Origin of the sequence: Rhodoglobus vestalii (assembly GCF_006788895.1) — a bacterium.
Taxonomy (GTDB): domain Bacteria; phylum Actinomycetota; class Actinomycetes; order Actinomycetales; family Microbacteriaceae; genus Rhodoglobus; species Rhodoglobus vestalii.
In genome coordinates this window covers 576,369-633,610 of sequence record NZ_VFRA01000001.1, presented here as the reverse complement: position 1 = coordinate 633,610, position 57,242 = coordinate 576,369, and the positions used below count along the sequence as shown (strand labels likewise).

The 57,242-nt window shown below is 60.4% G+C and carries 54 protein-coding genes and 1 tRNA gene (2 of these 55 cut by a window edge); 32 read left to right on the top strand and 23 right to left on the bottom strand.

The features are described 5' to 3' along the window. A protein-coding gene (rsgA, locus tag FB472_RS03045; protein ID WP_141989607.1) for a ribosome small subunit-dependent GTPase A crosses the window boundary here: on the bottom strand, positions 1-1,006 show its 5' portion. The gene continues 62 nt to the left of window position 1, outside the view; the window shows 1,006 of its 1,068 coding nt (coding positions 1-1,006); the start codon lies at positions 1,004-1,006; its stop codon lies beyond the left edge, outside the window. Between the two features lie 2 nt (positions 1,007-1,008). Further along, complete coding sequence (gene aroA, locus FB472_RS03040) at positions 1,009-2,415, bottom strand: 3-phosphoshikimate 1-carboxyvinyltransferase (protein ID WP_141989606.1); 1,407 nt, start codon at positions 2,413-2,415, stop codon at positions 1,009-1,011. Positions 2,416-2,524: 109 nt separating this feature from the next. On the opposite strand from aroA, the gene FB472_RS03035 reads away from it, so the two are divergent. Both FB472_RS03035 and FB472_RS03030 read left to right on the top strand, forming a co-directional pair. Then, on the top strand, positions 2,525-3,151 hold the full coding sequence (locus tag FB472_RS03035; RefSeq protein ID WP_246078258.1) for a sigma-70 family RNA polymerase sigma factor: 627 nt from the start codon (positions 2,525-2,527) through the stop codon (positions 3,149-3,151). Beyond that, complete coding sequence (locus tag FB472_RS03030) at positions 3,148-3,378, top strand: anti-sigma factor family protein (protein ID WP_141989604.1); 231 nt, start codon at positions 3,148-3,150, stop codon at positions 3,376-3,378. The genes FB472_RS03035 and FB472_RS03030 overlap by 4 nt, the downstream gene beginning before the upstream one ends. Before the next feature lie 120 nt (positions 3,379-3,498). Here the strand turns inward: FB472_RS03030 and FB472_RS03025 are convergent, their stop codons facing one another. Beyond that, positions 3,499-7,260, bottom strand: a complete 3,762-nt coding sequence (locus tag FB472_RS03025) for a multifunctional oxoglutarate decarboxylase/oxoglutarate dehydrogenase thiamine pyrophosphate-binding subunit/dihydrolipoyllysine-residue succinyltransferase subunit (RefSeq protein ID WP_141989603.1) — start codon at positions 7,258-7,260, stop codon at positions 3,499-3,501. A 179-nt stretch (positions 7,261-7,439) separates the two neighbouring features. Here FB472_RS03025 and guaB1 point away from each other — a divergent pair, with 179 nt between their 5' ends. The 6 genes from guaB1 (at position 7,440) to FB472_RS02995 (ending at position 13,933) form a co-directional block, all read left to right on the top strand. Next, positions 7,440-8,876, top strand: coding sequence for a GMP reductase (gene guaB1 / locus FB472_RS03020; protein WP_141989602.1), 1,437 nt, complete (start codon positions 7,440-7,442; stop codon positions 8,874-8,876). A 200-nt stretch (positions 8,877-9,076) separates the two neighbouring features. Then, positions 9,077-10,399 (top strand): hemolysin family protein, encoded by a 1,323-nt coding sequence (locus FB472_RS03015; RefSeq protein ID WP_141989601.1) that lies wholly within the window; start codon positions 9,077-9,079, stop codon positions 10,397-10,399. After that, complete coding sequence (locus tag FB472_RS03010) at positions 10,399-11,433, top strand: hemolysin family protein (RefSeq protein WP_141989600.1); 1,035 nt, start codon at positions 10,399-10,401, stop codon at positions 11,431-11,433. Before FB472_RS03015 ends, FB472_RS03010 begins: the two co-directional genes overlap by 1 nt. Positions 11,434-11,460: 27 nt before the next feature. Further along, positions 11,461-12,336 (top strand): ADP-dependent NAD(P)H-hydrate dehydratase, encoded by an 876-nt coding sequence (locus FB472_RS03005; protein WP_141989599.1) that lies wholly within the window; start codon positions 11,461-11,463, stop codon positions 12,334-12,336. Continuing rightward, entirely contained in the window at positions 12,333-13,625 is a 1,293-nt protein-coding gene (locus FB472_RS03000) for a glycosyltransferase 87 family protein (protein ID WP_141989598.1), read from the top strand. The genes FB472_RS03005 and FB472_RS03000 overlap by 4 nt, the downstream gene beginning before the upstream one ends. After that, positions 13,622-13,933, top strand: coding sequence for a thiamine-binding protein (locus FB472_RS02995; protein ID WP_141989597.1), 312 nt, complete (start codon positions 13,622-13,624; stop codon positions 13,931-13,933). Before FB472_RS03000 ends, FB472_RS02995 begins: the two co-directional genes overlap by 4 nt. Positions 13,934-13,936: 3 nt before the next feature. On the opposite strand, the gene FB472_RS02990 is transcribed toward FB472_RS02995, so the two are convergent. The 6 genes from FB472_RS02990 to FB472_RS02965 form a co-directional block, all read right to left on the bottom strand. Continuing rightward, positions 13,937-14,608, bottom strand: a complete 672-nt coding sequence (locus FB472_RS02990) for a response regulator transcription factor (RefSeq protein ID WP_141989596.1) — start codon at positions 14,606-14,608, stop codon at positions 13,937-13,939. Positions 14,609-14,645: 37 nt separating this feature from the next. After that, on the bottom strand, positions 14,646-15,899 hold the full coding sequence (locus tag FB472_RS02985) for a hypothetical protein (RefSeq protein ID WP_141989595.1): 1,254 nt from the start codon (positions 15,897-15,899) through the stop codon (positions 14,646-14,648). After that, positions 15,896-17,059: a sensor histidine kinase gene (locus FB472_RS02980; RefSeq protein WP_141991431.1), complete on the bottom strand. Its 1,164-nt coding sequence runs from the start codon at positions 17,057-17,059 to the stop codon at positions 15,896-15,898. Before FB472_RS02980 ends, FB472_RS02985 begins: the two co-directional genes overlap by 4 nt. Before the next feature lie 147 nt (positions 17,060-17,206). After that, the gene (metX, locus tag FB472_RS02975) at positions 17,207-18,412 is read right to left on the bottom strand and encodes a homoserine O-acetyltransferase MetX (protein WP_141989594.1); all 1,206 of its coding nucleotides are present in this window, start codon (positions 18,410-18,412) and stop codon (positions 17,207-17,209) included. A 100-nt stretch (positions 18,413-18,512) separates the two neighbouring features. Beyond that, positions 18,513-19,832, bottom strand: coding sequence for a bifunctional o-acetylhomoserine/o-acetylserine sulfhydrylase (locus tag FB472_RS02970; RefSeq protein WP_141989593.1), 1,320 nt, complete (start codon positions 19,830-19,832; stop codon positions 18,513-18,515). Positions 19,833-19,932: 100 nt separating this feature from the next. After that, a complete protein-coding gene (locus FB472_RS02965; RefSeq protein WP_141989592.1) occupies positions 19,933-21,030 on the bottom strand; it encodes an acyltransferase family protein in 1,098 nt (365 codons plus the stop codon). Positions 21,031-21,062: 32 nt separating this feature from the next. On the opposite strand from FB472_RS02965, the gene FB472_RS02960 reads away from it, so the two are divergent. Next, positions 21,063-21,836, top strand: a complete 774-nt coding sequence (locus FB472_RS02960; protein WP_141989591.1) for an SDR family oxidoreductase — start codon at positions 21,063-21,065, stop codon at positions 21,834-21,836. On the opposite strand, the gene FB472_RS02955 is transcribed toward FB472_RS02960, so the two are convergent. Beyond that, entirely contained in the window at positions 21,833-23,311 is a 1,479-nt protein-coding gene (locus FB472_RS02955; protein ID WP_141989590.1) for an MFS transporter, read from the bottom strand. The two genes, FB472_RS02960 and FB472_RS02955, sit on opposite strands and share 4 nt — an antisense overlap. Before the next feature lie 44 nt (positions 23,312-23,355). Here FB472_RS02955 and FB472_RS02950 point away from each other — a divergent pair, with 44 nt between their 5' ends. Both FB472_RS02950 and FB472_RS02945 read left to right on the top strand, forming a co-directional pair. After that, positions 23,356-24,024, top strand: a complete 669-nt coding sequence (locus FB472_RS02950; protein ID WP_141989589.1) for a uracil-DNA glycosylase — start codon at positions 23,356-23,358, stop codon at positions 24,022-24,024. 50 nt (positions 24,025-24,074) lie between these two features. Then, on the top strand, positions 24,075-24,569 hold the full coding sequence (locus FB472_RS02945) for a GNAT family N-acetyltransferase (RefSeq protein ID WP_246078048.1): 495 nt from the start codon (positions 24,075-24,077) through the stop codon (positions 24,567-24,569). 22 nt (positions 24,570-24,591) lie between these two features. On the opposite strand, the gene FB472_RS02940 is transcribed toward FB472_RS02945, so the two are convergent. The 3 genes from FB472_RS02940 to FB472_RS02930 are packed head-to-tail and all read right to left on the bottom strand — an operon-like array spanning position 24,592 to position 26,605. Continuing rightward, positions 24,592-25,362: an ABC transporter permease gene (locus FB472_RS02940; protein ID WP_141989587.1), complete on the bottom strand. Its 771-nt coding sequence runs from the start codon at positions 25,360-25,362 to the stop codon at positions 24,592-24,594. Then, on the bottom strand, positions 25,359-26,249 hold the full coding sequence (locus FB472_RS02935; protein ID WP_141989586.1) for an ABC transporter ATP-binding protein: 891 nt from the start codon (positions 26,247-26,249) through the stop codon (positions 25,359-25,361). Before FB472_RS02935 ends, FB472_RS02940 begins: the two co-directional genes overlap by 4 nt. Next, a complete protein-coding gene (locus FB472_RS02930; protein WP_141989585.1) occupies positions 26,246-26,605 on the bottom strand; it encodes a GntR family transcriptional regulator in 360 nt (119 codons plus the stop codon). The genes FB472_RS02935 and FB472_RS02930 overlap by 4 nt, the downstream gene beginning before the upstream one ends. Positions 26,606-26,702: 97 nt before the next feature. Between FB472_RS02930 and FB472_RS02925 the strand changes: the two genes are divergently transcribed. Further along, positions 26,703-28,118, top strand: a complete 1,416-nt coding sequence (locus FB472_RS02925) for an amidase (protein ID WP_141989584.1) — start codon at positions 26,703-26,705, stop codon at positions 28,116-28,118. A gap of 126 nt (positions 28,119-28,244) precedes the next feature. Beyond that, a complete protein-coding gene (locus FB472_RS02920) occupies positions 28,245-28,598 on the top strand; it encodes an SIP domain-containing protein (RefSeq protein WP_141989583.1) in 354 nt (117 codons plus the stop codon). An 81-nt stretch (positions 28,599-28,679) separates the two neighbouring features. Here FB472_RS02920 and FB472_RS02915 read toward each other — a convergent pair whose 3' ends face one another. The 7 genes from FB472_RS02915 to FB472_RS02885 all read right to left on the bottom strand — a co-directional run bounded on the left by FB472_RS02915 (position 28,680) and on the right by FB472_RS02885 (position 36,149). After that, complete coding sequence (locus FB472_RS02915; RefSeq protein WP_141989582.1) at positions 28,680-30,092, bottom strand: dihydrolipoyl dehydrogenase family protein; 1,413 nt, start codon at positions 30,090-30,092, stop codon at positions 28,680-28,682. A gap of 8 nt (positions 30,093-30,100) precedes the next feature. Next, entirely contained in the window at positions 30,101-30,901 is an 801-nt protein-coding gene (locus FB472_RS02910) for a crotonase/enoyl-CoA hydratase family protein (protein ID WP_141989581.1), read from the bottom strand. Between the two features lie 44 nt (positions 30,902-30,945). Continuing rightward, entirely contained in the window at positions 30,946-31,911 is a 966-nt protein-coding gene (locus FB472_RS02905; RefSeq protein ID WP_141989580.1) for an IS481 family transposase, read from the bottom strand. A gap of 93 nt (positions 31,912-32,004) precedes the next feature. Beyond that, on the bottom strand, positions 32,005-32,826 hold the full coding sequence (locus FB472_RS02900; protein ID WP_141989579.1) for an arginase family protein: 822 nt from the start codon (positions 32,824-32,826) through the stop codon (positions 32,005-32,007). A gap of 65 nt (positions 32,827-32,891) precedes the next feature. After that, positions 32,892-33,629, bottom strand: coding sequence for a hypothetical protein (locus tag FB472_RS02895; RefSeq protein ID WP_141989578.1), 738 nt, complete (start codon positions 33,627-33,629; stop codon positions 32,892-32,894). Next, positions 33,622-34,161: a sigma-70 family RNA polymerase sigma factor gene (locus FB472_RS02890; protein WP_141989577.1), complete on the bottom strand. Its 540-nt coding sequence runs from the start codon at positions 34,159-34,161 to the stop codon at positions 33,622-33,624. The genes FB472_RS02895 and FB472_RS02890 overlap by 8 nt, the downstream gene beginning before the upstream one ends. A gap of 104 nt (positions 34,162-34,265) precedes the next feature. Then, positions 34,266-36,149 carry a phosphoenolpyruvate carboxykinase (GTP) gene (locus FB472_RS02885; protein ID WP_425467204.1) on the bottom strand — a complete coding sequence of 628 codons (1,884 nt, stop codon included), beginning with the start codon at positions 36,147-36,149 and terminating at the stop codon, positions 34,266-34,268. 70 nt (positions 36,150-36,219) lie between these two features. On the opposite strand from FB472_RS02885, the gene FB472_RS02880 reads away from it, so the two are divergent. Next, positions 36,220-37,656, top strand: coding sequence for a helix-turn-helix transcriptional regulator (locus tag FB472_RS02880; RefSeq protein WP_141989576.1), 1,437 nt, complete (start codon positions 36,220-36,222; stop codon positions 37,654-37,656). Between the two features lie 92 nt (positions 37,657-37,748). Here FB472_RS02880 and FB472_RS02875 read toward each other — a convergent pair. After that, positions 37,749-37,821 (bottom strand) — tRNA-Arg (locus tag FB472_RS02875). A gap of 86 nt (positions 37,822-37,907) precedes the next feature. On the opposite strand from FB472_RS02875, the gene FB472_RS02870 reads away from it, so the two are divergent. Next, entirely contained in the window at positions 37,908-38,702 is a 795-nt protein-coding gene (locus tag FB472_RS02870) for a transglutaminase-like domain-containing protein (protein WP_141989575.1), read from the top strand. Here FB472_RS02870 and FB472_RS02865 read toward each other — a convergent pair. Next, complete coding sequence (locus tag FB472_RS02865) at positions 38,699-39,346, bottom strand: arginyl-tRNA synthetase (protein WP_246078046.1); 648 nt, start codon at positions 39,344-39,346, stop codon at positions 38,699-38,701. The two genes, FB472_RS02870 and FB472_RS02865, sit on opposite strands and share 4 nt — an antisense overlap. A 70-nt stretch (positions 39,347-39,416) precedes the next feature. Between FB472_RS02865 and argS the strand changes: the two genes are divergently transcribed. The 9 genes from argS to prmC all read left to right on the top strand — a co-directional run bounded on the left by argS (position 39,417) and on the right by prmC (position 51,252). Beyond that, entirely contained in the window at positions 39,417-41,078 is a 1,662-nt protein-coding gene (gene argS, locus FB472_RS02860; RefSeq protein ID WP_141989574.1) for an arginine--tRNA ligase, read from the top strand. Positions 41,079-41,082: 4 nt separating this feature from the next. Beyond that, positions 41,083-41,946, top strand: coding sequence for an LmeA family phospholipid-binding protein (locus FB472_RS02855; RefSeq protein ID WP_246078045.1), 864 nt, complete (start codon positions 41,083-41,085; stop codon positions 41,944-41,946). Positions 41,947-42,051: 105 nt separating this feature from the next. After that, positions 42,052-43,455 (top strand): diaminopimelate decarboxylase, encoded by a 1,404-nt coding sequence (gene lysA, locus FB472_RS02850; RefSeq protein ID WP_141989572.1) that lies wholly within the window; start codon positions 42,052-42,054, stop codon positions 43,453-43,455. Continuing rightward, positions 43,452-44,768, top strand: a complete 1,317-nt coding sequence (locus FB472_RS02845) for a homoserine dehydrogenase (protein WP_141989571.1) — start codon at positions 43,452-43,454, stop codon at positions 44,766-44,768. Before lysA ends, FB472_RS02845 begins: the two co-directional genes overlap by 4 nt. A gap of 3 nt (positions 44,769-44,771) precedes the next feature. Next, positions 44,772-45,863, top strand: coding sequence for a threonine synthase (thrC, locus tag FB472_RS02840; protein ID WP_141989570.1), 1,092 nt, complete (start codon positions 44,772-44,774; stop codon positions 45,861-45,863). Further along, positions 45,860-46,798 carry a homoserine kinase gene (gene thrB, locus FB472_RS02835; RefSeq protein WP_141989569.1) on the top strand — a complete coding sequence of 313 codons (939 nt, stop codon included), beginning with the start codon at positions 45,860-45,862 and terminating at the stop codon, positions 46,796-46,798. The genes thrC and thrB overlap by 4 nt, the downstream gene beginning before the upstream one ends. Before the next feature lie 132 nt (positions 46,799-46,930). Further along, a complete protein-coding gene (gene rho, locus FB472_RS02830; RefSeq protein ID WP_141989568.1) occupies positions 46,931-49,249 on the top strand; it encodes a transcription termination factor Rho in 2,319 nt (772 codons plus the stop codon). Positions 49,250-49,251: 2 nt separating this feature from the next. After that, positions 49,252-50,331: a peptide chain release factor 1 gene (gene prfA / locus FB472_RS02825; protein WP_141989567.1), complete on the top strand. Its 1,080-nt coding sequence runs from the start codon at positions 49,252-49,254 to the stop codon at positions 50,329-50,331. Positions 50,332-50,379: 48 nt separating this feature from the next. After that, the gene (gene prmC / locus FB472_RS02820; protein ID WP_141989566.1) at positions 50,380-51,252 is read left to right on the top strand and encodes a peptide chain release factor N(5)-glutamine methyltransferase; all 873 of its coding nucleotides are present in this window, start codon (positions 50,380-50,382) and stop codon (positions 51,250-51,252) included. A gap of 15 nt (positions 51,253-51,267) precedes the next feature. On the opposite strand, the gene FB472_RS02815 is transcribed toward prmC, so the two are convergent. Next, positions 51,268-51,882 (bottom strand): HAD-IA family hydrolase, encoded by a 615-nt coding sequence (locus tag FB472_RS02815; protein ID WP_141989565.1) that lies wholly within the window; start codon positions 51,880-51,882, stop codon positions 51,268-51,270. Positions 51,883-51,950: 68 nt separating this feature from the next. On the opposite strand from FB472_RS02815, the gene FB472_RS02810 reads away from it, so the two are divergent. The 8 genes from FB472_RS02810 to atpA all read left to right on the top strand — a co-directional run. Then, positions 51,951-52,607, top strand: coding sequence for an L-threonylcarbamoyladenylate synthase (locus FB472_RS02810; protein ID WP_141989564.1), 657 nt, complete (start codon positions 51,951-51,953; stop codon positions 52,605-52,607). Beyond that, positions 52,604-53,833: an MraY family glycosyltransferase gene (locus tag FB472_RS02805; protein WP_215730465.1), complete on the top strand. Its 1,230-nt coding sequence runs from the start codon at positions 52,604-52,606 to the stop codon at positions 53,831-53,833. Before FB472_RS02810 ends, FB472_RS02805 begins: the two co-directional genes overlap by 4 nt. Next, positions 53,830-54,279, top strand: coding sequence for a Cg1360 family ATP-synthase-associated protein (locus tag FB472_RS02800; protein ID WP_141989562.1), 450 nt, complete (start codon positions 53,830-53,832; stop codon positions 54,277-54,279). The genes FB472_RS02805 and FB472_RS02800 overlap by 4 nt, the downstream gene beginning before the upstream one ends. Positions 54,280-54,367: 88 nt before the next feature. Continuing rightward, positions 54,368-55,219, top strand: a complete 852-nt coding sequence (gene atpB, locus FB472_RS02795; protein WP_170192108.1) for a F0F1 ATP synthase subunit A — start codon at positions 54,368-54,370, stop codon at positions 55,217-55,219. Between the two features lie 49 nt (positions 55,220-55,268). Beyond that, on the top strand, positions 55,269-55,493 hold the full coding sequence (gene atpE, locus FB472_RS02790; protein ID WP_141989560.1) for an ATP synthase F0 subunit C: 225 nt from the start codon (positions 55,269-55,271) through the stop codon (positions 55,491-55,493). Between the two features lie 25 nt (positions 55,494-55,518). After that, entirely contained in the window at positions 55,519-56,067 is a 549-nt protein-coding gene (locus FB472_RS02785) for a F0F1 ATP synthase subunit B (protein WP_141989559.1), read from the top strand. Continuing rightward, a complete protein-coding gene (locus FB472_RS02780) occupies positions 56,067-56,861 on the top strand; it encodes a F0F1 ATP synthase subunit delta (RefSeq protein WP_141989558.1) in 795 nt (264 codons plus the stop codon). Before FB472_RS02785 ends, FB472_RS02780 begins: the two co-directional genes overlap by 1 nt. Before the next feature lie 37 nt (positions 56,862-56,898). Next, on the top strand, positions 56,899-57,242 hold the 5' portion of the coding sequence (atpA, locus tag FB472_RS02775; protein ID WP_141989557.1) for a F0F1 ATP synthase subunit alpha. The gene runs 1,294 nt beyond the window's last position; 344 of the gene's 1,638 nt are visible here — the first part of the coding sequence; its start codon is at positions 56,899-56,901; its stop codon lies beyond the right edge, outside the window.

Below are 57,242 nucleotides of genomic sequence, written 5' to 3'. Positions count from 1 at the left end.
CGACATCGCCCAGCGCACCGGCATTGATCGCTTCTGCGATCGCGCAGTCTGGTGCATCCGGAAGATGAGTGCAGCCGCGCGGGCATTCTTCGGCAAGAAGTGCCAAGTCAGTGAACGACGACAAGATTTTACCGGGATCGATGTGCCCCAGTCCAAAGGAGCGGACTCCCGGAGTATCGACCACCCACCCAGACCCCACCCGGTACGAAATCGTCGACGACGAGGTGTGTCGACCGCGACCGGTAACAGCGTTGACATGCCCAACAGCGCGATTGGCATCCGGAACTAACGCGTTGACGAGAGTCGACTTTCCGACACCTGAATGGCCGACGGCGACGGTGGTGTGACCCTCCAAGAGTGCACGAAGTTGCTCAAGCGGAACCTCATCTGAGCGGCTGGCGATCACCCGAAATTCGAGCCCCGCAAAGTTCTCCAAAAACTCAGCCGGATCCTGCAAGTCAGTTTTAGTGATGCACAGAATGGGATCAATTCCGGCGTCGTACGCCGCGACCAGATAGCGGTCGACAAGTCGCGGTCGCGGCTCGGGGTCCGCAGCGGCAACGACAATCAGCATCTGGTCGGCGTTGGCGACAATGATGCGCTCTACGGCATCCGTATCGTCGGCACTTCGGCGGAGGAGTGTTCTGCGCTCGCGGATGCGAACGATGCGGGCAAGGGTTCCCTCGGTTCCGCTGGTGTCACCGACTAGGTCGACCCAGTCACCCGTAACGACGGACACTTTTCCCTGTTGGTTGCGCCCCAGCTCGCGCGCGCGCGCGGCAATGATCTGGCGCTCCTCTGGCGTTCCTTCGGCCACCCAGATTCCGTAGCGTCCACGGTCGACACTGAAGACGCGCCCCTCAATCGCGTCGGCATGCTCGGGGCGAATTTTGCTGCGCGGTTTGTTCGCTTTGGGGTTGGGGCGCGTACGCACTGAACTCTCGTCGTACTCGCTGTATTTGCGGTCGTCTTCGTCGTCGTCTTCGTCGCCGCTAAGCCAGCTCATCGTTACAGCAGCCCCAGAGTGTCGGATGTCGGCGGGGCTTCGCCCACGAGGGTCGCCCAGAGCGCAGGGAACTGGGGGAGCGTCTTGGCGGTGGCGTCGATGCCTTCGATCTCAATACCCTCAATAGCGAGGCCAATGACGGCACCGGCGGTCGACATCCGGTGATCGTCGTAGCTGTGCCAGACCCCGCCGCGGAGTTTTCGCGGTTCAATACGTACCCCGTCGTCGAGTTCTGTCACCGCACCCCCCAGAGCGTTGATCTCTGTGCAGAGGGCCGCCAGTCGATCGGTTTCATGCCCACGAAGGTGCCCAATGCCCGTAATGGTGCTTGGGGATGATGCCAGCGCTGCCAGCGCGATGATTGTTGGTGCGAGTTCCCCACCCGTGCTGAGATCGAGTTCGATTCCGGGGTACGTGGTGCCACCGATCACGCCGGTGCCCCCATCAATTGTGAGCGCGCCGTCGCCTCGTGTAGCCGTTGCGCCAAACAGGGGCAAGAGCTGTTCAAGGTCAGCACCCACCTGAGTGGTGGATGCGGGCCAGCCTTCGATGGTGACGGTGCCACCGGCGACGACCGCGGCGGCTAAAAACGGGGCAGCGTTAGAGAGATCGGGCTCAAGCCAGACATCGATTGCACGAATTGGGCTGGCGGGCACAACCCACACGCCAGGCTCTGGGCTGTCAACGATGACCCCGCGCGCAGCGAGGCACGCAACTGTCATCTCGATATGGGGCATGCTCGGCAGTTTTTCGCCGCTGTGGCGCAGGGTCAAACCCTGGTCGAAGCGGGCTGCCGTCAAGAGCAGGCCCGAAACAAACTGGCTGGAGGCGGAAGCGTCAATAGTGATTTCGCCACCGGCAACAGAACCCATCCCGTACAGGCTGAACGGGAGAGTGCCCCGTCCATCATCCGAGACGTCAACTCCCAGCGCACGAAGCGAATCAATGGTGGTGCGCATCGGGCGTCGAAGTGCTGCGTGATCGCCATCGAATGCAACCGGACCGAGCGCGAGTGCGGCGACCGGGGGGAGAAAGCGCATCACCGTTCCCGCGAGACCGCAATCAATCGAACTGCCCCCTTCGAGCTCACCCGGAGTGACCACAAGGTCGGGTCCGAAGACATTACCGGTGGCGATTTCATTGATGGTGACGCCGAGCGCGCGAAGCGCCTCAATCATCAGAGCACTATCACGCGAGTGCAGCGGCGCATGCAACCGCGAGGGGCCATCGGCCAGCGCCGCCAATACCAGCTCGCGGTTGGTCAGGCTCTTGCTGCCAGGAAGGCTCAGTGACGCAGACAGTGCGTGCGAAACGGTCGGTGCTGGCCAGTTGCCGGGCACCGACGTCTCTGGCACCGAGTCGTCATCGTACGGGCTGAACTCTGGGTTGGAATACTTGGATACGAACATCAGTTACTAAGAGTATCGGCGTTTGAGACACCACGGAGGAGGCACGAGCATGACTGCAGTACTCAGCACTCAGCGGGACACCGCGACCAGCGAACTAGAATTGTTGCTGATGACTACCGACAGAGTTGAGCCAAGTGCCACCGACACCGCCGCCGCTGACAAGCGGCGGCAGTTTGAAGAGCAAGCGTTGCCCTACATGGACCAACTCTTTGGTGCCGCCATGCGAATGACCCGCAATCCGAGCGATGCCGCTGATCTCGTGCAAGAGACGTTCGTCAAAGCGTTTCAAGCGTTCGCACAGTTTCAACAGGGCACAAACCTCAAAGCCTGGCTGTACCGCATCCAAACAAACACGTTCATCAACATCTACCGCAAGGCCCAGCGCAATCCTTATCAGGGAACGATCGACGAACTCGAGGATTGGCAACTCGGCGGTGCGGAGTCGATCACACAGTCCGTCTCAACACGCTCGGCTGAAGCAGAAGCCATTGATCATCTGCCGGATAGCGCAGTGAAAGATGCGCTTCAATCGATCCCGGAAGATTTTCGACTGGCAGTGTATTTCGCCGACGTCGAAGGTTTCTCCTATCAGGAGATCGCCGACATTATGAAAACCCCCGTGGGAACCGTAATGAGTCGACTGCACCGTGGCCGTCGAATGTTGCGCGAACTACTGGCCGACTATGCGCGTGACCGTACCCCTGGCACGCCCGCATCACCAAGGAGTGAGAAATGACCGATTGCGGTTGCGAAAAAGCGAAGGAAGAACTCGAGGAGTACCTCGACCGTGAACTGAACGAAGCCGACTTTCAGGATGTCGCCGACCACCTCGACAATTGCGAGTCGTGCTCAAGCGAACATCTCGTGGTTCTCGCTCTGAAGCTCAAAGTTAAGCAGGCCTGCCGCGAGACGGCGCCTGAAGAACTCCGCAGCGCGATCCTGTCGAAGCTGTCTGAGGCGTAACCGGGTGGCGGGTGCCATGACGCCCCGTCACGCTAAGCATCACGCCCAGTCCTGACAGCACGAAAGCGGACATCCCCATCGGAGGGTGTCCGCTTTCGTCATTAACCGTGTTACGCGACCCTAGGGTTGCGTAATGGCGTGATCGATCAGCTCGGCCTGCTCAAGCGCACTGCGCTTCGAGGAACCGGTCGCAGGCGATGCGGATGACGGACGCGATGCGACCTTGATCTCACGAGCATCCATGTGGCGTTGCAGTTCCAGGGTGATGAATGGCCACGCACCCTGGTTCTCGGGCTCATCTTGAGTCCAGACGATGTCGGCGTTCGGGTACTTCGCGAGTACCTCATTCATGTCAGTAACGGGGAGCGGGTAGAACTGTTCCATCCGCACGACAGCGATGTGTGTGATCTCGCGCTTATCGAGTTCCGCAACAATGTCGTAGTAGGTCTTACCTGAAGTGACAATCACGCGTGTGACGCCCGACTTGTCTTCGAGGCGAACGTCGTCGATCACAGGCTCAAAGCGTCCACCCGTGAATTCGGCGACGTCGCTGGTCGCACCCCGCAGTCGGAGCATGGCCTTAGGCGTAAACACGATCAGTGGTCGACGTGGGCGCGAGTACGCCTGACGACGCAGAAGGTGGAAGTAGGACGCCGGCGTTGACGGACGAGCCACAATCATGTTGTTTTCGGCACACAACTGCAGGTAGCGCTCGATCCGGGCCGATGAATGGTCGGGCCCCTGACCCTCGTAACCGTGCGGCAGAAGCATCACGACACTTGAGCGCTGCGCCCACTTTTGTTCAGCGCTGGAAATGAACTCGTCAATAACGATCTGGGCACCATTGGCAAAGTCACCGAACTGGGCCTCCCACATGACGAGTGCGTCAGCGCGTTCCACCGAGTAGCCGTACTCGAAGCCGAGTGCCGCGTACTCGCTGAGAAGCGTGTCGTAAATCCAGAAGCGGGACTGGTTCTCTGAAAGGTTCTGCAGTGGCAACCACTCTTGACCATTTTCACGGTCGTGCAGCACAGCATGACGCTGCACAAAGGTGCCGCGGCGAGCATCCTGACCGGCCATCCGAACCGGAGTGCCCTCGAGAAGAACCGAACCGATAGCCAGCAACTCGGCAAATGCCCAGTCGATTGCACCATTGCGGCTCATGTCGACGCGCTTACGAAGCAGAGCCTGCAACTTGTTGTGCACCGTGAAGTTTGCCGGAGGATTAGCATGGGCATCGCCAATGAGGTGAACGATGCTTTCATCGATCCCCGTCGTGATGGGTTCGCCGATCGTGTCGTCCCGCTGCGATCCCGGACGTTCAAGATCGGATACCCCGTTGCCGTCCTTAGTGAGGATTGGCATTGACCCGGTTTGGGCCGCATGGGTTTCGGCGAAGGCGCGCTCTAACCCATCCTGGAAATCTTGGTGACTCGCCTCATACTCCTCCTGAGTGATGTCGCCACGACCGACAAGGCCCTCGGTGTACAGGGTTCGAACGGAACGTTTGGCTTCGATCAGGTTGTACATCAGCGGCTGAGTCATCGAGGGGTCGTCGCCCTCGTTGTGACCGCGGCGACGGTAGCAAATCAAGTCGATAACAACATCGCGATGGAATTTCTGGCGATAGGCGAAAGCGAGTTCAGAAACTCGAACCACAGCCTCAGGGTCATCTCCGTTGACGTGAAAGATCGGAGCCTGAATGGTCTTGGCGACATCGCTTGAATAGCCCGAAGTGCGTGCTTCGCCGGGAGGAGTTGTGAACCCGACCTGGTTGTTGACGTTGACGTGAACGGTTCCCCCGGTGCGGTACGCGCGAAGCTGAGACATCTGAAGAATCTCGACCACGATGCCCTGGCCCGCCATCGCGGCATCACCGTGCACCATCACAGGAAGAACCGCGTATGAACCAATCGGACGACGATCCTGCTTGGCGCGAACGATGCCCTCGAGGACGCCATCTACAGCTTCAAGGTGCGACGGGTTCGCTGCGAGGTAGACAGGAATCCTTCCGCCGTCGGCAGCAGTAAAGGTGCCCTCCGTTCCGAGGTGATATTTCACATCGCCAGAGCCTTGAACGGTGCGAGGATCTTGCGTACCTTCAAACTCACGGAAAATTTGACCGTAAGTTTTTCCGGCGATGTTCGTGAGTACACTGAGTCGACCGCGGTGTGCCATGCCGATCGCGACCTCTTCGAGGTTGGCTTCGGCGGCCTTCTGGATGACGGCATCCAGAAGAGCAATCGTTGACTCTCCGCCCTCAAGGCTGAAGCGCTTCTGGCCGACGTACTTGGTTTGCAGGAACGTCTCGAAAGCTTCAGCCTCGTTGAGCTTGCCGAGGATGCGCATCTGCTCGTCGTGGCCGGGCTTTGAGTAGGGCTTCTCGACGTGATCCTGAATCCAGCGACGCTGCTCAGGGTCCTGAATGTGCATGTACTCGATGCCGACGGTGCGGCAGTAGGCGTCACGCAGCGTTCCGAGGATCTCACGCAGCAGCGACTGGCGCTTGCCACCGAAACCACCGGTGACGAACTCGCGGTCCAGGTCCCAAAAAGTGAGACCGTGGCTCGAAATATCGAGGTCGGGATGCGAACGCTGGCGGTATTCGAGGGGATCGGTGTCGGCCATGAGATGGCCGCGAACCCGGAACGAGTTGATCAGTTCTTGAACGCGCGAGGTCTTGTTGACGTTGTCGGCAAGGTCGACGCTAATGTCGTTGGCCCAGTGGATCGGGTCATACGGGATGCGTAGAGCTGCGAAAATGTCTTCGTAGAAGTGGTGTTCACCGATGAGGCGTTCGTTGATCTTTTTGAGAAACTCGCCAGAACCGGCACCCTGGATGACGCGATGGTCGTACGTGCTGGTGAGCGTTACCGTCTTGCCGATACCCAACTCGGTAACGGTCCGAACGCTTGCTCCCCGAAACTCTGCCGGGTACTCCAGCGCGCCAGCGCCGACAATGGTGCCCGAACCACGCATGAGGCGCGGAACGGAGTGCTCCGTGCCGATTCCGCCGGGGTTAGTCAGCGAAATAGTGTTGCCCTGGTAGTCAGCGGCCGTGAGCTTGTTGGCGCGAGCCCGTGACACGACATCTTCGTACGCGATCAGGAACTCACCGAAACCCATGGTTTCGGCCTGCTTGATGCCGGGAACGACAAGAGCGCGAGAGCCATCCGGCTTCGGCATGTCAATGGCGATACCCAGGTTGATGTGCGCGGGCGTCACCACCGAAGGCTTGCCTTCGGGCTCGTCGTAGTAGACGTTCTGACTGGGGAACTCTTTGAGAGTCTGGATGATCGCCCAGGCGATGAGGTGGGTGAATGAGACCTTGCCGCCTCGCGCACGCTTAAGGTGGTTGTTGATGACAATGCGGTTGTCAATCATGAGCTTCGCCGGAATGGTACGCACGCTGGTGGCGGTGGGAACCGTGAGGCTCGAATTCATGTTGGCAGCCAGGCTCTTGGCTGCCCCGCGAAGCGGAGCCACGGTGTTCTCGGACTGAGGCTTAGGCTCGGGGGTCGCCTGGGCGGTGTCGATCGGTGTGGTGGTGGGCGCCTCTGCCGGAATCGGCCGAGGCTTGGGCTCCACCGATGTGGTTCGCGCGACAGGCTGGCTGCCGGTGCTCGGGCTTGGCTCGTCGACAAAGGGCTTCTCTGCGGGTTCCGCCGGCGTGGTGGTCTTCGACTGCTCGGCGGGGGCATGTACCGCCGGCGTGGGATCCACAGCAGGCTGGTAGTTCTTGAGGAACGCCCACCACGCTTCATCCACAAGATTCTTGTCTTCGAGGTACTTTTCGTACATCTCGTCGACCAACCATTCGTTGGCCCCGAACTCGCCCGAGGAGTCACCTTCCGGTGCGATTCCGGTTACCTGGCCTGACACGTCAAACCGCCTACTTTCAGTTCTGGTGTGTGAAAAAGTGGCGCACATTCTGCGCTACGGACATCCCACCAATCTTAATCGCTTTGTTGTGCGTCTGCTGGCCGTCAAGGGCACAGATCACGCTTTTTCGACATTTTTACCAAGATTGTTCCTAATCGGTGGCTATTACGCTGGGAGATATGGATTTCTACGAAACTTCGCCACGGCACGACCTGACCTACTCCGATGTATTTCTGGTTCCCAGCCGCTCATCAGTCGGCAGCCGAATGGGAGTATCGCTGAAACCCGGTGACGGCACCGCGGCAACTATTCCCCTCGTGGCATCCAACATGAACTCTGTGACCGGGCCACGTCTTGCCGCCAGCCTCGCCCGACGCGGTGGGCTCGGCGTTCTGCCGCAAGACCTCACCCGCGACACCATGGATGCCGCAATCTCCTGGGTACGCTCACAACCGACTGATCTTGATTCGGCCATCTTTCTCAGCCCCACTGATTCGGTAGAGCATGCTCTACTGCAGGTACCTCCACTCAAGGGCCACGGAGTGGTGCTGCTCGACAATGGCGCGCTCGTCGGAGTGGTTGATGCCGAGCGTTTGGGTGCGGCACTGCCGGGGGCTGAACTGGGAGATCTGGTTAAACGCGAGACTCACGCTATCGACCGGTCAGAGTTTGCCACTGCTCGCGAACTTTTTGATCTGCTTATGGCGCGTGGGGTCGACTGTATTGCCGTGACCGATGGCGACACCGTGGTTGGGTCGACGAGTGTGAAGAGTGCGCTGCGCTCCACTCTCTACACTCCAGCACTTGATCGGGAGGGCAAGCTGGCGGTGGCGGCTGCTCTCGGGATTAATGGCGACGTTGAAGCTCGTGCCCGGGAACTCGTTGCCGCTGGGGCGAGCACCCTTGTGCTTGACACGGCCCATGGACACCAAGACGGAATGATTGCGGCGGTCGCTAAAGTTGCCGCACTGAACCTTGGTGTGGCGATTGCCGCCGGAAACGTGGTTACTTCGGCGGCGGTACGCGATCTTGTGGGGGCCGGTGCAAGCATCATCAAGGTGGGGGTGGGGCCGGGAGCCATGTGCACGACTCGAATGATGACTGCGGTGGGGCGTCCGCAGTTTTCGGCAGTTCTTGAGACGGCGGCGACCACACGTGAGCTCGGAGCCCACGTGTGGGCGGATGGTGGAGTGCGCTACCCGCGCGACGTTGCCCTCGCGCTGGCAGCCGGTGCGTCATCCGTCATGGTCGGATCCTGGTTCGCCGGCACGATCGAAGCCCCCGGCGAACTGCGTCACGACGATGCAGGCGCTCTGTACAAGACGAGCTGGGGGATGGCCTCGACTAAAGCGGTGCGAGCCCGTTTTGGTGCACTCGAACCCTACGAACTGGCTCGCAAGGAATTGTTTGCTGAGGGCATCTCGGGGTCGAAGATTTACCTTGACCCGGCGCGACCCTCGCTCGATGATCTGGTCGACATGATCACCTCGGGCGTCCGTAGCTCGTTCACCTACGCGGGGGCCACCGATCTCACTGAGTTCCACGACCGCGCGCTCGTAGGAATCCAGTCAGCGGCAGGCTACGAAGAGGGCAAAGCCCTGCCCGTGAGTTGGTAGCTGAGCACTGCTTATTCAGGTCTGTGTCCTATACTCAATCGCATAATGGACGACCCTCCCTCTAGTTGTCGCCGGGGCCGAACCTCGCGCGATCACGACCTATTTCTCGCCCTTTCTCTCACTCCAGCACAGTCTTTCGCTCCCACACAGTCTCCCGCTCCAGCACAGCCTCCCGCTCCCATCCAGGGCGGTGACGTCTCGTGAATGAGTGGCTGCTGCTTGGCACCGGTCTCGTTCTTACCGTCGGCACCGGATTCTTTGTCGCCTCTGAGTTTGCGCTCGTCAACCTCGACCGCTCTGAGCTCGAATCTCGTCAGGCACGCGGCGAGAAGCGGCTGACCCCCGTAATTTCTGCCCTCAAGCACACCTCGACGCATCTCTCGAGCGCGCAGCTTGGCATTACCCTGACGACGCTACTAGCGGGCTACACTCTGGAGCCCGCGTTCAGTACCTGGCTCTCTGTTCCTCTGGGCGCGGTCTTGCCGGCGGCGGCGGTGGGTGTGATTGCCACGATCGTGGCAATCACTTTTGCCACTCTGCTATCGATGATTATTGGTGAACTCGTGCCGAAGAATTTTGCGCTGGCTCTACCTAAAGCGACGGCGAAGTTTGTTGTGCCGTTCCAAATGCTCTTCAGCACGGTGTTTAAACCCGCGGTGAGTCTCCTCAACAACACGGCCAATGCGATCCTGCGCGGTGTGGGTATCGAGCCCAAGGAGGAGCTTTCGGGTGCTCGCACGGCAGAAGAACTAACCTCACTCGTGCGGCGCTCCGCAAGCCAAGGAAGCCTCGATAACGACACCGCAACGCTGCTGGCGCGCACTCTGGCGTTTGCCGACCACACTGCTCAAGATGTGATGACTCCGCGGCCCCGGGTGGACAGCATCGATCGAACCGACAGCGCCCAAGATGTGATTGAACTCGCGAAGCGCACCGGTTTCTCTCGCTTCCCTGTCATTGATGACAGCATCGATGACGTTGTAGGTCTCGTGCACGTGAAGCAGGCTGTTGCCGTGCCGCATAAAAAACGTGCCGAGGTGCCTGTGTCTGCGATTCAGACCGAAGCACTTCAAGTTCCCGAAACCATGCGATTGGATGCCCTGCTCGCCGAATTGCGTGGCCGTGGCTACCAGATGGCAATTGTGGTTGATGAGTACGGCGGAACCGCGGGTGTTGCCACTCTGGAAGATCTCGTGGAAGAACTGGTCGGGGAAGTCTCTGATGAGCACGACCGTTCTAAAGCCGACGTCGTGCGCTCCCGGGACTGGTTTACGTTCCCCGCCATCTTGCGCCCCGATGAGCTTTTGGAACGCACCGGGGTTGAAGTGCCCGAAGAAGGACCCTACGAAACTGTGGCGGGGTGGCTCATGAGTGAACTCGGCCGTGTTCCCCGCACAGGCGACACCATTACCGCTGCGGGTGGAGTGTTCCGAATTGAACGATTGGAAGGCCGCAGAATCGACCGTGTGAGGTTTACGCCCGATCCAATTGTGAGTGCTAGCGACGCCGAGGTGGTGCGCTGATGGAGGTCTGGGGAATTGTTTGGCTGTTCGTGCTGCTACTCGTCAACGCGTTCTTCGTGGGCGCCGAGTTCGCGGTCATTTCAGCACGCCGTTCGCAAATCGAACCGCGCGCCGAGGCGGGTTCGCGCGCCGCAAAAACTGCGCTCTGGGCTATGGAGCATGCGACGCTCATGTTGGCGGCTTGCCAACTGGGAATCACCGTCTGTTCACTCCTGATCTTGAATGTGTCCGAGCCGGCGATTCACCACCTGCTTGAAGTGCCGTTGGCTCTGACCGGGCTGAGCGAAGAACTCATCAGCACGATCGCCTTCATCATGGCGCTGATCATTGTCTCGTTCTTGCACGTCGTTCTCGGTGAGATGGTGCCGAAGAACCTGTCGTTCTCGATCCCCGATCGTGCGGTGCTGCTATTGGCTCCGCCGTTGGTGTTCATCGCGACCGTTTTCCGCCCCATCATCGTTTCGCTCAATGCGGTTGCCAATGGCATTCTGCGACTCTTCAAGGTTGAGCCGAAGAACGAAGCCAATAGCGTCTTCACGCTCGATGAGGTTGCGACGATCGTGGCTCAGTCAACTCGCGAGGGGGTGTTGACGGATTCCGGTGGCACGCTCACGGGTGCATTCGAGTTCACCTCGAAGAAGGTTCGGGATGTCGCCATTCCAATGTCTGGGCTCGTGACACTGCCCGAAGACGCCGCACCGGCAGACCTCGAGAAGGCGGTCGCGCAACGCGGCTTCTCTCGGTACATTCTGCTGAATGATGCGAGCGAACCGACCGGCTATCTGCATCTGAAAGATGTGATCGATCTTGACGAGAGTGAGTTCGCGGAACCGGTACCACCGAAGCGGATTCGTCAGTTGCTATCGATGTTTGAGGAAACTGATCTCGAAGATGCACTGGCGACGATGAGGCGTTCGGGTGTGCACGTAGCGCGCAGCTTCAACACCGGCGGGGAAACCACGGGTGTGCTGTTCTTAGAGGACATTATTGAGGTGCTTGTTGGCGAGGTGCAGGACGCTACTCGACGCCGCTAATACGCTCGTCAACTATCGTTAACTCTCATGGGGACTGACGCTATCTGGGGTGCTAGTGACGCTGCACGGTTTATCGCAGTCCCCGGACGAGATGACGACAAATACAGCCGAGGTGTGTTGGGTGTGATCACCGGATCAGTTCACTATCCGGGAGCATCAGTTCTGGGAGTAGAGGCCGCGCTGCGCACGGGGCTCGGCATGGTTCGTTACCTCGGGCCTGAGCGTGCGCAAGAACTGGTGTTGCAGCGTCGGCCCGAAGTGGTCACGGCTGAAGGGCGGGTGCAGGCGTGGCTTATCGGCTCGGGAATGGACTTCGCGCACCGTGAAGATGCTGCTGAAGCCCGTATCGCCGAAGCCCTACAGACCACCGTTCCACTGGTTCTCGATGGGGGAGCGCTCGATGTGGCTGAGCGTTCATCGGGCCCCGTGGTGATTACCCCACATTTTCGTGAGCTTGGTCGGCTGCTGGATGAGCCGGTCGAGAGTATCGCTGACGACCCCAGAAAGTGGGCAATCGAGGCAGCCCAACGACTGGGAATCACTGTACTCATTAAGGGACACACCACTTATGTGACTGACGGGGTTGCTACGGTGGCTGTTGCGTCTGCGCCAGTCTGGCTCGCTACAGCAGGGGCAGGCGACGCGCTCGGCGGAATTCTGGGTGCACTCGTCGCTACGCATAGTGACGGGGTGATGGCCGACCCGAGCCTGCTGGTGGGACTCGCAGCCACGGCATCCTTCATTCATGGCAGGGCTGCCGAGCGCGCCAGTGGCGGTGGGCCGCTCACGATTCTCGACCTGTGTGAATCCGTGCCGGCAGTTGTTGCTGAGCTCGTGAGCAACCGCAACGGCTCCGGTCCCGGCAACGGCTCCGGCTCCGGCTCCGGTTCCGGTCCCGCATGAGCGTCAACCGCGCGGTCGGAGCCGTTGCGCTGTTGCTGACGTTCGTATGGGTCCATCTCGTACTCGGCCTGCTGAACATTTTTGCGCCGGGCTTGCCCCTGGGCGATGTCACGATCGTCTACGCGGGTTGGGCGCAACAGGCCTACGCTTCTGGAGTTGTTGTTGGCGTCGATGCCCCGTGGGTTTACCCTGTGCTGGCGCTCGTGCCGATCCTGGCGTCTGTGACCTTCGGTCTCGAAAATATTGCGACCGTGTGGCTGTTCATTGTTTTTCTTGTCAATGTGGTCGCCCTGGGTTTTCTGACACGCTGGGGGCGTTCGCGTTCAGGAATGATTGCGGGATGGTGGTGGGCAGGGTTTCTCATCGTGCTCGGTCCGATAGCGTTGGCCAGAATCGACACGATCACGGTGGCCCTTGCGATTGTGGGCGTTCGGCTGCTTCAGTCGCAGCCGCAGACCGCCGGAATCGTTTTGGCCTGTGCCACGTGGATCAAAGTGTGGCCGGCAGCTCTGCTCCTTGCCGCAGTGATCGCGATGCGCGCTCGCGGAAAGATTGTCATTGCTGCCGCGGCTACCAGCGCAACGATCGCGGTGTTCGCACTGCTCGCGGGCGCTGAATGGAACGTGCTTAGCTTCATCACCCAGCAAACGGGACGTGGCGTTCAGATTGAGTCGCCCGTAGCGGGAATCTGGTTGTGGCAGATTGTTGCCGGTGTGCCCGACACGTTCATCTATTACGACGCTCAAATATTGACGTTTCAGGTCGCGGGCGCTGGAGTGCAGCTTGCCGCCACCGCAGTTACCCCGCTCCTCGGGTTGATTGTGCTCGTGATCGCGCTGCTTGGTGTTCGCCAAGTGCACTCCGGTGTCGCTGCCTTCAGGGTTCTGCCGCTGCTGAGCCTCGCGCTCGTCGTGGCCCTGATCGTCGTGAATAAGGTGGGCTCCCCCCAGTTCATCTCGTGGCTTGCGGTGCCGATTGTGCTTGGACTTCTCGCGGGCAGGGTTCATGGGGCCCCAAGCTTTCGTGCGCCGGCGGCACTCGCCTTTGTCATTGCGGCACTCACGCACAGCATCTATCCGTATCTCTACCACCTGCTTTTGGCGACAAACCCCACAATGATCACCCTGGTGAGCGTCAGAAATCTGCTGCTCATAGTTTTGTTAGTGTGGGCGATTGTGGGGCTCGTCAGGCTTACCCCAGAATTGTCTGTGAGCCCATCACGTCCCCAGGGAAACGCCGTAGGGGTCGCAACGCCAACGATTAGTTCACGAGCAAAGGAGTCATCATGATCGTCGCATTCTCAGTAGCACCCAGTGGGGGGCCGGGCACCACAGATTCAGTGCACGACGCTGTGGCAGCTGCGGTAAAAGTGGTTCGAGACTCCGGGTTGCCCAATCAAACGGACTCGATGTTCACCACAATCGAAGGCGACTGGGATGAAGTTTTCGCCGTAGTGAAAGCGGCGACTGAAGCCGTCGGTGTCTTTGGGTCACGGGTCTCTCTTGTGCTGAAGGCCGATATCCGCCCCGGTCACACTGACGAGATGCTGGGCAAGGTCGAACGCCTCGAAAAGGCAATCATTCGCTCAGAGAGCTAACTGCTAGAGGTGGCGCATAGTGTCGGTTTCGACGAGGATCCCGTCTTCGAGCGCACGTTTGCGCAGTGCCACCTTTGTGCCAACATCGAAGCCCGCAACGCGATACTTCTCACGGATACGCTTGAGGTAGCTCTTAGCGGTTTCTTCAGAAATACTGAGTTGGTATGCGACGGACTTCACGGGCTCGCCGCCGCCATACAGTGCCATCACGCGGCGTTCTTGAGCGCTCAGCTTGGGAGCACCACCGATTTCTTTAGCGTTGAGGGCGAGGTCGAGTTCGGCAGACACAAATGATTCGCCCTTCGCGGCGGCACGGATGGCTTCAACGATCATGTCGGCATCTTCGCTCTTGACGAGGTACCCGAGAGCGCCCGCGGCGAGAGCTTCGCGCACCACGTTCGGCTCGGAATAGGTGCTCATGAGAACGACGGAGACGCCCATTGACTTGAGCGTGTTGATCTTCAGTGACACCGGAATGTTATCTTTGAGATCGAGGTCGAGCAACACGACATCAACCGGAAACTCGGGATGGATCGTGAGCTCGGGCCACGTGGGGACAGCGACGACCATGTCGATATCGGCGGCAGCTTTTCGGATCCACTCGGTGAGAGCGCCGAGCAGCATTCGATGGTCGTCGACGATTGCGAGTCGGATGTGCTTGGTTGATTCAGTCACGATGAATTCCTCTAGTTGATCGTATTATTTTGTGAAGCTACTGGTCGGCAGGGTTGTCGACAAGGCATTCGATATCGAGCCGCACGCTGGAATTCTGGGTGGAGTCGGTGTAGCCCCCCACTTTTGTGACAGCTTGCCACGTGGAGGCGTCTATTCGGTTTCGGATCACGCCACGGGAAGTGATGGTGATTGCGATCGCCACCTTTTCTTCGAAGCCGGGGGCTACAACGTTTGCCGATGGGGCGATCGTTATATGAACCGAGCTTCGAGAACCACGTTTGGCGGTGTCGGCAACGAGTAGCCATGCAGCAGAGAGCAGCCCGTCGCGCTGGCCGGGGTCGAGGAGCCCAGCGAGGCTGCCCCGGTCGGTCAGCGTCACTGCTTTGCCGAGCAGATCCGACTCGGTAATCGCGTGGTAGAGCCAGGTCTCGCGTCGGCCTTCAATCAAGTGGAGACGCAGCTCGGTGGCCAGCGATGCTGCTGTTGAGGCAACTTTGGGAGCGAGCGGAAGTCGTGTCGATCCGTTTGCTACCGAGTCGAGCAGCTTTTCTGCGGCCAGGTCGAGTCGAGCAAGTTCTTCGGATGCCATCATGCCGACCGCAAACCGTGGCGCAGTGAGAGTGCTCTGCACGAGCACTCGATCCAGCTCTACCTGCACAAGGCGACGGAAATTCCGTATCACGGCGAGTCCGATCACGGTCGGGAGCACCGCGAACGAGATGGCGGTGATTTGTGGCGCGATCGAGTCAGAATTCAACGGAACGTTGATGACTACGGCTACCGCCAGGGCCACACCGAGTACGGAGACAGCGATGGCGATGTGCGAACTGGGGCGGACCGTAATAATGAGCAACAGCGTCATGCCCGCGGCGATCGCGGCCGTTGCGTGCCCGCCGATATCGCGGAGTGCCCAGATGGAATACAGGTCGAGCGCCACAACGGTGGCGAGCCCCAAGAGCAAGAATGCGAACATCCAATGGGGAAATTGGCCGTTCAGAAACTGAACCGCCGTGATGGTTCCCGCGATCAGGATTATGAGGATGATCCAGGCCGCCGCAGCTGGGACAGGATTGGGGTAGAGCTCCCACTGGGCGATGAGCCAAGCGAGTCCGTAGATTGCTCGCAAGCTCACCAGTACGGCAGCGCCGACGCCGACAAAGCCGGTCCCTAGGCTTGTAAGCCGCGGAGTATCAGTGTTGGACAGTCGCCGGACGGTTGCACTTTTAGCGCGGTACGGCCCGCCGCCGATGATGACGCCAAGAGTATTTTCTTCGGGAGGCGCGTAGATCACCGTGGGACCTCCAACACAACCGTTGTGCCTGACCCCGGTGTGGAGAAAAGGCGAGCCTGACCACCAACCTCCTTGAGTCGCGCGACAACCGACTCCTTGAATCCGAGACTGGCGGAATGAACGTCATCGAGAACAAAGCCAACCCCGGAATCGGTGATCATTGCTCGCACGGTTGTCTCATCCTCGGTGATTGTCACGTGCGCGTCGGTAACACCCGAATGACGCCGGACATTTTCCAAACACTCTGCGAGAGCCAACAGGAACGCGTCAAGCACTTCACTCGGCAAGAGCACTTGACCGGTGCCATGCCAACTCACTTCGAGGCCCATGCGACCGAAGCGTTGTTTGACCGACTCCAGGGTCGTGCCCAGCACCGTCTCACTTACCGGTGTGCTGAGGTTGTAGCCACCGGACGCCTGCGGGGTGGGGGTTGCACCGAGACGCAACTGACGAAGGAGCCGTGCATCATCGCCTGCCTGCTGACGCATCGCATCCGCGGAAACTCCCACACCCGAGTGTGCGAGCAGGGTAAGAGTTGCCAGGACTGTGTCATGGAGCAGCCGAGCACCTTGGCGGCGTTGCGCCTCTGTCTCGCTTGCTTGACGTTCAGCGCGGTGAGCGCGCCCGATGCTGGCGATGTGGCGAACCGCTTGTGGCACGCTCGAGCTGATCCACAGTCCGATTAGCGTTGCCAGGAGCCAACCAAACGTGAGCTGCACGAGTGTAGGAATGGGCGCCTGAAATGGTTGCAATGCCACCACTGTCGTGCCCGCCACCGCAATAAAACTAATGAGCAGCATAAGGCGGCGCGCGAGAGTAGTTGTCAGCACTATAGCGAGACTCGCCAACGACCCCGATGCTAACTGCGCGGCAGCGGAGAGGCCTGCCTGAGTCGGGCCCCCCGGGGTTTGCGAAATCAGTACGATTGCGAGAATTCCGGCGAAGAAAGCCGGCGCGACCCAGCCGAGCGAACGACTGTTGCCCAACTGAAACTGCATGACCCCAATAAATAGATAGAGGGGTAAACACAGCATGAGGGTCATCACGGGCACGGCACCGGGCAGCATAAGGCACAGGATCGAAACGCACAGAAAACTCAGGCTCGCTACTCGCGCGCTGCGCTGTAATAGGCGATCCCGTTCTTTTGCCGTGAGGTCCATTGCAGGTAATGTTCCCACATTTCTACCCTCGGTCGGGGGTGGCGCACCGTTCTGTGTCCTGCAGAAACGGCCGTGTGGGGCGTCAGGCTGGTGCGTTCGAGGTGACTCTGGGTGACTCAAGGCGACTCTGGGCCGCTCTAGCTGGCTCTAGAGACTGAGCAAACGCTCCAGTTGGGCACCCACAATTGTGGATTCGATGAGGAACCCGTCGTGCCCAAAAGGCGAGTGGATGACGTGGGGCCGTGCACCGTCGATGTTGCCGGGTAGGTGTTCGGCAATGATTTCTTGGCCCGAGACGGGGAATAGCCGGTCGCTGTCGATGCCGAGCACGAGCGCGGGCATCGTAGCTGTGGCAAGAGCGTGCTGAAGCGTTCCGCGACCACGGGCAACATCATGCGAACTCATTGCCTCAACCAGCGTGATGTAACTGTTGGCGTCGAAACGGCGCGCAAACTTGTTGCCATGAAAATCGAGGTAGCTTTCGACCGCATAGCGGCCACCGCGACCCCACGGGCTTACCTCGCTCTGCCAGGTGCGAGCAAAACGGTCATTGAGCTCATCGGGCGAACGATAGTTGAGCAGTGCCAGTCGTCGGGCCAGCGCAAGCCCGCGATGCGGACCATCGCCATCGGCGGCGTCATAGTAGGCGCCATCGGCAAAGGCAGGATCGGTGCGGATTGACTCCACTTGAACCGAATTGTGCCCGATCTGGTCTGCGGTCGACACCGGAGGTGCGGCGAGGATCGCGACCCTTTCGAGCCGATCAGGATGCCCGACCGCCCACTCGAGCGCGTGCATCCCGCCCATCGAACCGCCGATCACGGCAGCCCACCGATCAATACCGAGGGCGTTGCTCAGAGCAACCTGGGCTGCAACCTGATCGCGAATGGTGATGAACGGGAAGCGGGCGCCGAACTCCGCACCATCGGGGGCGTGAGACGCCGGACCGGTGCTGCCCTGGCAGCCGCCCAAAATATTGGGGGAAACGACGAACCAGCGGTTGGTGTCGATAGCTTTCCCTGGTCCGACTAAGTCGTTCCACCATCCGGCAGTTGACTGTCCGTTGCCGGGATTGCCCACAATGTGGCTGTCACCCGTGAGGGCGTGCGCCACGAGGATTGCGTTGGATGCGGCGTCGTTGAGAGTGCCGTGCGTCTCGTAGGCGATGCGCGCCGAGGGAAGTAGGCCGCTGAACTCCAGCGCAAGGTCAGTGACGGTGATGAACTGGCGTTGACCGACCGGATCGCCCTCACGCCACGCGCCCGTTGCTGGGGGCTTGCCGAGGAGCGAACGCACGTTTGCGTCGGTGATAAATGCCGAAGGAACGGTGTCTTCGGGTGTTTGCCAGTCCATGTCTCTCAAGTATCGTCAACAATGACGTACGGTACGAAATTATTACGGCGACCACAGCGACGACAGTGTCCAAGGAACACCGCCGCCGCTGTCAAGAGTCCTAGACGCGAGCGCGAACCTCAGCGGTCTTTGTGCGTGCCGCATCAAAACCTGCCTGCAGGTCAGCCTTGATGTCCTCGATGTTCTCGAGACCCACCGAGAGACGCACCAGTCCTGGTGTCACTCCGGCGGTCAACTGCTGCTCGGGCGAGAGCTGTGAGTGGGTGGTCGACGCGGGGTGAATGATGAGGCTGCGCACGTCACCGATGTTGGCAACGTGGCTGAACAGTGAGACGCCGTTGACGAACGAGCGTCCGGCATCCACTCCGCCCTTGAGTTCGAAGGAGAGAACTCCGCCGACACCCTTGGGTGCGTACTTGTTGGCGTTGGCATACCACGGGCTCGTGGGGAGCCCGGCGTAGTACACGACGTCGACGTCGTTGTGGTTATCGAGCCATTCGGCAACTTCTTGCGCGTTCTGGACGTGGCGTTCGATGCGCAGGCTGAGGGTTTCAATTCCCTGAATCAGCGAGAATGCGCTGTCCGGAGAAATGGCGGATCCGAGGTCACGCAACAACTGAACGCGCGCTTTGATGATGTAGGCGATGGCATCGCCGAGCACGCCGGTGTAGCTCGCACCGTGGTAGGAGGGGTCGGGCTCGGTGAGACCCGGGAATTTTTCCACGTTCTTCGACCACTCGAACTTGCCACCATCAACGATCACACCACCGAGCACCGTACCGTGGCCGCCCAAGAACTTGGTCGCCGAGTGAACCACGATGTCAGCACCGTGCTCGAGCGGGCGGATCAGGTACGGAGTGGCGATCGTGTTGTCAACGATCAGTGGCACTCCGTTGGCGTGCGCAACCTCGGCAGCGAGTTCGATATCGAGCACGTTAATGCGCGGGTTACCGATGGTCTCGGCAAATAGCAGCTTGGTGTTGGGTCGTACCGCGGCAGCCCACTCGGCGGCGTCATCCTGATTCTCAACGAACGTGGTTTCGATGCCGAGCTTGGCAAGCGTGTACTTGAAGAGGTTGTAGGTTCCGCCGTAGACAGAGGATGACGAGACGATGTGATCGCCAGCCTGAGCAATGTTGAGAACGGCGAAGGTGGTTGCCGACTGGCCGGAAGCGAGCAACAGTGCTGCGGTCCCGCCTTCGAGGGCGGCAACCCGCTGCTCCACGACATCCTGGGTGGGGTTCTGGATGCGGGTGTAGATGTTGCCGAACTCGGCCAGCGCAAAGAGGTTCTTGGCATGGTCGGCGTCGTTGAACACGTAGGCCGTGGTCTTGTAGATCGGGGTCGCCCGGGAGTTGGTGGTGGGGTCAGGCTGCGCGCCCGAGTGGATCTGCTTGGTTTCAAAGTTCCAGTCGCTCACGGCGGCCCCCTAGGTCGGTTGGTGGATCGGGATGTCCGCCACACTGTGAGCCTAAAGACAGGGCGCAGCCGGGTCAATTAGTCGCGAAATATCTCGTAACTCAAGGTTTGTCAGGCGATTTGTCAGGCGATTTGTCTGGCAGTGGGGCAAACAGCCACTGGGGCTTCGGTTCAATGATGGGGTGGAAGATTTTCTTCACAACCGGGGTAGAGAGCACCAGGGCCACTCCGATCGAGGCGAGAACGAGGCTCAGCAGCCACATGGCAGAAGTGCGTTCATCCTGCAGGAGTCCACTCTCGCGGAGGGGGTAGAGAACGAAGCTGTGGAGTAGGTAGACGTACATGGTGGCCTGCCCGGCATCCGTGATCCAGGTGTGACGGCGCGGCACGAGTACGAAGAACGCGGCGCTAAGAATCACCGCGAGCACGATGAGAGCGAGACGAACGCCGCCCGCAAACCACTGGTCTTCGCCCAGCCCGTGGTAGGAGGCGTCGTAAAAGAACCAGAAGCGCAGGTCAATGGTTCGCCAGAGTTCAATGTTGCTTAAGACGATGGCAAGCCAACCCGCGAGAACGGCAACGGCAAGCCCCCGGTATAGCCAGACAGATCGTCTGGTTGTTTGCCAGCGGTCGACGGTTCCCCACTCCCGAAGTTTCCACCCCAGCACGAAGAAGGGAAGAATGCCGATGGCTCGGGAGAGTGAGAAGGTGCTATCGACGTTGTCGAAGTAGCCGACCCCGACGGAGGCGATAACCGCCCAGACGAGAGGCCAGCGGAGCAGCGCCAGGTAGGGAAGCACGAGCCGGAAAATACCCAGGGCAAGCAGAAACCAGAGTGTCCAGCTGGGTTGTGAGGGGTTGAGATCGGCTTCACCTTCGGCAAAGAATTTCACGAGAGACCAGATGGCTTCCATGATGAAGTACGGCAACAGGATGTCAGTGAGCACGCGACGCATCTGCTTGGCCGAGGGGGGCCCCGGTTTGGAGAAATAGCCACTGATGATGGCGAACGCGGGCATATGAAATGCGTAGATGAAGAGGTACAACGCGAGAGCGTTGTTGGATTCGTAGGTGAGCCGCTGGATGCCGTGGCCGATTACCACGAGGGTGACGGCAAGAAAGCGGGCGTTATCCCACTGCGGTGTGCGCACCTTGGGGGTGCGGGCGGCCCGCGGGCCGCCGAGAGATACTCCGGTCATTCGTTGAAGTGTAATACCGCTACTTTGGAGGAATGGTGAATCGGCGAGTAGTGGTTACGGGAGCAAGTTCGGGAATTGGCGAAGCGACCGCGAGGCGGTTCGTGAAACACGGGTGGCAGGTGGTCGCCGTTGCGCGTCGCGAAGAACGGCTCGCGGCGCTCGCGGCGGAGACTGGGGTCGATACTTTCGTTGCCGATGTGACGAAACAGAACGATGTTGACGCTCTCGCCGGCTACCTGCGTGAGCTCGGCCCCATCCATGCCCTCGTCAATAACGCGGGTGGGGCTTTTGGTCTCGCCAGTGTCGAGGACAGCGACCCGGATGACTGGACGCGCATGTTCGATGTCAACGTTGTGGGCACCAAGCGAGTAACCAGTGCGCTCTTGCCGCTGCTGCGCGAGGGAATCGTTGCGGGTCAGAGCGCGAGCATCCTCATGGTCACCTCGATTGCTGGCCATGTTGCTTACGAGGGTGGTAGCGGCTACAACGCTGCCAAGTTCGCCCAGCACGCCCTCACTGCTGTGCTGCGGTTGGAGCTTGCGGGGGAGCCGATTCGGGTGATCGAGGTTGCGCCCGGAATGGTGAAGACCGAAGAGTTTGCGCTTGTGCGCTTCGCTGGCGATACGGCCAAAGCCGACTCGGTCTACGACAATGTGCCCGACCCACTCGTTGCCGAAGACATTGCTGAAACGATTGTGCACGCCATTGAGTTGCCGCCGTTCGTCAACCTTGACCTGATTACGGTGAAGCCTGTCGCCCAAGCCGCACCCCACAAGATGATCCGGGGCGAACTGAAGATTCGCTAGACCTTATCGTCTGTCTCGATCGCAGGCACGAGTTCGTCGATGTCATCAACAACATCGGCGAAGGCGAGCTTGGGCACGAGGAATAGCAGCACCGCCGCGACGAGTGCGCCCACACCGCAGATCGTAAAGACCGTGAGGTAGCCGAGCAGACTCGACGCTGTTTCGGTGACGGCGGATGCGGCACCAGCGACCAGCACGATCGCGAAGACCGCGGAGGCGAACGATCCACCAAGCGTTTTCGTCGTGTTGGTGAGTGCCGTCGCGATGCCGGTCTGACCGCGCGGAGCGGCGGCGGCGGCTGCGGCAGGGAGCGCGCCAACGAGGGCACCGGAGCCGAGTCCGGCAACGCTCATGTTGAGGAACACGCTGAGCACCGTGTCGTGGAAGGGCAAGAACATCAGGTAACCAGTCGCGACGAAGAAGGTCGCGACGATGAGGGCCACCCGCGGGCTTTTCCGTTTCGAGAGCACAGGGAATAGCAACGCCCCCACAATCATCGAAACCAGATAGGCGCCGATGATGTACGAGATCTCGTCCGATTCCATGCCGAGCCCGTAGCCGTTAATGGGGTCGGTTCCCGCGAAGGTTGCTAGCGGCGCCTGGGCCCCGAGGAGGCTGATGCCGACGAGCCCCGCAGTGAGTTGGATCGGCCACATGCTGGGGTCTCGCAGCATCCGAAGATCGATTGCGGGGTCTTTCTGGCGCAGTTCGTAGCGGCCCCACGGAATGAACGTGGCGACACCGGCGAGCATCAGCAGGTACACCCATAGTGCGCCTGGCCCATTGATGCGCAAAAACGTGAGCCCAGAGGTGATCAGTAGGAGCCCGATTGTGAGGATCACGAAACCCCAGAAGTCGAGCGAGCGGCCCGGTAGCGGCTTTGACTCAGGAACGCCGAACAGAATCACGAAGAAGGCGATGGTCACGGCGATTGCCGGGATCATGAGGGTCTGCTGCACGTTTTCGTCGAACACCTTGAAGATGCGGCCGCCGCCGAGAGCGCCCATGATGGCACCGGCTTCGAGGGCAACGACGAGGAGACCTGCGGCTCGACGGGTCTGGGACGCACCGGACCCGGTCGCGCGCCCGCGATCAAAGATCAGTGCTACTTCGAGCGGGAGCCACACAACGTAGAAACCCTGCAGTGCCCATGCGATCAAGAAGCTTGTGAAGTCACCGGTGAATGCTAACCACCAGGTCGCGCCGGCCGTCAGCACTGTCGAAACCAGCAGGATGCGCTTGTGGCCGTGCATGTCGCCGAGCTTCGCCAGAATCGGCACCACAATGGCGCTCAGCAGCAGTTGTGCGGCCTCGAACCAGTTGAAGTCAGCATCACGGATGCCCAAATGCTCAACTAGATCGGGAATCAGCGGGATGTAGTACCCCTGAATGATTCCGCTCACCAGTTCGACAAAGAACAGGTAGCCGATGAGGCCCATCGTGATGGCACCGGATTTTCCACGCAGCAATGACATGAACGGATGCTATCGGTTCGGTCGGCAGAAGCTAGCGTACTGCTATGGATCTCTGCAGTGTCGACCCGGGGTGGGCTCGCCTGTTGCAGCCCATGGCCGCAGAGTTAGACGCTGTTGGGGAATTTCTTGACCACGAGACCGAGGTGGGGCGGCCGTGGTTGCCGGAGCCGGAGGCTGTGCTGCGCGCCTTCCAGACCCCGTTCGACGACGTGCGGGTGCTGATTGTGGGGCAAGACCCGTACCCGACTCCCGGGCATCCGATCGGCTTGGCATTCTCGACTGACCGAGAGGTGCGGCCGTTGCCACGCAGCCTCGCCAACATCTATCGGGAGCTGAAGGACGATCTTGGCATCCCGCCTGCAGCGCACGGCGACCTCAGCGCATGGCAGCGCCAGGGCGTGCTGCTGCTCAACAGGGTGCTGACGGTGCAGGTAGCGGAGACCGGCTCGCACCGCCGTCACGGCTGGGAAGAGGTGACCGCCCACGCGATTCGGGCTCTCGCGGAACGGCCGCAACCACTTGTCGCCGTGCTGTGGGGGAAAGATGCGGCATCCATCGTCCCTTTGCTTGGCGACACACCAGTGGTCGTGAGCCCGCACCCGAGCCCACTGTCGGCCAGTCGGGGCTTTTTTGGTTCACAGCCCTTCAGCCGGGTTAACGCTGCGCTTGAGGCGCAGGGAGGAGCGGCAATCGACTGGCGCATCGACCCCTAAAATAGTCTTCTCAGTTACCCACACCCCGGGAGAACCCCATCGCATTCCAGTTGAGAGATGCCACAGCCAGTGATGCTGGTGCGCTCGCCGAAATCTACGGCCACTTTGTGCTGAACACTGTCGTCACCTTCGACGTCGGTGCGGTGACCGCCGAAACTATGGAGCTAAAGCGCACCACCGTGCAATCGGCTGGGATGCCGTTTGTGGTGGCCGCCGATGACAACGATCGTGCCGTTGGCTATGCGGCGATGTGCTCGTGGCGCCCCAAAGCTGCTTATCGGCACACCGTCGAAAGCTCGATCTACCTCTCACCCGCGGCCACCGGACAGGGGCTGGGCCGTGTTCTCATGGAGGCTCTGATTGAGCGCGGACGCGAGGCGGGCATCCGCGAACTCATTGCCGTGATTTCGGATGAGGGGGCCGACGCTTCCGTGCACCTGCACCACAAACTCGGCTTCGAATCGGTCGGGCACCTTACGCGCGTCGGCTTCAAGTTCGATCGCTGGGTCGGCACCTACATTTTGCAGAAATCGCTCGGGGCGTAGCCCGCTCTCGTGCCGGTGTGCTCTATGCCGAGTTTCGCGGGGTTGCTCTACGCAGCAATAAGAAGCCGGCGACAGCGCTGATGGCTGTGGCGACCAGGCTCCAGCTCACAATGCCGATGCGGCCCAGGCTGACGAGCGTCTCACCGAGGGCACCCCATGAGTCGGTGAATGTTACGAGAGCAAGACCCGCCACCAACAGTATTCCGAGGACGATGAAGAATGCAGCCACCCCATTGGCTTTCCACCGCAACCAGACGGTCGCGATTGCTGATCCGAAGAAGAAGAAGAACAGGAACAGCAGGAACTGCACATAGATGCGCTCAAGCGTAGTGTCGCCGACGAAAATGGTGGCGAACAGGCTGCCGCCAAACCCCCATCCATTTGTCGCATCTTCGATAGCAGCCAGAATGGTGAGCCCCGCGGTGTAGATCGCGGCAAGGATCACAAAGGCGAGCGAGCTGCCGAGATAGTAATCCCGGCGGGTGACGCCGAAACCAAGTGCGTAGGGGAACGTGATGCTCATCGCCTGAATCGCCACCACCATCATGTAGATGAAGATGAAGAAGTTGCCGCCACCGAAATTCAGCCCGCTCAGCACGTCTGCGCGGTTCTCGGCAGGAGAGGCCGAGTAGATGATCCACCAGATGCTCACGTTGCCGATGAAGATCACGCCAAGAATGATCCACGGCAGAGTGAGAGTAGTCCACGGGTTCGCGAAGTGTAGCCGCGCCACGTTGGTGATGCGTTTCATTGGGCTCGCAGGATGTGCGAGTGCGGGGCTTGTGATTGTCATGCGCTGGCCTCGAATTCCGTGGTCTCGGTGCTGGTGAGGTGAATGATGAGCTGCTGTAGCGACACCGGTGACAGTTCCAGCCCGGCCGCTGTCGCTTCGCGGCGCTCGCTCTCGTTGAGCCCCGCAACGGTTACCGAGCTGAGCCCGCCGATGCCATCGCGCTGCAGCACTGTGCGCTCGCCGACAAAAGCGTCAACGGCGGTCTTCATACCTACGACAGTGGTAGCGCGGTTGCGCAGGGTTTCGGCATCCTCATTGATGAGCATCGCGCCTTCGTCGATGACGAGAACGTGTTCAAGCAGATTGCTGACCTCGTCAATGAGGTGGGTGGAGAGCACGACGGTGCGCGGGTGGTTGGCGTAGTCCTCAAGAAGGCGGTCATAAAAGATGTGGCGGGCCACGGCATCCAATCCCAGGTAGGGCTCATCGAAGAAGGTGAGCGGTGCGCGCGAGGCGAGTCCGACGATTACGCCGATGGAGGAGAGCTGGCCGCGGGAGAGCTTCTTGATGCGACGGTCGAGGGGGAGTCGGAAGTCGGCGACTAGTCGCTCGGCAAACTTCTGATCCCAGTTCGCGAAGAACCACGGCGCAGTCGTGAAGACATCCTTGGGGCGGAAGTCTTCGGGGTAGCGCTGGCTTTCTTTGATGAAGCACGTGTTCTGCAGCACCTTGGCGTTCTCAACGGGCGCCTGCCCAAACAGGGAAATGGTGCCTTCGCTCGCGAAATCTTGGCCGGTGAGCAGCTGCATGAGCGTGGTCTTGCCTGCGCCGTTGCGACCGAGAAGACCATAAATCTTGTTCTCAGCAACAGAGAAGCTCACGTCGTTCACGGCGATGACTTTTCCGAAGCGCTTCGTGAGGTTGTTTACCTCAATGGTTGACGTCATGAGTTCTTCGCCTCCTTGGCGATCATCTGAGTGAGTTGGGTGGAGTCGATGCCGAGCTTTTCTGCTTCGGCCAAGAGCGGGCGCACATATTCGCTGCTGAACTTGTCGCGCCGTGCACCTGTGAGTTGTTCTTGAGCGCCGGAGGCGACAAACATTCCGATACCTCGTTTCTTGTAGAGAATTCCTGCATCGACGAGCACGTTGACGCCCTTGAGGGCGGTGGCGGGGTTGATGCGGTAGAAGGCCGCGAATTCGTTGGTTGAGGGCGCTTGGCCCTCTTCGGGGAGCGCGCCAGAGATGATGTCGTTTTCGATGTTCTCGGCGAGCTGCGCGAAGATTGGGCGTGAGTCATCCATGTGTGCCTCCTTTCCTGCGATTACTCGATTGGTTAGTTGGTTATGTAACTAACCAATCAGCATGGCGGGGCTTTGTCAAGTTCTTTAGGCTGAACGAGTGTCAGAACTTCATCACCTCACCGCGAACGAACAACTGAACCTCCTGCGCGCCGGGGAGCTAACACCGGGCGAACTCGTGAGCCACTACCTCGACCGCATCGAGCGTCTGAACCCTGAGCTCGGCGCCTTCACCGTCGTGACCGCGGATGCCGCACGGGCTCAGGCAGCAGAGCTCGAGCAGGCGGGGAGCCGAGCATCCACCCTCTGGGGCTTACCCTCGGCAGAGAAAGACCTCTGGGCCCGCGCCGGAGTGCGCACCGCCTATGGATCACGCGCCTTCGCAGACTTCGTGCCCGAGGTATCCGACGAAATCGTCGACGTGTTGGATGACGCGGGGGCGATCAGTCTCGGCAAGACTGCGACGCCCGAGTTTGGCCTCCCCGCCTACACCGAGCCGCTCTCGGATGCCCCCGCGGTGAATCCGTGGAACACGTCGTTGGGGTCAGGCGGCAGCAGCGGGGGAGCAGCAGTAGCCGTCTCGGCGGGCCTGCTGCCCTTCGCCCCCGGCTCAGACGGTGGAGGCTCCATCCGCATCCCCGCCGCAGCCACCGGACTCGTCGGCCTCAAACCCTCCCGCGCGCGCGTGCCCTCCGGCAGCGGCTTCGGCAGTCTCGGGCAGCTGCCCGTTGCCGGTCCCATCGCCCGCACCGTGGCGGATGCTGCACTCTTGCTCGACGCGCTCGCCGGGCCATCGCCATACTCGGTCACGCCGCCCACGTGGGATGGCGGAGCCTTCCTCAACGCCGCCATCCGCGGCGAAGGAACCTTCAGCATCGGCGTCATGACCACCTCGCCGTGGGACGACACCTATGAGATCAGCGTTTCTCCCGAAGCGCAGGAAGCCCTCGACCTCGCTCGCGAAGCCCTCGACCAGCTCGGCCACGGCAGCCAAGAGTTTGGTCTAACGCCCTCACCCGAATACGCCGAAGCATTCACCGTGCTGTGGCAAGCGGGAGCCGCAGGAATCCCCCTCGACGGCGAACAACTTGAGCTCGCGGAACCCCTCACGAAATGGCTCATCGAAAGCGGACGCCGGATGGGCGCGCGCGACGTTGGTATTGCCATCGCAACGCTGTCTCGATTTGAGCGCAGCGTCATCCACCAGTTCGCCGCATATGACGCGGTGCTTACCCCGGCGATGGCGATGACGCCGAGGCCGCTGGGGTGGTTTCATGCCGAGGATGCCTTCGAGAACTTCGCAAAACAGGTGCAGTACACGCCGTGGACGAGTTTCGTGAACGTCGCAGGCCTCCCCGCGATCAGCCTTCCGGTGCACGAGACCGCTGAGGGGCTGCCCATGGGAGTGCAGCTGATTGGGCGGCCTGGGCGCGAAGATGTGCTGCTGGCGATTGGGGCGCAACTGGAGCGGCGCTTTCAGTGGGGCACGCGGCATCCGGTAGCGTTTCGGAGCTAGCGCCGAGTCCCGGTCAATCGCAAACCTTTGCCTAGCTTCGGGCGTACTATCGCTGACCACATTTGCTGCTTGGAATACCCCGAGAGGGCTGTGCGATTTAGGTAAGGCATGCCTATACTAGAGACAATGTTTCCTGAACTATTCACGCCGCAGATCGCCTGGAACCCCCAGTCGGCTAATCGCGTGCTGCTCGCGGGAGACGAGACCTCGATCGATACCATTGCAATGATTCTGGCGAGCCTTCCGGCCCGCGCACGGGGTCAAGTGTTCATCGAGGTCGATACCGCTGCCGACATCCGAGTGCTCTCGGCGCCCGGCCGTTTCAGCGTCTGCTGGTTGCTGCGCGAGCGCGGCCAAAGCCTCACCCGTTCCATGGATGCGTGGTTGAGCGAAATGCTCCCCGTGAGCGCGTTCGGTGAGAGCACCGTCTACGCCTGGGTTGCCCACGAGGGTCCCGCACGACTGCTCAGCTCCAACTAGCGGCGAGCAAAGTTTCTTCGACAAGCCGTGGGTTAGGCCCCGCCAGCAGATACAGCGGGATAGACCGCAGCCCTTCTGTCGCTATGGCCGACCAACGGCTTCGAGTAGGCGCAACCACACTTCACTGATCGTGGGGTACGAGGGAACCGCATGCCAGAGCCTGGCGATAGGGACCTCGCCCACGATCGCAATTGTGGCTGAGTGCAACAGTTCCGCGACATCCTGACCGACAAAGGTTGCGCCGACAATCACCTGAAGCTCGCGGTCGATCACGAGCCGGGCCTGGCCCTCATAGTTATCAGCCTGCAGACTTGCTCCAGCAACCCAGCCGATGTTGTAGTCAACAATCTGCACGTCGATGCCCTGCTTCTGGGCATCGGCAGACATGATGCCGACCGAAGCGACCTCCGGATCGGTGAACGTCACCTGCGGAACAGCGCCGTGGTCTGCGGTAGCAACGTGGGAGCCCCAGGGTGCGTCATCCACCGGCTCGCCTTTTGCTCGGGCGACGATGACGTCACCAGCCGCGCGCGCCTGATACTTGCCCTGATGCGTGAGTAGGGCACGATGATTCACGTCGCCGACGGCATAAAGCCAGTCGGTGTCGTGCACGAGCATGGTGTCGTCCACCGACAGCCAGTCGCCCACCGGGAGCCCGACCGTGTCGAGACCGATGTCGCTCGTGCGCGCGGTTCGACCCGTTGCGATCAGAATTTCGGATGCTGTAAAACTCTCAGTCTCGGTCTCAATCTCGACCCCGTGGGCGGTGCGCTTCACTCGCGTGGGAGACGCCGTGACGATGGTGGCGCCGCGCGCGCGGAGCGCTTTCGCAACAAGGTCGCCTGCGAAGTCTTCTTGACCGTTGAGCAGTCCACTGCGTGCAAAGAGTGTCACTTTCGAGCCAAGGTCGAGGTAGGCGGTCGCCATCTCAACCCCGACGACTCCTCCGCCGATGATGGCGAACGATTCGGGAACCTCCTTGACCGAGGTTGCTTCGCGCGGGGTCCAGGGCTGGGCATCCACTAGTCCGGAAATGTCGGGAAGTTTGGGATCGGATCCGGTCGCGACGACGACGGCATGATTCGCGTTAAGCGTTGTAACGTCGCCGTTGTCGTCTGTGACGATCACTCGTTTGGCGCCGTCGAGCCGAGCGTGACCCCGGCGAAGATCAATGCCCGCTTTCTCGACCCAGCGCACCTGGCCCGCGTCATCCCAATTGCTTGTGAAGCTGTCGCGACGGGCGAGCAGGGCGGCGACGTCGATGTCTCCGGTGACGGCCTGCGCTGTGCCATCGACGCGTTGGGCCGCACGGAGGGCGAGTCCGCTGCGGATGAGTGCCTTCGACGGCATACAAGCCCAGTATGAGCACTCACCGCCGACGAGTTCGCTCTCCACGAGAACAACACTCAGCCCACCTTGCACCGCGCGATCAGCAATATTTTCGCCTACCGCGCCAGCGCCGATAACGATGACATCCCACCTGTTTTCAGCCATGATGCTTCCTACTTTCCGATAAATGATGCGGTGGTGCGCGTCATGAACGCTTTCATGCCGATTTGGGCATCCTTACTCTGCGCAAGGGTCACGAGCTCAGGCTGGAGCGCAACCTCTGCGGCAGGGTCCCCATCCCGAATCGCAACGTTCGCATTCTTCAGTGCGGCCTGCACCGCGAGCGGCGCTTGGGCGGCGACCCGCTGAGCCAGCTCGAGTCCGCGCGCATACTGTTCGCCGTGCGGCACAACCTCTTGCACGAGCCCGATGCGGTGAGCCTCCGCAGCATCGAAACTGTCGCCGGTGAGAATCCAGCGCATCGCATTCGACCACCCCACCTGCCGCGGAAAACGAATCGTTGCCCCACCGAATGGCAGGATGCCCCGCGATACCTCGACCTGGCCAAAGACACTCGAGTCGGCAGCAACCGCAATGTCGCTGGCCAAGATCAGCTCAATACCCAACGTGAGACAGGTGCCCTGCACCGCAATCACTACGGGTTTGGACAGTTTCTGGCCCGACACCTGCCACGGGTTGATCCCGCCCTCGGGCACCATGTCGAGCCCGTCGGCACCAATTCGTGGCCCGATGTCGGCCAGATCAAGACCGCCGGTGAAGTGGTCGCCGTGGGCAAAAACGAAACCGGCCCGCAGCTCGGGGTCGCGCTCAAGTTCGCCATACGCCAACGCAAGCTGCTCAAGAAGCTCCAGGTCAGCGGCATTGCGCTTATCGACCCGATTGAGCCCAATGAGCAAAACGTGACCGTCCCGCTCGAGAGTAACTTTCGCTGAATCTGTACTGGTGTCAGTCATGTTCCCAGACTACGGCGCGGGCACCAGAGTGTGAACTACCTGGCCTAGCTGTAGTTCCCTGTGAGGTTGTGGACGCGGTCTGATGGTGTTTGGCCGCCGATGCCGGTGTGGGGTCTGTGGTGATTGTAGCTGTGGAGCCAGGCTGGGTAGGTTGCCGCGCGTGCTTCGTCGCTGAGGTAGGTGTGGGCGTAGGCCCATTCCTCGGCGAGGGTGCGGTTGAAGCGTTCGACTTTCCCGTTGGTTTGCGGGCGGTAGGGGCGGGTGAATTTGTGGTTGATTGCGGGGCCGAGGGCTGTGGTGAAGGCGGCTGACCGGTAGCAGGAACCGTTGTCGGTCATCACGGCGGTCACGGTGATGCCGGCATCGACGAAGAACTGGTTCGCGCGGCGCCAGAACCCGGACGCGGTTTCCTTCTTCTCATCGTCGAGGATCTCTGAATATGCCAGTCGGGAGTGGTCGTCGACGGCGTGATGCAGGAACGAGTATCCGCGGCCGCCTTTCTGGTTGTTGTGGTTGCCGATGGTGCGGCCTAACTTTCGGTGGCCGCCCCCGTTAGGGATACGTCCTTGTTTCTTGATATCAACGTGCACCAGCTCGCCCGGTATCGCTTTCTCATAGCGCACGGGTTTTGATCGTCGGACGAGGAGTCCCGTGCTTTGGTCGAGCCAGGCGAGTTTTGGCATCCGATAGCGGGCTAGTACCCGCTCGACTGTGGAGCGATTGAGGTGCAGGTGGTAACTGATCCGATGTGGTCCCCACCGACGGGTGAATCGCAACGCGATGATGCGTCGCTCAAGGCGGCGCGAGGTGCGCGCCGGTGAACGATTCGGTCGTGAGGAGCGGTCAGTCAGGGGTTGACAAGCGCGAAAACGTGCAGCCCATTTCGATGCTGTTGATGGTGAACATTGGAATCGTTCTGCGGCACGACGAGCGGACCAGCCGCCTTCCACGATCAGACGAGCAAGACGAAGCCGCCCCTCCGGGGCGAACGGGGCGTTAGCGTGAGTCATGAAGACCTTCGGTTGGGGATGTGAGGGTGGTACCCACATCCTGCCGGAGGTCTTCGCTAACTCGCGCGATCACAACGTCCCGGGGAACTACACCTAGCTGGCGGAGGTGATGGCACCAATCAGCCGCAAAATGGTCGGCAGATCATCCGCTGCCTGGGATATGGATGCCGGGGCAAACTCAGTGATTCCCGCCCCGGCGAGGGGATACTTCGCGACGACAGCGCGAATCGTTTCGGCGAGAACCGTGGGCGAAATCCCGAAGGGAACCGGGGAGCCCAGCCCGGCGAAGTCGGCGGGGTCAAGCACGTCGAGATCGATGTGCAGGTAGACGGATTCTGCTCCGGTAGCCTCGATCGCATCAAGCACGGCGTCGGCGGAGAATTCACCAGCGCCGATCGAACGAATTCCCGTCTGCTGAATGTAGGCGTCTTCTTCAGGGTCAGCGGAGCGGATCCCCGCAAGAATTACCCGGTCGGCGGTGAGCGAATGTGCCGGCAGGAGAGCGCCCGGTCCTTCGCCGAGCAGCGTCCGCAGCACCATCCCGGTGAAGGCGCCCGTGGGGCTCGACTCCGGAGTGTGCAGGTCGGGGTGCGCGTCGATCCACACCACGGCCGGCGAACTGGCACTGACGTGCTCGATCGCCGCGAGTTCAACCCCGCAGTCGCCACCGATCGTGACGTGAATCGCGGGCTCAGCCGCAAAAGCGTGGTGTGTTCGCTCTCTCACAAGAATAAGTGAACTGAGCCGCTGTACTCCGGTTCCTTGGTGGTCGCCCGCCTCAAGAGGGATGTCGACCGAGCGAGTCGATGCGGAGGGCAGATCGCCCCGGATCGCGTCGGCACCATCGACGAGTTGCATGGCACGCGATGATCCCGAACCCTGCCACTGCGGAGCGACAACAAAGTTGATTGTCATTCGACACGCCTTTCGTACATTTTTCGAACACACCGTACTGAGAACCTACCGCCCGAGTGCGGAAACTACTCGAGAACAACGGTCGCGGCAGAGCTTCGAACCTCAGCCGCAGCACCATCGGTAGCGTCATTGGGCACAAACGCAAGGGACGTACTGACGGTGTAGATGCCGGGTTCGAGCCTGCCACCGGTGTCACTGGTCGTGCAGTCGCAGATGTCGAGAGAAATCGCAAACTCAAGGCTTTGCCCCGGCTGAAGATTCACCGGGGTGACCGACAAAATCTGGGCGTCAGGACTGTGGGAGATGGACACCTCGTCGCGGGTGAGGTTCAGATCGGGGACTGTCGCAGTTGTTCCCGTGACCGCAACATCCGAAGTATTGGTGAGTCGAACAGAGCCGAAAGCGCTGCCGGATGAACGTATCGGGCCGGGTAGGTCGACCTCGAGCGTAAGCCCGTAGGGCGAGGCAGCCTGGCTGGGAATAATCGCCCCGCAAGTTTCTGTGTCAGCAAAAGTGTTCGGCGCGAGGAGCGACTCAGCGGCGCCAGCCTCCGAGTCGCTTTCCGCTCGCGAGCTGGAATCCTCTGCCATGATCCCCGCCGAAGTGAGATCGTTCGCGGGCGGGAATGTGTTCACACCGGCAAAAACAAGGGATGCCGCCGCGAGAACACCTACCGTGCCTACAGCGAACTGCCGTGGTCGGCGTCGAGCCTTGCTGCGCGACACTATGGTGTCAGCGTCGATCGGGATCGCGGGGGTTTCGCCGTCAGCGAAGTATGAGCGCATCTGGGATTCATCAACCATGGCGGCCCCCAAGGTTGTCTGGGTCGGCGCGATCGAGACCGGCAGCCATTCGGGCTAGCGCATCACTGAGATACCGTTTCACCGCACCGGGGCTGATCTGCAGGGTCTCGGCAATGTCATCCACTGTGAGGTCTTCGTAATAGCGCAGCACCAGGCAGGCTCGTTCACGCGGTCGCAGCTTCATCAATTGGGATTGGATGTCGATGCGGGTCTCAGTGTTGGCATCCGCTGGTGGCTGGCTTTCGGGCTCGGCGGTGAGGTGGGCAATTTTTCTCCAACGACTGATGCGCCGGCCTCGGTCGAGATAGGTGTTGAGAATCGCCCGGCGCACGTACGCCTCAGCGCTCACTATCGTAAATCCGTTGCGTAACCGACCGAAGGTTTTGACGAGCGCATCGTGCACGAGGTCGGATGCATCTTCACGGTTGCCGGAGATTAGATACGCATAGCGCGTCAAGGCTTCGCCTCGCTCGGCGACGAGTTGCGTGACCACGTCTTCCCACCGGGCAGGGGTGTTTTCGGTCTCAGTCACTGAGCCCCTCCTCGCCGTCATCTCTATTGTGGCCGAGGAATGGCCAACAGTTAGCGCAATTGTGGTCACACTAGTTAAGACGAACGACGAGGCGGTTTCGTTGGTTAGGCGTCGAGGCGCGCTTTCAGGTGTTCAAGTTGCCGCGTTACCGCAGCCGGAACGCGACCGTCGAAGGTTGCAAAGAACTCTTCAGTGGATGCTGCTTCTGCTTTCCATGAGTCGGTGTCGATCGCAAATAGCTGCTGCATGGTCTCGTCGCTGAGCTCAAGACCGTGGATGTTGAGGTCGCCGTCGCGCGGGAGCAAGCCGAGAGCGCTGTCGCGGGCAGCAAGCTGTCCGTCGACACGGTCAAGGATCCACTCGAGCACGCGCGAGTTCTCGCCAAAGCCTGGCCACAGGAAGGATCCGTCTGGGCCTTTGCGGAACCAGTTCACTTGGAAAATACGAGGCACAGTGCCTGATGTGCGCAGATCTTGGCCGACTGAGAGCCAGTGCGCCCAGTGATCGGCCATGTTGTATCCGCAGAACGGCATCATGGCAAACGGGTCACGCCGTAGTTCGCCGATGGTGCCTTCGGCGGCCGCCGTTCGCTCAGATGAGATAGTGGCGCCCAGGTAGACGCCATGCTCCCAATCTCGTGCCTCCACCACTAGCGGCACGTTGGTCGCGCGGCGACCGCCGAAGATTATTGCGTCAATGACGACGCCCTGTGGTGATTCCCAGTCATCTGCGATGGTGGGGCATTGTGCTGCTGCCACAGTAAAACGTGAGTTTGGGTGCGACGACGGAGTGCCAGATTCTGGCGTCCAATCGTTTCCCTGCCAGTCGATGAGGTGCTCAGGCGCCTCATCGGTCATTCCTTCCCACCAGACGTCGCCGTTGTCTTTTAGCGCGACGTTGGTGAAGACGGTGTTGCCCCAGATGGTGTCCATCGCGGTCTCGTTGGTGCTGTATCCGGTTCCCGGAGCCACGCCAAAGAAGCCAGCTTCGGGGTTGATGGCACGAAGTCGGCCGTCGGCCCCTTTGCCGAGCCACGCGATGTCGTCACCGATTGTTTCGGCTTTCCAGCCGGGAATCGTGGGCTTGATCATCGCAAGATTTGTTTTGCCACACGCGCTGGGGAATGCCGCGGCGATGTGGAAGACACGACCGCGCGGGTTGGTGAGTTTGAGCAGAAGCATGTGCTCGGCGAGCCATCCTTCGTCGCGAGCAATTACCGAGGCGATGCGAAGCGCGAACGACTTCTTGGCGAGAATCGCGTTGCCGCCGTAGGCAGAACCAAATGACCAGATCTCTCGGGTCTCTGGGAAATGACTGATGTATTTGGTCTGATTGCAGGGCCACGGCACATCGGTATCGTTGGCGGCTAGCGGTGCTCCGACACTGTGGATGGCGCGCACCCATTCCGTGGAGTCATCAATCGATTCGAGAACCGCGGTTCCCATGCGCGTCATGATGCCCATGCTCATGACGACGTAGGGGGAGTCGGTGACTTGAACACCGATTTTGGCGAGAGGGGAACCAAGCGGTCCCATGGAGAACGGTACGACGAACATGCGGCGACCGCGCATGCTGCTGGCGAAGAGTCCGTCGAGGGTGGTGCGCATTTCGGCGGGAGGGGCCCAGTTGTTGGAGGGGCCTGCGTCGCTCTCGTTGACGGAACAGATGAAGGTGCGTGATTCGACGCGAGCGACGTCGCTGGGGTCGCTACGGGCGAGGAAGCTGTGAGGGCGGTACTCATCGTTGAGGCGGGTGAGCGTTCCGGCTTCGACCATGAGTTCGGCGAGTTGGTCGGCTTCTTCGGCGCTGCCGGTGCACCAGACGATCTCGTCGGGCTGCGTCAACGTGGCGATTTCGTTCACCCAGGTGATGACGCTGTGGTCGGTCCCGTCGGGTGCGGAGCAGTGGGTCTTTGTCAACTCGGCGATGCTCATTTCTACCTTCCGCTGAGGCTCGTGGTTCTGAAAAAATTGCTCTTCTTCGATCATGAACCTTTTTTTTGCACGTTGCTGCCGATTTGGGTGAAAAGAATCTGCATTCTTTAGTTATAGTGATCCTGTGAATGATCTTGTGACTTTAGGCCAACGCATCCGCCATTTCCGTACCAGCGCCGGTTTCACCCTTGACCAGCTCGGCGACCGCGTGGGTGTCGCGGGTAGCCAACTCTCTCTCATGGAGAACGGGCGACGAGAGCCGCGACTGACCCTGCTATCTGCGATCGCTTCCGCCACGGACATCCAGTTGGCTGATTTGCTTGATGAGGCACCACCGACCAAGCGTGCGGCCCTGGAGATCGAGCTGGATCGGGTGCAGCGCAGCACCATTTACGCCTCGTTGGGGTTACCTAAAATTCGCCCATCGAAGGGCATTCCGGATGAGACGCTGGAGGCGATCGTGGGATTGCATCACGAACTGGCTACCCGTTCGCGTAAGGCCATTGCAACTCCCGAGGAGGCACGCCGCGCCAACACCGAGCTGCGCCAACACATGCGAACTCTTGACAACTACTTGCCCGATCTTGAGGCCGAAGCAGAAAAACTTACGATTGCCGGCAATCACACCACCGGGGCGCTCACCCACCGCGCGGTCAGTTTGATGGCAGAGTCGCTGGGATTTGAGCTGGTTCATGTGCACGATCTGCCACACTCTGCGCGTTCGGTCACTGACCTCAAGCACGGCCGCATCTATTTGCCGCCTGCTTCGATTCCGGGCGGACACGGTCTGCGTTCGATGGCGTTGCAGGCGATGGCACACCGCGTGCTTGGTCACACCGAGCCCACCAGCTATGCCCAGTTCCTGCATCAGCGTCTCGAGATTAATTACTTTGCGGCCGCAGTTTTGATGCCATTGAAGCAGTCCGTCGGTTTCTTGAGCGACGCTAAAGCACAGCGCAACATCGCGGTGGAGGATTTTCGGGATGCCTTCGGCGTCACCCATGAGGCGGCAGCGCTTCGCTTCACTAATCTTGCGACTTCGCACCTTGACCTCGAAACCCATTTCTTGCGCGTCGGCGATGATGGCGCCGTCTACAAGGCGTACGAGAATGACGGTCTGCGCCTGCCGGTGGATGTCACGGGCTCAGCCGAGGGGCAGTTTGTGTGCCGCAATTGGAGCGCGCGCACCGCCTTCACTCGCACTAACCGCACCACCGAGTTCTACCAGTACACCGACACCCCTGACGGTAGCTTCTTCGAATCTACCCAGACGGGAACCACGGATGCCGAAGAGTTCTCGATCACGATCGGTGTGCCGTTTTCGCATTCCAAATGGTTCCGCGGGCGTGCGACCGACATCCGTCGGTCGTCCACGTGCCCCGATGAGACCTGCTGTCGCAAACCGGAAGACGCTTTGCGCGACCGCTGGGCGGGCAACGCGTGGTCGAGCGCAAAACTGCACGCCCATATTCTGTCGCCGCTACCGTCTGGAACCTTCCCGGGAGTGGATGACCGTGAGCTCTACGAATTTTTGGAGTCGCACTCGAGCGACGCGCAGTAACGCTGCGTCGTCTCGTAGCTGAGGTGACCGTCACACGGGAGAAGGGAAGCCCGCGCGGCGGCGATGCGGCGGATCGCAGCGAAATTTTTTTGTGCCCCCGGAGGGAATCGAACCCCCGACCTACGGTACCGGAAACCGGCGCTCTATCCCCTGAGCTACGAAGGCAAGGAGGCAATCCTAGCAAGCAATTACCGCGACCCTACGCACGATGTTCTGATGTCCACTTCAGCTTCCCGTGACAGTATCGTCCGATGCTGCGCACCGTTTCGTCCCATCAAGAACTTGATCTTCGCGGTCGCACCGAAATGGTGTTTAGTATCGCGGTTTCTGCGCACTGGCCCACGGCATCCGAATCGGCGAATTTTGTGTTGGATGGTGAAGCCCAGCAACCAACAGAGTTGGTCGATGCCCGCGGAACCCGCTTGCATTCGCTGATCGCGGGTCCCGGGCGTCTGGTCGTGGATTATGCCGCCACCGTCGAAGAGCCCCCGGCGCCAGCCCCGCTCAATGAACTCGACCGGGTTGAGTATCTGCGCCCTAGTCGATACTGCGAGTCTGATGCTCTCACTCCTACTGCTCGCTCGTTGTTCCCGAGCCAGACGGGTCACGAGTTGGTGCAGGCAGTTCGCGATTGGGTCTCGCAGAATCTCCGCTACACCCCGGGGGTGTCTGTGGCCACTGATGGTGCCGAACATTCGCTGCTGACGCGACGGGGTGTGTGTCGCGATTATGCCCACCTAACGGTCGCGATGCTGCGGGCGAAAGATGTGCCCGCTCGCTACGCGTCTGTGTATGCGCCGGGCCTGAGCCCGATGGATTTTCACGCGGTTGCCGAAGCTTATGTTGATGGAGCGTGGTGGGTGGTCGATTCCACCGGTCTGGCGCCGAGACAATCACTCGTGCGAATCGCTACTGGCCGTGATGCAGCGGATGTCGCGTTCCTCAGCAACCACTGGGCCGACCTTTTTTTGCAGAATCTTGTGATCACCGCGACGGCCGATGTGCTGCCCGTTGACGACCACCGGTCACCAGTGCAACTTGCCTAATTGAGTGCGGCGCGCACGTCGGAGACCAGCTCTGCTGCATCTCCGGCTTCGAAGAATGCTTCCGAACTGAGGGTTGCCCAGTACGCACCACTGAACATCTGCGCGGTGCCGGTGCCGCCAGCCGCAGCAAAGTAGCCGTCGAAACCACTCGCAGGACCGCCCGCGTTCGACTTCAACCCGTCGAGCTTGTTCGGTGCGGGCTTGGCCACGGAAACATCGATCATTACTCCGCTGGTGGAATTCTCCCAACGGCAGGCAACACCCTTCGACGCGAGCGCGGTCGCGGCAGGTGTTCCGGCGGCCGGGGTGAAGCTATTGAGCAGCAAAAAGTTGGGGTTGAAGTCATACATTGCTTGCGGCGAGATCAGGTCAGTGCAGGCCACATCAACGGCGGTCGCCTCCGGGTCGTTCGGTGCCGAACTGGCGGGCTCCGGCTCGGCGCTGGGTGTGCTCGATGGGTTAATCGTGCGCGTCGGGTTCAGCCCAGTACGGTCGGGCTCTGCCTGAACACACGCCGTCAACAGAAGAGCGGATGCACTGAGTGCGATAACTGCAGGAAGAACGCGAAGTCGAAGAGCCATAGTTCCATTCTCGTGACCTGCACCGGCAAAGGCGAGTAGTGACCCGGCCAAGTTGCGAACCACGCCACCTATCCTGAGCAGGGCCGCCCCATCCCGAACAGAACTTCAGCGCCCGCACAGTACGCTTGATCCTGTGAATCCTGCCGATCTTTCTGCCACCCTGCTCACTGTTGTCATCCGCATTGCGGCTGACCGCGGCACGCCCGATCTGGGCCTGACGGTGAGTGATCTGGTGTTGGAGCGACCGCGCAATCGCGATCACGGTGATTGGGCATCCAACATCGCTATGAAGCTGGCGAAGCCGCTGGGGGCAAACCCGCGCGAGTTGGCGACCGAGATTGCTGAGCAGGTGCGCACCATTGATGGCATCGCTGGGGTGGATGTCGCTGGTCCCGGTTTCATTAACATCACCCTGGATGCTGCTGCCGCGGGGGCACTCGCCAAGACCATCGTCGAGCAAGGGGAGACCTACGGTCACAATGATTCGCTCGCGGGTCAGACCATCAACTTGGAATTCGTGTCGGCCAATCCCACTGGTCCGCTGCACATCGGTCATACCCGGTGGGCGGCACTGGGGGATTCGCTGGCCCGTGTGCTGAAGGCTGCCGGTGCCCAGCTTGTCAGCGAGTTCTACATTAATGATGCGGGCAATCAGATGGACAACTTTGCGGCCTCGATTCTTGCCGCTGCGAAGGGCGAGCCGACTCCGGAGAACGGTTACCCGGGTGCCTACATTGCGGAACTCGCGAAGGGCGTGTTGGCATCGAACCCCGAAGTGCTTGAGCTTGACCATGAAGCGGCGATTGCTGTCACCCGCGAGCGCGGTTACGAAATGCAATTGGGGGAGCTGAAGAAATCTCTTGCCGACTTCAACGTGCACTTCGATGTCTGGTTCAGTGAGCGCACCCTGCACGCCACGAACGCTGATGGCACGAGCGCGATCGATGACGCTGTGGAGCGGTTGCGAGCCCAAGGACACGTAGCAGATATCGACGATGCCGTCTGGGTCACCACGACCGATTTCGGCGATGACAAAGACCGCGTCATCAAGCGTGGCAATGGTGTCTACACCTACTTCGCCGCCGATGCTGCCTACTACCTGAGCAAGGGTGACCGTGGTTTCGCCCACAAGATTTACCTGCTTGGTGCCGACCACCACGGTTATGTGCACCGCCTTAGGGCGCTCGCGGGAGCTGCTGGTGACGACCCCGCCAAAGATATTGAGGTGCTGATCGGTCAACTGGTGAGCATCAATGGTGCGCGGCTGTCGAAGCGTGCCGGCAACATCATTGAGCTCAATGACCTGCGCAACTGGCTGGGAACGGATGCTCTGCGCTACTCACTGGGGCGTTATCCAGCTGATTCGCCCCTCACCCTCGACCCCGAGGTGTTGCAGAAGCGCACCAACGACAACCCAGTTTTTTACGTGCAATACGCCCACGCCCGCACGCACAGCGTCGCCCGCAATGCGGGGGAGTCGGGGGTGGATCGCCAAGTTTTCGATGCCTCGCTCCTCACCCACGAAACGGAAAGCATCCTGCTGGGCGTGCTCGCCGAGTTTCCGCGCATCGTCGCCCAGGCCGCAGAACTGCGCGAGCCGCACCGAATCGCGCGCTTTGCGGAAGAACTCGCCGGCAGTTATCACCGTTGGTACGACCAGTGCCGCGTGACTCCGATGAATGACGAAGAGGTAACCGACGTTCACCGCACGCGCCTCTGGGTGAATGACGCGGTGGGTCAAGTGCTTCGCAACGGCCTCTGGATGCTCGGCGTCAGCGCACCTGAGCGGATGTAGGCCCGTGGGCACTGAAGAACAGCCGACAGCCGAAAAGGCAACAGTCGAACTCGTGCTCGGCGGCGACACGGTGGCGGATTCGGAGAACCCGAAGCCGACGAAGAAGCGTCGGCGGTGGCTCTGGTGGCTGATCGGTGGGGTTGTTGTGGTAATTCTCGTCGTGACTGTTGTGCTGGTGGAGACCGTCGGACGAACCGTGGCGACAGAAATCGTGCGCGACAGGATCGTCACCTCCTTGGGCCTTGCCTCGAGTGATGACGTGGCTGTCGATCTCGGTTCAGGGTCGCTGTTGGTGCAGGTGCTGACCGGAGGAGTGGATGTCGTCACTATCGACATTGATCGCTTCGAGGTGAACGGGCTCACGTCATCCGCGCGCCTCATCGCCACCGAGGTGCCACTGGATACGACGCAAGCTCTTGAGACGCTCACAATTGATGTCACGGTGCCCGGCGATCAGATCGATCAACTCGCGGGCAGTCTGAGCGGTCTCGATCTTGATTCGATTGAGCTGGTTGGTTCGGCTATTCGGGTGAGCACGGTGTTCGAACTGTTCTTCATTCGGGTCCCCGTTGCGGTGGATCTCGTGCCTGTCGCCGCCGGTAACGCTATTGCCTTTGAACCCGAGTCGGTGTTGCTCGGTGACGAGCAAATCTCGGTCGCCGACCTGCGAGAGAATCAGCTGTTCTCGGGCCTCGCGGGCAGCCTCCTCGACTCGCGCGAATTCTGCGTCGCGTCCTCCCTGCCCACCGCGCTCACGATCGATGACGTAACGATTCAGGGCACAGACCTGGTGATTCAGCTCAGCGCTGACGGCATCCCGCTTGATGATGCTCAGTGGCAGCAATACGGGGTCTGCCCTGAGCCGTAACCCGATTCAGCGCCAGCCGCGACTGCCGTTAGAGTGGTCAGCATCCCCAATGCTTGTGCGGACACAATCCGCCGTTTTCCGTCTACATCTCTGTGAGGTGCGACCGTGTTCGCGAACCCGCTGGCGCCCGAGTGGCTCGAAGCTCCCGCCGAGGCAAATTCTTTGCCATCGACTGTGTGGTCGCGAAATTCTGCGCGCACAGAATCGGGTGAACTGGCGATAGCCGGCGTGACCGTGACTGCACTGGTGCGCGACTTCGGCACTCCCGTGTATGTGATTGACGAGGCGGATGCGATTGCGCGCGCCACCGACATTGCGGCCGCATTCGAGAGCGAATTCGCCCGCATTGGCACCACGGTCAAGGTGTACTACGCGGCTAAGGCGTTTCTGTGCACCGAAGTTGCCCGGTGGATGACGGCCGCCGGCCTAAACATCGATGTGGCTTCGGCGGGCGAGATGGCGGTTGCGCTCGCGGCCGGTGTCGATGCGTCGCGTTTGGGATTCCACGGCAACAACAAAAGTCTTTCCGAGATCGACCGTGCTGTGTGCGCGGGCATCGGCCCCATCGTTATCGACAGCGTCGTCGAAATCGGTCGGGTTGCTGAAGCCGCCGCACGGCACGGTCGAACCCAGCGGGTGCGATTGCGCATCAATAGCGGGGTTCATGCATCAACCCACGAATATCTGGCAACGGCGCGAGAAGATCAAAAGTTTGGTGTTCCTTTGGCTGAGGCTGAGGCGGTGGTGGCGCAGATTCGCAGCCATTCTTCGCTTGAGTTTGTGGGCATCCATTCGCATATTGGGTCGCAGATTTTTGACACGGCGGGTTTTGCGGAGGCTGCGCGGCGATTGCTGGAGTTGCATGCCCGGCTTTCGGTTGATGCGCCTGTGCCGGAACTGAATCTGGGCGGTGGCTTCGGGATCGCCTACACCTCCGTTGACCGGGCGCTGCCGGTGGCTGAACTGGCCGCGTCTCTTGCCTCGATCGTTGAGGCGGAGTGCACGCGTTTGGGCATCGTGGTGCCTGTGATTGCCATTGAGCCGGGCCGTTCGATCATTGGCCCGTCGACGACCACTCTTTACACGGTGGGAACGATCAAGGATGTTCTCGTCGATGGCGAAGCGGTACGTAAATACGTCAGTGTTGATGGCGGTATGAGTGACAACCTGCGCACCGCACTCTATGGTGCTGACTATTCTGCTCGCCTTGCGAACCGAACCTCAGAAGCCGACCCGGCACTAGTGCGCATTGCAGGCAAGCACTGTGAGGCGGGCGATATCGTCGTGCGGGCAGAGTACTTGCCTGGCGATGTGGAGCTTGGTGACCTCATTGCGGTGCCTGCAACGGGGGCCTACGGCTGGGCGATGTCAAACAACTACAACTATCTTGCTCGGCCGCCCGTGGTGGCCGTCCGCGACGGACATGCCCGCGTCATTGTGCGGGGCGAAACCGAAGACGACCTACTTCGCCGCGACGCGGGAATCACACCATTGGGAGAGTCTGAATGATCGAATACCGTAACCTTCGCGTCGCAGTTTTGGGAGGCGGAAGTGTCGGATCCCAGGTCACCGCCCTCCTATTGGAGCACGCTGATGAGCTTGCGGCGCGAGCCGGAGCCGGGCTCGAAGTTGTCGGTGTCGCCGTGCGCGATCTCGATGCACCGCGTGATACCGACATCCCGAAAGAGTTGTTGACCACCGACGCAGAGTCGCTCATTGTCGGTGCCGACATCGTGATCGAATTGATCGGTGGGCTTGAGCCGGCGCGCACCTGGATTCTCAAAGCACTGCATTCGGGCGCTGACGTGATCACCGCCAACAAAGCGCTCCTCGCCCACCACGGCGCGGAACTTTTCGAAGAAGCAGCCCAGGTGGGCGCACAGCTCTACTACGAAGCGGCTGTTGCGGGAGCAATCCCGATCATCCGGCCGCTGCGTGACAGCCTCGCCGGCGATCGCGTGCAGCGCATCCTCGGAATCGTTAACGGAACCACCAACTTCATTCTTGACCGCATGGATGTCACGGGTGACAGTTTTGACAACGCCCTCGCCGAAGCAACTCGCCTCGGTTTCGCCGAAGCCGACCCCACCGCCGATATTGAAGGCTACGACGCAGCACAAAAAGCTGCGCTTTTGGCGAGCTTGGCGTTCCACACTCGCGTGCCGCTAGACGCCGTGCATCGTGAAGGCATTACGACGGTCACGGCCGATCAGGTAGTGGCAGCGCGCAAAGCTGGCTATGTCGTGAAACTTCTCGCGATCTGTGAGCGAGTGTTGAATGCTGACGGCGGAATCGATGGAGTGAGCGCCCGCGTACACCCCGCGCTGGTGCCGCTGACTCACCCGCTCGCGGCAGTGCATGGCGGCAACAATGCGGTGTTCGTTGAGGCCGAGGCCGCAGGCAGCCTCATGTTTTATGGGGCTGGCGCTGGCGGGCTGGAAACGGCATCCGCGGTTCTGGGTGATGTTGTGTCGGCGGCGCGTCGTCATGTGATCGGTGGCCCCGGTGTTGCCGAGTCAACGCACGCAGATCTCCCCATTTTGCCGATTTCGCGGGTGTTGACGCGCTACCAGATCACGCTGACTGTGGTGGATGAGCCCGGAGTGCTTGCCACAATCGCTGCAGTGTTTAGCGACCACGGAGTTTCGGTGGAGGCGGTCAACCAGACTGTTGGTGCGGTAATTGAGGGTGTGCCAAGCGCTACCCTTATCACGGTGTCGCACGAAGCCACCGATGAGTCGCTTGCCGCCACGGTGGCCGCGCTGGCCGATAATTCGGTGGTGCGTGAAGTTGTGTCCGTTTTGAGAGTTGAGGGGCTGTAACCAGTGGGTAGCGAAATCAGGAACCGGCAATGGCGCGGCGTGCTTCACGAGTATGCCGATCGTCTGAATATCTCGGAGTCCACCCCGATCATCACGCTCGGCGAAGGCGGAACCCCCCTGATTCCGGCACCGGCACTGTCTCAGCGCACGGGAGCCAACGTGTGGGTGAAGTTCGAGGGAATGAACCCTACGGGCTCCTTTAAAGACCGCGGTATGACGATGGCGATCTCGAAGGCTGTCGAGCACGGCGCAAAGGCTGTCATCTGCGCGTCGACCGGTAATACGTCGGCGTCGGCCGCGGCCTACGCCGCCCACGCGGGAATCACGGCGGCAGTTCTCGTGCCCGAAGGCAAGATTGCGATGGGCAAGCTCAGTCAGGCCGTCGCCCATAACGGCGAACTCATTCAGGTGCAGGGCAACTTCGACGACTGCCTCGATATCGCTCGTGACCTTGCCGACAACTACCCGGTGCACCTCGTGAACTCGGTGAACCCCGACCGTATCGAGGGCCAGAAAACGGCAGCATTTGAGGTCGTCGAAGTCTTGGGCGATGCTCCCGACTTCCACATCGTGCCGGTCGGTAATGCCGGAAACTACACCGCCTACTTCCGTGGCTACAGCGAAGAACTTGCACGTTCGGCCACCACCAAGCTTCCGCGCATGTTTGGCTTCCAAGCCGAGGGCAGCGCACCGATCGTGCTGGGCGAAGTCGTCAAGAATCCCGAGACGATCGCCAGCGCGATCCGCATCGGTAACCCCGCGTCGTGGCACCTCGCGACGGAAGCGCACACGGTTTCTCATGGTTACTTCGGTGCCATCAGCGATGCCAAGATTCTGGAAGCCCAGCGTATTTTGTCGGCCGAGGTTGGCATCTTTGTGGAGCCGGCATCCGCCATCAGCGTCGCTGGTTTGCTCGAGCGTGCCGAGGCTGGTCAGATTCCGCGCGGGTCAACGGTCGTTCTCACGGTTACCGGTCACGGTTTGAAGGACCCGCAGTGGGCGCTCAAAACCGCCAGTGGGGATGACATCACCCCGACGATCGTTCCCGTTGACACGGCAGAGGTCGCAAGCGTGTTGGGGCTGGCCAAGGCATGACTTCGCTGGTCGGTCGCAGCGTTGTTGTGCGCGTGCCGGCGACCTCAGCAAATCTGGGGCCAGGATTCGACACTCTGGGGTTAGCCCTCTCACACTATGACGAGCTCATCGTCACAGCGGTCGAGGGAACCGGTGTCACAATCGTCGTGACCGGTGTGGGTGCTGGCATCGTGGCAACGGACGAATCAAACCTCGTTATTCAGGCGATTCAGCACTGCTTCACCCACTTCGCGCAGCACCTCCCTGCCCTCCACGTGCAGGCAAATAACATCATTCCCCACGGTGGTGGGCTCGGCTCATCTGCGGCAGCAATTGTCTCCGGAGTCATGGCAGCGAAGGGACTGCTTGCCGGCATCGTTGAGATGGATGCCGCAACCCTCCTCATTCTTGCAACCGAGCTCGAGGGGCACCCCGACAATGTCGCGCCCGCGCTCTTGGGTGGGCTCACGATCGCGTGGAGCACCGAGACGGGGCCGCAGGCGAAGAAACTGATCGTGCACCGCGGGGTCTCACCGCTGGTGTGCGTTCCCGACTCTCAAGTCTCGACAGCACACGCCCGCAGCCTCCAGCCCGAAACGGTGCCCTACGCCGATGCTGTCTACAACATTTCACGCGCCGCACTGCTCATAGCGGCGCTCGCTCAGAGCCCAGAGTTGCTTCTCGAAGCTACCGGTGACCGACTCCACCAGGATTACCGGGCAGCGGCGATGCCGCAAACGACCGAATTGATTCGGATGCTGCGCTCTCACGGTCACGCCGCCGTAGTTTCGGGTGCCGGACCCTCTGTCTTGGTGCTCGCCGATGACCCGGCCCGACGCCTTGAGGCGATGGCTCTGGTCAAGGAGCACGCGGCCGCTTCGTGGGAATGTCTTCTCTTAGCCGTGGACTTCAAAGGTGCTACAGTAAATGAGCACCAGGTAGAAGTTACGGCGTAGTCGTAGCATCCCGGTTGCACTTCACCCCGTCGCATCCCCGAATTAGATTCCTGCGCATCCGCGTAGACATCGGTGAGCGACTAGCTCTCCGCCATCGCTCGAAAGCGTGGTCGGGGAAAGGAACCCCAAGTAGTGACTGACGTCAATAACCACGCATCTAGCGTGGATTCCCGTGCCGCGCTGAGCGCGTTGCGACTGCCCGAGCTTCACGCAATGGCAGCCGAACGCGGCATCACCGGTGCATCAAAACTTCGCAAAGGAGATCTCGTGAACGCAATCAACGAGAAGAACAGCAACACCGAATCATCCGCACCCGCCGCTGCGGAGACAGCCGCAGCTCCGGCACGCAAGCGTGCTTCGCGCCGCGTCACGAGCACCGATGGAGCCGCCATTGCCGGCGTCGAGGTTCCCGCGGGAGCCCCGCAGGTAGCGAAAACTGATTCACCCATGAACGACTCCGCGGCACCGGCAGGCGAGCAGAAGCCGAAGACGGCTGCCCGCAAGAAGAAGGTCGACGCGGCTCCCGCAGCAAGTGAATCGGAGGCCGCAACAGGCTCCACCGGTGCTGCCGACTCGGCAGCAGCATCCGATGCTCCCGCCGCTGAGGCAGCGCCTAAGCGCAACCGTCGCAGTTCTAGCCGCGCAGCAGAAGCCCCTGCAGCGTCACACGATGACGCCAAGAATGGTGCTTCGACCGATGCTAAGTCGAGCGATGCTAAGTCGAGCGACGCCCAGTCGGACGCCCAGCGCGATGCCGACAAGAAGAGCGACGCTGACAAGAACAGCGACAAGACTAGCGACTCCGGCAAGGGCCGCAGCGCTGGTCGCAACAAGCGCGATAACAGCTCTGACAGTGCGGACAAGAGTGGCGACAAGAGCGACAAGAACAGCAATTCTGGCCGCGGATCTTCGGAGTCCGATTCCGACAACGACAACGACAACGACGGTGACAACAACAACGACAACGACGGTGACAACAACTCCGACAACGAGTCGGGTTCGGGTCGCAACCGCAACCGTAACCGCAGCCGCAACGGTCAAAACAACGACGGCTCGGGCCGTCAGAACAACAACCGTCGCGGGAACAACGGCGGTGGCAACGAGCCTCGTGAGAACCGTGAACCGCGCGATAATCGTGAGAACCGTGACAACCGCGGCAATAACAACAACGGCAACAACGATGACTCGCGCGGCAATGACGCTGACTCTGAGCGCGGCGGTCGTGGCCGTTACCGTGACCGCAAGCGCGGCCGCGGAAACCTGGGTGACGACTTTGAGCCCGAGATCACCGAAGATGACGTACTGATTCCGGTTGCCGGCATCCTCGACGTTCTCGACAACTACGCTTTTGTGCGTACCACCGGATACCTTCCCGGCAACAGCGATGTTTACGTCTCGCTCGGTCAGGTCAAGAAGTACAACCTGCGCAAGGGCGACGCTGTTGTTGGTGCAATCCGCCAGCCACGCGAGGGCGACAACAACCAGGGCCGCCAGAAGTACAACGCCATTGTGCGCATCGACTCCATCAACGGGCTTCCCGTTGAAGAAGCGGCGAACCGCGTTGAATTCGGCAAGCTCACCCCGCTCTACCCGCAGGAGCGTCTGCGTCTCGAGACCGAGCCATCGATGCTGTCGACTCGGATCATCGACCTCGCGGCGCCCATCGGTAAGGGCCAGCGTGGCCTCATCGTTTCGCCGCCGAAGGCAGGCAAGACGCAGGTCTTGCAGGCCATCGCGAACGCGATCTCCAAGAACAACCCCGAGGTTCACCTCATGGTTGTTCTCGTTGACGAGCGTCCCGAAGAGGTCACCGACATGCAGCGCACCGTCAAGGGTGAAGTTATCGCTTCCACCTTCGACCGGCCAGCTGAAGATCACACCACGGTTGCAGAACTCGCGATTGAGCGCGCCAAGCGTCTTGTCGAGCTCGGTCACGACGTTGTCGTGCTGCTCGACTCGATCACGCGCCTCGGTCGTGCCTACAACCTCACCGCGCCACAATCAGGTCGGGTGCTGTCTGGTGGAGTTGATTCCGCAGCGCTGTACCCACCGAAGCGTTTCTTCGGTGCGGCCCGCAATGTTGAAGAGGGTGGCTCGCTCACCATCATCGCGACCGCGCTCGTTGAGACCGGTTCGAAGATGGATGAAGTGATCTTCGAAGAGTTCAAGGGCACCGGCAACATGGAACTGCGTCTGTCGCGCCAGCTCGCCGACAAGCGCATCTTCCCGGCGGTCGATGTCAACGCATCCGGAACCCGTCGTGAAGAGATGCTTCTCGGCGCCGACGAAGTGAAGGTCACCTGGAACCTGCGTCGTGCCCTTGCCGGTCTCGATCAGCAGGCAGCCCTCGAGATCGTGTTGAATAAGCTAAAGGACACGCAGTCGAACGTCGAGTTCCTCATGCAGATCCAGAAGTCACTTCCGACCACCAACGGCAAAAAAGAGGACTAACAATGTTCGAGTCAGTACAAACGCTGCTGACCGAGCACGAGGATCTCGAGGGTCAGCTTGCTGACCCCGAGCTCCACTCTGACCCGGTCCGCTCAAAGAAAGTCAACCGTCGCTACGCGGAGTTGTCGCGCATTGTTGCTGCGTACCACCAGTGGCGTCAGTTGACGGATGACCTTGCGGCAGCCACCGAAATGGCTGATGAAGATGAGTCGTTTGCTGCCGAAATTCCGGGGCTCACAGAGACGCTCGAAGCCGTTCAAGAGAAGCTTCGCCGCATTCTGATTCCCCGAGATCCCAACGATTCTCGTGACGTGATCATGGAAATCAAGATGGGTGAGGGCGGAGCCGAATCGGCTCTCTTCGCCGGCGACCTGCTGCGTATGTACTTGCACTACGCCGAGTCGAAGAAGTGGAAGACGGAGATTATTTCACAGACGTCGAGTGACCTCGGCGGCATCAAAGACGCTCAACTGGCGATCAAGGGTTCGTCAAGCGATCCCGCTGAGGGCGTGTGGGCCCACCTGAAATATGAAGGGGGTGTGCATCGCGTTCAGCGCGTGCCAGCCACCGAATCTCAGGGTCGCATCCACACCTCGGCTGCAGGTGTGCTCGTATTCCCTGAGGTAGACGAGCCCGAAGAGGTTGAGATTCATGCCAACGATCTCAAGATTGACGTCTATCGGTCATCGGGTCCCGGCGGTCAGTCGGTCAACACCACTGACTCCGCTGTTCGCATTACTCACCTTCCGACCGGCATCGTCGTGGCGATGCAGAACGAGAAATCGCAACTGCAAAACCGTGAAGCCGGCATGCGAGTGCTGCGGGCGCGCATCCTTGCGCGGTATCAGGAAGAGGCGGATGCTAAGGCGAGCGAATACCGCAAGAGTCAGATCCGCACAATGGATCGTTCGGAGCGCATTCGCACCTACAACTTCCCCGAAAACCGCATCGCTGATCATCGCACCGGCTACAAGGCCTACAACCTTGATCAGGCCATTAACGGAGCGATGGAGCCGGTCATCCAGTCGTGCATCATCGCCGATGAAGAGGCACGGCTGGCAGAAATCGGCAACGACTCCTAAGCAACGCAGTGACTGCCGAGCACAACAAGTGATTGTCGAGAACATGAATTGACGGCCGACCACAACATCAGCGTCACGGACCTTATTGGCAATGGCGCTGAGCTCTTGAGCGTTGGGGGAGTGCCCAGCCCGGCGGTTGATGCGGAGCTTCTTGTTGCCCATGTGCTCGAGCTGAGCCGGGGGGAGCTTCGAGCGCGAGCGGTGACCGGTGCAACGGTGCCGCCAGTGTTGCACACTCAAATCCGCGCACTTTTTGCTCGCCGGGCTGCCCGCGAACCCCTGCAGCACATCACGGGGATCGCGCCGTTTCGCAGCCTCGAGTTGCGGGTCGGTCCCGGTGTTTTTGTGCCGCGACCAGAAACAGAAACGGTCGTGCAGTTCGCGATCGACGCTCTCAATGCCAGTGCCACGCCCGAGCCAATCGGTGTCGATCTCGGCACCGGCAGCGGGGCCATTGCGCTGTCAATGGCCACCGAGGTTATTCGTTCACGCATCTACGCTGTCGAACTTTCCCCCGAGGCGATGCCGTACACAGCTCAGAACTTTCACCGCTACGGCCTCACCAATGCCACCCTGGTGAACGCCGATCTGGGTGAAGCGCTTGCCGAGCTCGATGGCACCGTTGACGTTGTAATCTCGAACCCGCCCTACATTCCTGCGGCCGCCATACCGCGCGATTTAGAGGTTCAACTTCACGACCCAGCATTGGCTCTCTACGGCGGCGAAGATGGCCTGGATGTGGTGCGCCGCGTGTCAACGACAGCGCGCCGTTTGCTTCACCAGGGCGGCACTCTCGTGCTTGAGCATGGCGAAGAGCAGGCATCGGCGATTGCCGCGCTGCTCACGGCAGACGGCTGGAACGCCGTAGCCCACCACAGGGACCTGCTCGGGCGAGACCGAGCCACGACCGCGCTGCTGTAGCTTTTACTCGCGGTGCTAGGCGCGCGCTTGGGCGAACTCTTCGATCGCTGCGTGCAACCCGGCCCCGTCGAGAAACTGGTGGCCGGTGATTCCGATCCCTTGTGCGCCAACAATGTTCTCTTCCCGATCATCGACGAAGAACGCGTTACCGGCTTTTATTCCGTAGGCCTCGAGCGTGCGCTCGTACACCACGGGGTCAGGCTTGCGCGCGCCGTAGTGGCTTGAGGTGCGCAGGTGATTGCCAAAGATATCGACAAGTTCTGGGGCCAGCGTCGGAAGGTGGTCGCCGAGAAGGGCGCCGTTGTTGGTGAGCAGGGTTACCTGACCCAGTTCTGAAGCGCGTCGTGCGGCGGCGAGCGAATCGGGCCACGGTGTCATTGCGGCGGCCCTGATTTCGACCCAGCGGTCGACATCCACTTTTTGCCCGATTGCTTCTTCGAAGGCGGCGAGGTACTCGTGCCCGGTCCGATAAAGGCCTGCTTCGGCTCCGATTTCGCCGTCGTGGTGCCACCAGAGGCGGCGCAGTTCGAGAAAGCTGAGGCTGGTCAACTCACTCATTGCGGCCATTCGCGCTCGCCAGTCGTAGTCGTAGAGCACGTCATCCATGTCAAAGATGAAAAGCAGCGTCATTGTTGGCCATCACTATCTGTTAGTCGTGCTCAGTCTTTCACTGTTTAGACCGGTACCATATTGGGGACATGGATGACCTTTACGATTGCGCAGACGATGCTCAGCTTCTCACCGGCATGCGGCTCGCTCGCGTTGCCCTCGGTCGAGGTGATCTCGTTGTCATACCCACTGACACTGTCTATGGCGTTGCTGCGGATGCGTTCCAACCCGCGGCCGTGCAGAAACTGATCGATGCAAAGGGGCGCACTCGCCAGTCCCCTCCGCCCGTGCTGATTCCGGGCATCCCGACCCTCGACGCTCTTGCTGCGGCGGTCCCCGATGAGGTGCGCACTCTGGTCGCCGAATTTTGGCCCGGTGGCCTGACGATTATTTTGCCGGCGCAGCCTTCGCTCAGTTGGGACCTGGGGGAGACCCACGGCACGGTTGCTTTGCGGATGCCGTCAAACCGCATCGCCCTTGAACTTCTGTCTGAGACTGGCCCGCTTGCGGTCTCGAGCGCCAACAGCACAGGTCTTCCTGCGGCTCGCACAGCAGTGCGAGCTCAAGAAATGCTCGGTGACTCGGTATCCGTATACCTCGATAATGGTGAGAGCGGCGAACTTGCGTCGACCATCGTTGATGCCACGGGGCTGCTGCATGAAGACGGCAAGTTGCGCATTGTGCGGGAGGGCGTCATCTCGGCCGACGCTATCCGTCAACTGATCGGGGCCGATCGTTGCGAATAATTTTCTATCTGCTCGTCGCAGGGATCGCGGCGATCGTTACCTATGCGCTCGCGCTATTGGTGCTCAAGCTGAGCCTCAAGTATCGGCTTTACCCCCAGGTTCGCCAGCGCGATGTTCATACTCGCCCCACCCCGCGCCTTGGTGGGGTGGCGATGTTCTTTGGCATTCTGGTGGCCTTTGCGGTGGCCTCCACTCTGGGCAACTTCTCGCTCATCTTCAACGAGCCGGGCAAAGTATTTGGTTTGTTGGGCGCCGCGCTGATCATCGTGATTATTGGTGTCGCCGACGATATTTGGGATCTTGATTGGCTAACCAAGCTTGCCGGCCAGATCATCGCAGCAGGGGTGCTCGCTTGGCAGGGCGTGCAGCTGTCCACTCTGCCCATTGGCGGCCAGACCATCGTTTCTCCGTACGTTTCTCTCATCATCACAATCTTTGCCGTTGTCTTGGTGATGAATGCCGTCAATTTCATCGACGGGCTCGACGGGCTCGTCGCGGGCGTCGCGGTGATCGCCAACGGCGTCTTCTTTGTCTATGCCTACCTGTTGCAGTCTCAAGCTCAGACCGAATACTTCAACTTGGCGTCACTCACCACGGCAATCCTCATTGGCGCGTGTGTAGGGTTCCTTCCGATCAACTTCCATCCCGCCAAGATGTTTATGGGCGACGCGGGAGCGTTGCTGGTCGGACTCCTGATGGCGGCATCCGCAATTTCTGTGACCGGGCAGGTGGATGCCAGCTACCTGGCCCAGCCCGACAAGTTCACCCTTGATTTCCTCCCTGCCTTCATCCCCATCCTGCTGCCCGTGGCGGTACTCGTTATCCCGCTGCTCGATTTCGGGCTCGCGATCATTCGCCGCCTGCGTGCGGGAAAGTCGCCGTTTACGGCTGACCGCAAGCACCTCCACCACCGCCTGCTCGACATGGGTCATTCGCATCTGCACGCCGTGCTGATTCTCTATAGCTGGACCGCCGTTGCCTCGGTGGGAGTGCTTGCGTTCACGTTCGTGCCGTGGCGTTGGGCGGCTCTCATGTTCGTTGCAGGGCTTGCGTTGTGTGCCGCGATCACTCTGGCTCCGCTGAGCCGAAGCAAAGCGCGCGAAGCCGCCGCACAGCGTGGCGGCCCGGAACCAGAATCTCTCACCGACGACGCACGCTACGACGGTTTGGATGCCGCATCCGCCGATACCTCACCAACGCACCACTCAAAGGAACCCATCGAATGAAGTCTTCCGCCATCCTCGGCCGCGCGCTCGCCTACGGCGCGATTCTGACTGTGGGCATAGCTTTGCTCGGGTCGGTAATTGGGTTCCTTGTTGCTGGCAGCTCTGGACTGGTCAGTGCCTTGATCGGGGCCGGCCTTACGGCGCTCTTCATGGGGCTCACCGCTGGCAGCATTGTGCTCGCGTCGCGCGCAACGAAAGGGGATCCTTCGAGCACCCTGTTCTTTGGAATCGTGCTCGGCGTCTGGCTGCTCAAGTTCGTCGTTTTCATCACGATTTTGGTCATTCTGCGCGGGCAACCGTTCTTGGATCCAGTGGTATTTTTCTTCGCGGTCCTCGCTGCGGTCGCTGGCAGCCTTGTTGTCGATGTGCTCGCCTTCGTTCACGCCCGCGAAAGCTACGTCCCCGGTGTCCAGCTACCGGGTGAAGGTAGCTCGACGTCAAACTAATCTGTCGGATTCGCCAGTTGATTCGTCGTGAGCGTAAATCTCTTGATAGGATTTGGATCAATTCGACCCCCACTTTCTCGCCGCGTGACTGCACGCCCCGATTCTGGAGACAGCGCTGTTACATCACGCTCTTACACTTCTAGCGCCCTTTGCCACCGATGACGGATCCGGCGACGGGGGTTTCACCGGTCCTTCGCTAGTCGACTTTTTCCCGCAAGCGTTCCTCTTCGAGGGAACACCGTTCGAGATTAACCGAATCATGATGGTCCGCTTTATTGCTGTCGCCGTCCTGATCTTGCTCTTCTGGCTCGGTACCCGTCGTATGCGCATGATCCCGGGCCGCGGCCAAAGCCTGATTGAGATGACTGTCGGCTTTGTTCAGTCGAACATCGCTGATGGTGCCCTTGGCAAAGAAGAGGGCAAGCGGTATATGCCGCTGCTCGCGACCATGTTCTTTATGGTGTTTGCGATGAACGTCACCGGCATTGTTCCCGGGCTCAACATTTCCGGCACATCGGTAATTGGTGTCCCCTTGGTACTCGCCGTAGTCGCGTACATCGCCTTCATCTACGCGGGCATCAAGAAACAGGGAATGAACTTTTTCAAGTCATCCTTGTTCCCTGCAGGGGTTCCGCCGTTGCTGTACATAGTCGTTACGCCGATTGAGTTCCTCTCGACCTTCATTCTTCGTCCAGTCACTCTTACTTTACGACTTCTGATGAACATGATCGCGGGCCACATGCTGCTCGTGCTGTGCTTCTCTGCGACGCAATTCTTCTTGTTCACCGCTGGTGGCCTGTTTGGGCTCTTCAGCATTGGCACCCTCGCTTTTGGCTTAATTTTCACCATCTTCGAGCTCCTCGTTGCGCTACTTCAGGCTTATGTCTTCACATACCTGACGGGCGTCTATATCCAGCTCGCGCTGGTCGAAGAGCACTAGACCGATCCCGGCATCCGCCTGGATTAAAAAACCACGGAAGGAAACACAAATGAACGTCGCAGAAGTGACTGGAAACATCGCCCCCCTCGCATTCGGTATTGCAACCATCGGACCGGCTCTGGGTGTAGGCATCGTTGTTGGCAAGACTGTTGAGTCGGTAGCACGCCAGCCAGAACTTCAGGGCCGTCTCACCGGTCTTATGTTCCTCGGTATTGCATTTATCGAGGCGCTCGCGTTCATCGCGATCGCTGTTGCATTCATCCCGTTCCCGTAACCACTAACCGACTGAGGAGGCTGGGATGCTTAGCGCACTACTGACTGCGGCGGAAGAAGAGCCCAACCTATTTTTTCCTGCAAGCTACGACATCATTTGGTCGGCTGTTTGCTTCGCTATCATTTTGTTCTTCTTCTGGAAGAAGTTTCTTCCTGCTTTGACGAAGACGCTGGATGCTCGCGCCGACGCCATCGAGGGTGGCATCAAGAAGGCTGAGATCGCTCAGGCTGAAGCTGCTGAGGCACTTGAGCACTACAAGACGCAGCTCGCTGAAGGTCGTGCTGAGGCCGCGAAGATTCGCGAACAGGCACGTCTCGAAGGAACCACGATTGTCAACGAGCTCAAAGAGCAGGCAACGCTAGAGGCTGCACGCATCACCGCGAACGCACAAGCCACGATCGAGGCCGAACGCCAAGCCGCTCTCGCATCGCTCCGCACCGAGGTTGGCTCACTGGCCATCGATCTTGCGTCGGGCGTCATTGGGCAAAGTCTGACCGACGACAAGAAATCTTCCGCGCTCGTCGATCAGTTCTTGGCCGACCTAGAAGCTTCAGAGAAGGCAAAGGCAAAGTAGTGGGATCAGCTACGAGAGAAGCGCTTGTCGCAGCGAAAGATGCTCTCGCATCGATCACTGCCAAGAACTCTCTGGCCACTGGCACAGAGCTGTTCGAAGCAGGACGCGTCGTCGGCAGTTCAGCCCAGTTGCGTTCCGCTTTGGCCGACCCTGCTACCGCTCGGGAAGACAAATCCGCAATAGTCGGTTCGGTTTTCTCGTCGCTGAGCGCCTCTACGCGCACCATACTTTCCGCCATCGTCGGTGCCCGCTGGTCGAATGCTGACGATTTGCTTGCGGGAATCGAGGAGATCGGAATTCGACTGATCGCTCAGTCGGCTCCGGCGAAGCTTTCCATCGGCGACGAGTTGTTCGCTTTCGGAACAACGGTTTCGTCCGACTCAGAGCTCGAACTGGCGGTGGGAAGCAAACTCGGTTCTGCCGAGTCGAAGTCCGCATTGGTGAACGAACTACTCACCGGCAAAGCGTCAGAACAGGCTGTCGTCATCATCGACCAGCTTGTTCAGCAGCCGCGCGGCCGCCGCATCGGTGAACTGGTCTCTACCGCCGCAAACATCGTGGCCGATCAAGCAGGTCAATCAGTCGCCACGATCACCACCGCTGCGCCGCTCACGCCTGTGCAGCTCGAACGTTTGCGTGTCGGCCTCACCAAGAATTACGGACGGGAGCTCAAGCTCAACGTGCGTCTCGACCCCTCGATCATCGGTGGGGTACGCGTTCAAATCGGCGACGAAGTCATCGACGGCAGCATCGCCACCAAGCTCAACGACCTCAAGATCCAACTCGCGGGCTAGCGAGTTAGCAGACCTTTCCACGGAATAGGAAAACACAATGGCAGAACTCAGCATCAGTCCGGACGAGATCCGCGACGCGCTCAAAGACTTCGTCAAGGCCTACGAGCCTGGCAAGGCAGCGACAACCGAGACCGGAACCGTCGTAGACGCCGCAGACGGCATCGCGCACGTCGACGGCCTCCCCGGCGTGATGGCCAACGAACTCATTCGATTCGCTGACGGTACCCTAGGCCTCGCCCAGAACCTCGACGAAGACGAGATCGGTGTGGTTATCCTCGGTGAGTTCGCCGGAATCGTCGAAGGAATGGAAGTTACTCGCACCGGCGAGGTCCTCTCCGCACCCGTCGGAGACGCCTTCCTCGGTCGCGTAGTTGACCCACT

What these genes read in the sequence shown, in the direction of transcription:
- aroA (WP_141989606.1), bottom strand. Translation starts at nt 2,415, where the DNA reads ATGTTCGTATCCAAGTATTCCAACCCAGAGTTCAGCCCGTACGATGAC.
- FB472_RS03035 (WP_246078258.1), top strand. Translation starts at nt 2,525, where the DNA reads ATGACTACCGACAGAGTTGAGCCAAGTGCCACCGACACCGCCGCCGCT.
- FB472_RS03030 (WP_141989604.1), top strand. Translation starts at nt 3,148, where the DNA reads ATGACCGATTGCGGTTGCGAAAAAGCGAAGGAAGAACTCGAGGAGTAC.
- guaB1 (WP_141989602.1), top strand. Translation starts at nt 7,440, where the DNA reads ATGGATTTCTACGAAACTTCGCCACGGCACGACCTGACCTACTCCGAT.
- FB472_RS03010 (WP_141989600.1), top strand. Translation starts at nt 10,399, where the DNA reads ATGGAGGTCTGGGGAATTGTTTGGCTGTTCGTGCTGCTACTCGTCAAC.
- FB472_RS03005 (WP_141989599.1), top strand. Translation starts at nt 11,461, where the DNA reads ATGGGGACTGACGCTATCTGGGGTGCTAGTGACGCTGCACGGTTTATC.
- FB472_RS03000 (WP_141989598.1), top strand. Translation starts at nt 12,333, where the DNA reads ATGAGCGTCAACCGCGCGGTCGGAGCCGTTGCGCTGTTGCTGACGTTC.
- FB472_RS02995 (WP_141989597.1), top strand. Translation starts at nt 13,622, where the DNA reads ATGATCGTCGCATTCTCAGTAGCACCCAGTGGGGGGCCGGGCACCACA.
- FB472_RS02980 (WP_141991431.1), bottom strand. Translation starts at nt 17,059, where the DNA reads ATGGACCTCACGGCAAAAGAACGGGATCGCCTATTACAGCGCAGCGCG.
- metX (WP_141989594.1), bottom strand. Translation starts at nt 18,412, where the DNA reads ATGGACTGGCAAACACCCGAAGACACCGTTCCTTCGGCATTTATCACC.
- FB472_RS02965 (WP_141989592.1), bottom strand. Translation starts at nt 21,030, where the DNA reads ATGACCGGAGTATCTCTCGGCGGCCCGCGGGCCGCCCGCACCCCCAAG.
- FB472_RS02960 (WP_141989591.1), top strand. Translation starts at nt 21,063, where the DNA reads ATGGTGAATCGGCGAGTAGTGGTTACGGGAGCAAGTTCGGGAATTGGC.
- FB472_RS02955 (WP_141989590.1), bottom strand. Translation starts at nt 23,311, where the DNA reads ATGTCATTGCTGCGTGGAAAATCCGGTGCCATCACGATGGGCCTCATC.
- FB472_RS02950 (WP_141989589.1), top strand. Translation starts at nt 23,356, where the DNA reads ATGGATCTCTGCAGTGTCGACCCGGGGTGGGCTCGCCTGTTGCAGCCC.
- FB472_RS02940 (WP_141989587.1), bottom strand. Translation starts at nt 25,362, where the DNA reads ATGACAATCACAAGCCCCGCACTCGCACATCCTGCGAGCCCAATGAAA.
- FB472_RS02935 (WP_141989586.1), bottom strand. Translation starts at nt 26,249, where the DNA reads ATGACGTCAACCATTGAGGTAAACAACCTCACGAAGCGCTTCGGAAAA.
- FB472_RS02930 (WP_141989585.1), bottom strand. Translation starts at nt 26,605, where the DNA reads ATGGATGACTCACGCCCAATCTTCGCGCAGCTCGCCGAGAACATCGAA.
- FB472_RS02920 (WP_141989583.1), top strand. Translation starts at nt 28,245, where the DNA reads ATGTTTCCTGAACTATTCACGCCGCAGATCGCCTGGAACCCCCAGTCG.
- FB472_RS02915 (WP_141989582.1), bottom strand. Translation starts at nt 30,092, where the DNA reads ATGGCTGAAAACAGGTGGGATGTCATCGTTATCGGCGCTGGCGCGGTA.
- FB472_RS02910 (WP_141989581.1), bottom strand. Translation starts at nt 30,901, where the DNA reads ATGACTGACACCAGTACAGATTCAGCGAAAGTTACTCTCGAGCGGGAC.
- FB472_RS02905 (WP_141989580.1), bottom strand. Translation starts at nt 31,911, where the DNA reads ATGACTCACGCTAACGCCCCGTTCGCCCCGGAGGGGCGGCTTCGTCTT.
- FB472_RS02900 (WP_141989579.1), bottom strand. Translation starts at nt 32,826, where the DNA reads ATGACAATCAACTTTGTTGTCGCTCCGCAGTGGCAGGGTTCGGGATCA.
- FB472_RS02895 (WP_141989578.1), bottom strand. Translation starts at nt 33,629, where the DNA reads ATGGTTGATGAATCCCAGATGCGCTCATACTTCGCTGACGGCGAAACC.
- FB472_RS02885 (WP_425467204.1), bottom strand. Translation starts at nt 36,149, where the DNA reads ATGATCGAAGAAGAGCAATTTTTTCAGAACCACGAGCCTCAGCGGAAG.
- FB472_RS02870 (WP_141989575.1), top strand. Translation starts at nt 37,908, where the DNA reads ATGCTGCGCACCGTTTCGTCCCATCAAGAACTTGATCTTCGCGGTCGC.
- FB472_RS02845 (WP_141989571.1), top strand. Translation starts at nt 43,452, where the DNA reads ATGATCGAATACCGTAACCTTCGCGTCGCAGTTTTGGGAGGCGGAAGT.
- thrB (WP_141989569.1), top strand. Translation starts at nt 45,860, where the DNA reads ATGACTTCGCTGGTCGGTCGCAGCGTTGTTGTGCGCGTGCCGGCGACC.
- prfA (WP_141989567.1), top strand. Translation starts at nt 49,252, where the DNA reads ATGTTCGAGTCAGTACAAACGCTGCTGACCGAGCACGAGGATCTCGAG.
- FB472_RS02815 (WP_141989565.1), bottom strand. Translation starts at nt 51,882, where the DNA reads ATGACGCTGCTTTTCATCTTTGACATGGATGACGTGCTCTACGACTAC.
- FB472_RS02810 (WP_141989564.1), top strand. Translation starts at nt 51,951, where the DNA reads ATGGATGACCTTTACGATTGCGCAGACGATGCTCAGCTTCTCACCGGC.
- FB472_RS02800 (WP_141989562.1), top strand. Translation starts at nt 53,830, where the DNA reads ATGAAGTCTTCCGCCATCCTCGGCCGCGCGCTCGCCTACGGCGCGATT.
- atpE (WP_141989560.1), top strand. Translation starts at nt 55,269, where the DNA reads ATGAACGTCGCAGAAGTGACTGGAAACATCGCCCCCCTCGCATTCGGT.
- FB472_RS02785 (WP_141989559.1), top strand. Translation starts at nt 55,519, where the DNA reads ATGCTTAGCGCACTACTGACTGCGGCGGAAGAAGAGCCCAACCTATTT.